Origin of the sequence: Alloscardovia criceti DSM 17774, from assembly GCF_000376885.1 — a bacterium.
GTDB lineage: Bacteria > Actinomycetota > Actinomycetes > Actinomycetales > Bifidobacteriaceae > Alloscardovia > Alloscardovia criceti.
This window is the reverse complement of the sequence record NZ_AQXR01000007.1, coordinates 57,672-115,342: the sequence shown is the minus strand read 5'-3', so window position 1 is coordinate 115,342 and position 57,671 is coordinate 57,672. Positions and strand designations below refer to the sequence as shown.

51 protein-coding genes, 2 tRNA genes and 1 riboswitch (1 of these 54 only partly in view) are annotated in these 57,671 nt (G+C 51.9%); of the genes, 37 read left to right on the top strand and 16 right to left on the bottom strand.

Annotated features, from left to right (window positions below; genetic code table 11):
• The 5 genes from D570_RS0101480 (at nt 1) to hxlB (ending at nt 4,548) form a co-directional block, all read left to right on the top strand.
• A complete protein-coding gene (locus D570_RS0101480) occupies nt 1-1,320 on the top strand; it encodes a hypothetical protein (protein ID WP_018142634.1) in 1,320 nt (439 codons plus the stop codon).
• Nucleotides 1,321-1,356: 36 nt separating this feature from the next.
• Nucleotides 1,357-2,103 carry a sugar phosphate isomerase/epimerase family protein gene (locus tag D570_RS0101475; protein WP_018142633.1) on the top strand — a complete coding sequence of 249 codons (747 nt, stop codon included), beginning with the start codon at nt 1,357-1,359 and terminating at the stop codon, nt 2,101-2,103.
• A 47-nt stretch (nt 2,104-2,150) separates the two neighbouring features.
• Nucleotides 2,151-3,125: a sugar kinase gene (locus D570_RS0101470; RefSeq protein WP_018142632.1), complete on the top strand. Its 975-nt coding sequence runs from the start codon at nt 2,151-2,153 to the stop codon at nt 3,123-3,125.
• Between the two features lie 210 nt (nt 3,126-3,335).
• On the top strand, nt 3,336-3,956 hold the full coding sequence (locus tag D570_RS0101465) for an orotidine 5'-phosphate decarboxylase / HUMPS family protein (RefSeq protein ID WP_018142631.1): 621 nt from the start codon (nt 3,336-3,338) through the stop codon (nt 3,954-3,956).
• 46 nt (nt 3,957-4,002) lie between these two features.
• Nucleotides 4,003-4,548 (top strand): 6-phospho-3-hexuloisomerase, encoded by a 546-nt coding sequence (hxlB, locus tag D570_RS0101460; protein WP_018142630.1) that lies wholly within the window; start codon nt 4,003-4,005, stop codon nt 4,546-4,548.
• A 203-nt stretch (nt 4,549-4,751) separates the two neighbouring features.
• Here the strand turns inward: hxlB and D570_RS0101455 are convergent, their stop codons facing one another.
• Entirely contained in the window at nt 4,752-5,900 is a 1,149-nt protein-coding gene (locus D570_RS0101455; protein WP_018142629.1) for a glycerate kinase, read from the bottom strand.
• A 26-nt stretch (nt 5,901-5,926) separates the two neighbouring features.
• Nucleotides 5,927-7,243 carry a GntP family permease gene (locus D570_RS0101450; RefSeq protein ID WP_026181764.1) on the bottom strand — a complete coding sequence of 439 codons (1,317 nt, stop codon included), beginning with the start codon at nt 7,241-7,243 and terminating at the stop codon, nt 5,927-5,929.
• A 128-nt stretch (nt 7,244-7,371) separates the two neighbouring features.
• Between D570_RS0101450 and D570_RS0101445 the strand changes: the two genes are divergently transcribed.
• Complete coding sequence (locus D570_RS0101445) at nt 7,372-8,574, top strand: CdaR family transcriptional regulator (RefSeq protein WP_018142627.1); 1,203 nt, start codon at nt 7,372-7,374, stop codon at nt 8,572-8,574.
• 117 nt (nt 8,575-8,691) lie between these two features.
• Here D570_RS0101445 and D570_RS0101440 read toward each other — a convergent pair whose 3' ends face one another.
• Nucleotides 8,692-9,027: a hypothetical protein gene (locus D570_RS0101440; protein ID WP_018142626.1), complete on the bottom strand. Its 336-nt coding sequence runs from the start codon at nt 9,025-9,027 to the stop codon at nt 8,692-8,694.
• Between the two features lie 288 nt (nt 9,028-9,315).
• Between D570_RS0101440 and D570_RS0101430 the strand changes: the two genes are divergently transcribed.
• The 4 genes from D570_RS0101430 (at nt 9,316) to D570_RS0101415 (ending at nt 16,062) form a co-directional block, all read left to right on the top strand.
• Nucleotides 9,316-10,725 carry an MFS transporter gene (locus tag D570_RS0101430; RefSeq protein ID WP_018142624.1) on the top strand — a complete coding sequence of 470 codons (1,410 nt, stop codon included), beginning with the start codon at nt 9,316-9,318 and terminating at the stop codon, nt 10,723-10,725.
• A gap of 453 nt (nt 10,726-11,178) precedes the next feature.
• A complete protein-coding gene (gene nrdD, locus D570_RS0101425) occupies nt 11,179-13,572 on the top strand; it encodes an anaerobic ribonucleoside-triphosphate reductase (RefSeq protein WP_018142623.1) in 2,394 nt (797 codons plus the stop codon).
• Nucleotides 13,573-13,704: 132 nt separating this feature from the next.
• Nucleotides 13,705-14,445: an anaerobic ribonucleoside-triphosphate reductase activating protein gene (nrdG, locus tag D570_RS0101420; protein WP_018142622.1), complete on the top strand. Its 741-nt coding sequence runs from the start codon at nt 13,705-13,707 to the stop codon at nt 14,443-14,445.
• A 174-nt stretch (nt 14,446-14,619) separates the two neighbouring features.
• Nucleotides 14,620-16,062, top strand: coding sequence for a zinc ribbon domain-containing protein (locus D570_RS0101415; RefSeq protein ID WP_156812195.1), 1,443 nt, complete (start codon nt 14,620-14,622; stop codon nt 16,060-16,062).
• Between the two features lie 187 nt (nt 16,063-16,249).
• On the opposite strand, the gene adhP is transcribed toward D570_RS0101415, so the two are convergent.
• Nucleotides 16,250-17,260: an alcohol dehydrogenase AdhP gene (gene adhP / locus D570_RS0101410; protein WP_018142620.1), complete on the bottom strand. Its 1,011-nt coding sequence runs from the start codon at nt 17,258-17,260 to the stop codon at nt 16,250-16,252.
• Nucleotides 17,261-17,425: 165 nt separating this feature from the next.
• Entirely contained in the window at nt 17,426-19,780 is a 2,355-nt protein-coding gene (locus D570_RS0101405; protein WP_156812194.1) for a hypothetical protein, read from the bottom strand.
• A 220-nt stretch (nt 19,781-20,000) separates the two neighbouring features.
• Between D570_RS0101405 and D570_RS0101395 the strand changes: the two genes are divergently transcribed.
• Nucleotides 20,001-20,492 carry an inorganic diphosphatase gene (locus D570_RS0101395; RefSeq protein ID WP_018142617.1) on the top strand — a complete coding sequence of 164 codons (492 nt, stop codon included), beginning with the start codon at nt 20,001-20,003 and terminating at the stop codon, nt 20,490-20,492.
• 94 nt (nt 20,493-20,586) lie between these two features.
• On the opposite strand, the gene D570_RS0101390 is transcribed toward D570_RS0101395, so the two are convergent.
• Nucleotides 20,587-21,309: a hypothetical protein gene (locus D570_RS0101390; protein ID WP_018142616.1), complete on the bottom strand. Its 723-nt coding sequence runs from the start codon at nt 21,307-21,309 to the stop codon at nt 20,587-20,589.
• A 110-nt stretch (nt 21,310-21,419) separates the two neighbouring features.
• Between D570_RS0101390 and D570_RS0101385 the strand changes: the two genes are divergently transcribed.
• The 4 genes from D570_RS0101385 to valS all read left to right on the top strand — a co-directional run bounded on the left by D570_RS0101385 (nt 21,420) and on the right by valS (nt 27,508).
• Entirely contained in the window at nt 21,420-22,223 is an 804-nt protein-coding gene (locus D570_RS0101385) for a winged helix-turn-helix domain-containing protein (protein ID WP_018142615.1), read from the top strand.
• Between the two features lie 114 nt (nt 22,224-22,337).
• Nucleotides 22,338-23,015 carry an endonuclease III gene (nth, locus tag D570_RS0101380; protein WP_018142614.1) on the top strand — a complete coding sequence of 226 codons (678 nt, stop codon included), beginning with the start codon at nt 22,338-22,340 and terminating at the stop codon, nt 23,013-23,015.
• Between the two features lie 16 nt (nt 23,016-23,031).
• Nucleotides 23,032-24,639 carry an ABC transporter substrate-binding protein gene (locus D570_RS0101375; protein ID WP_018142613.1) on the top strand — a complete coding sequence of 536 codons (1,608 nt, stop codon included), beginning with the start codon at nt 23,032-23,034 and terminating at the stop codon, nt 24,637-24,639.
• A 133-nt stretch (nt 24,640-24,772) separates the two neighbouring features.
• Nucleotides 24,773-27,508 carry a valine--tRNA ligase gene (gene valS, locus D570_RS0101370; protein ID WP_018142612.1) on the top strand — a complete coding sequence of 912 codons (2,736 nt, stop codon included), beginning with the start codon at nt 24,773-24,775 and terminating at the stop codon, nt 27,506-27,508.
• Between the two features lie 86 nt (nt 27,509-27,594).
• Here the strand turns inward: valS and D570_RS0101365 are convergent, their stop codons facing one another.
• A complete protein-coding gene (locus D570_RS0101365; protein WP_026181760.1) occupies nt 27,595-28,347 on the bottom strand; it encodes a class I SAM-dependent methyltransferase in 753 nt (250 codons plus the stop codon).
• Nucleotides 28,348-28,494: 147 nt separating this feature from the next.
• Nucleotides 28,495-28,602: riboswitch (TPP riboswitch) on the top strand.
• A 113-nt stretch (nt 28,603-28,715) separates the two neighbouring features.
• Here D570_RS0101365 and thiM point away from each other — a divergent pair.
• From thiM to tenA, 5 genes are read left to right on the top strand one after another with little or no spacing between them, the layout of a single operon-like run.
• Nucleotides 28,716-29,537, top strand: coding sequence for a hydroxyethylthiazole kinase (gene thiM / locus D570_RS0101360; RefSeq protein WP_018142610.1), 822 nt, complete (start codon nt 28,716-28,718; stop codon nt 29,535-29,537).
• Nucleotides 29,524-30,168 carry a thiamine phosphate synthase gene (thiE, locus tag D570_RS0101355; protein WP_018142609.1) on the top strand — a complete coding sequence of 215 codons (645 nt, stop codon included), beginning with the start codon at nt 29,524-29,526 and terminating at the stop codon, nt 30,166-30,168. The genes thiM and thiE overlap by 14 nt, the downstream gene beginning before the upstream one ends.
• Entirely contained in the window at nt 30,165-30,827 is a 663-nt protein-coding gene (locus D570_RS0101350; RefSeq protein WP_018142608.1) for an HAD family hydrolase, read from the top strand. Before thiE ends, D570_RS0101350 begins: the two co-directional genes overlap by 4 nt.
• 14 nt (nt 30,828-30,841) lie before the next feature.
• A complete protein-coding gene (thiD, locus tag D570_RS0101345) occupies nt 30,842-31,663 on the top strand; it encodes a bifunctional hydroxymethylpyrimidine kinase/phosphomethylpyrimidine kinase (protein ID WP_018142607.1) in 822 nt (273 codons plus the stop codon).
• 15 nt (nt 31,664-31,678) lie between these two features.
• The gene (gene tenA, locus D570_RS0101340) at nt 31,679-32,341 is read left to right on the top strand and encodes a thiaminase II (protein ID WP_018142606.1); all 663 of its coding nucleotides are present in this window, start codon (nt 31,679-31,681) and stop codon (nt 32,339-32,341) included.
• 16 nt (nt 32,342-32,357) lie between these two features.
• Here the strand turns inward: tenA and D570_RS0101335 are convergent, their stop codons facing one another.
• The 3 genes from D570_RS0101335 to pgi all read right to left on the bottom strand — a co-directional run bounded on the left by D570_RS0101335 (nt 32,358) and on the right by pgi (nt 36,886).
• Nucleotides 32,358-32,714, bottom strand: coding sequence for a chorismate mutase (locus tag D570_RS0101335; protein ID WP_018142605.1), 357 nt, complete (start codon nt 32,712-32,714; stop codon nt 32,358-32,360).
• A 162-nt stretch (nt 32,715-32,876) separates the two neighbouring features.
• The gene (gene rho, locus D570_RS0101330) at nt 32,877-34,823 is read right to left on the bottom strand and encodes a transcription termination factor Rho (RefSeq protein WP_033376753.1); all 1,947 of its coding nucleotides are present in this window, start codon (nt 34,821-34,823) and stop codon (nt 32,877-32,879) included.
• Nucleotides 34,824-35,191: 368 nt separating this feature from the next.
• On the bottom strand, nt 35,192-36,886 hold the full coding sequence (gene pgi, locus D570_RS0101325; RefSeq protein ID WP_018142603.1) for a glucose-6-phosphate isomerase: 1,695 nt from the start codon (nt 36,884-36,886) through the stop codon (nt 35,192-35,194).
• A gap of 285 nt (nt 36,887-37,171) precedes the next feature.
• Between pgi and D570_RS0101320 the strand changes: the two genes are divergently transcribed.
• The 3 genes from D570_RS0101320 to D570_RS0101305 all read left to right on the top strand — a co-directional run bounded on the left by D570_RS0101320 (nt 37,172) and on the right by D570_RS0101305 (nt 38,464).
• Nucleotides 37,172-37,244: transfer RNA gene (locus D570_RS0101320), tRNA-Thr, on the top strand.
• 46 nt (nt 37,245-37,290) lie between these two features.
• Nucleotides 37,291-37,371 (top strand) — tRNA-Leu (locus D570_RS0101315).
• 457 nt (nt 37,372-37,828) lie between these two features.
• Nucleotides 37,829-38,464: a GNAT family N-acetyltransferase gene (locus D570_RS0101305; protein ID WP_018142601.1), complete on the top strand. Its 636-nt coding sequence runs from the start codon at nt 37,829-37,831 to the stop codon at nt 38,462-38,464.
• Between the two features lie 95 nt (nt 38,465-38,559).
• Here D570_RS0101305 and rdgB read toward each other — a convergent pair whose 3' ends face one another.
• Together rdgB and rph are read right to left on the bottom strand one after the other, a co-directional pair.
• A complete protein-coding gene (gene rdgB / locus D570_RS0101300; protein ID WP_018142600.1) occupies nt 38,560-39,198 on the bottom strand; it encodes an RdgB/HAM1 family non-canonical purine NTP pyrophosphatase in 639 nt (212 codons plus the stop codon).
• A gap of 112 nt (nt 39,199-39,310) precedes the next feature.
• Nucleotides 39,311-40,102, bottom strand: a complete 792-nt coding sequence (gene rph, locus D570_RS0101295; protein WP_018142599.1) for a ribonuclease PH — start codon at nt 40,100-40,102, stop codon at nt 39,311-39,313.
• 174 nt (nt 40,103-40,276) lie between these two features.
• On the opposite strand from rph, the gene D570_RS08145 reads away from it, so the two are divergent.
• Both D570_RS08145 and D570_RS0101285 read left to right on the top strand, forming a co-directional pair.
• Nucleotides 40,277-40,948: a Pr6Pr family membrane protein gene (locus tag D570_RS08145; protein WP_033376749.1), complete on the top strand. Its 672-nt coding sequence runs from the start codon at nt 40,277-40,279 to the stop codon at nt 40,946-40,948.
• 35 nt (nt 40,949-40,983) lie between these two features.
• Nucleotides 40,984-42,315: a nicotinate phosphoribosyltransferase gene (locus D570_RS0101285; protein WP_026181759.1), complete on the top strand. Its 1,332-nt coding sequence runs from the start codon at nt 40,984-40,986 to the stop codon at nt 42,313-42,315.
• A 72-nt stretch (nt 42,316-42,387) separates the two neighbouring features.
• Here D570_RS0101285 and D570_RS0101280 read toward each other — a convergent pair whose 3' ends face one another.
• A complete protein-coding gene (locus D570_RS0101280) occupies nt 42,388-42,678 on the bottom strand; it encodes a DUF3039 domain-containing protein (protein ID WP_018142596.1) in 291 nt (96 codons plus the stop codon).
• A gap of 89 nt (nt 42,679-42,767) precedes the next feature.
• On the opposite strand from D570_RS0101280, the gene coaD reads away from it, so the two are divergent.
• From coaD to ilvN, 7 genes are all read left to right on the top strand, one after another.
• A complete protein-coding gene (coaD, locus tag D570_RS0101275; RefSeq protein ID WP_026181757.1) occupies nt 42,768-43,259 on the top strand; it encodes a pantetheine-phosphate adenylyltransferase in 492 nt (163 codons plus the stop codon).
• Nucleotides 43,259-44,131: a hypothetical protein gene (locus tag D570_RS0101270; RefSeq protein WP_018142594.1), complete on the top strand. Its 873-nt coding sequence runs from the start codon at nt 43,259-43,261 to the stop codon at nt 44,129-44,131. The genes coaD and D570_RS0101270 overlap by 1 nt, the downstream gene beginning before the upstream one ends.
• 45 nt (nt 44,132-44,176) lie before the next feature.
• The gene (locus tag D570_RS0101265) at nt 44,177-44,791 is read left to right on the top strand and encodes a YceD family protein (protein ID WP_018142593.1); all 615 of its coding nucleotides are present in this window, start codon (nt 44,177-44,179) and stop codon (nt 44,789-44,791) included.
• A gap of 136 nt (nt 44,792-44,927) precedes the next feature.
• Nucleotides 44,928-45,122: a 50S ribosomal protein L32 gene (rpmF, locus tag D570_RS0101260; protein WP_018142592.1), complete on the top strand. Its 195-nt coding sequence runs from the start codon at nt 44,928-44,930 to the stop codon at nt 45,120-45,122.
• Between the two features lie 196 nt (nt 45,123-45,318).
• On the top strand, nt 45,319-46,122 hold the full coding sequence (rnc, locus tag D570_RS0101255) for a ribonuclease III (RefSeq protein WP_051067166.1): 804 nt from the start codon (nt 45,319-45,321) through the stop codon (nt 46,120-46,122).
• Between the two features lie 209 nt (nt 46,123-46,331).
• On the top strand, nt 46,332-48,299 hold the full coding sequence (locus tag D570_RS0101250; protein WP_018142590.1) for an acetolactate synthase large subunit: 1,968 nt from the start codon (nt 46,332-46,334) through the stop codon (nt 48,297-48,299).
• Complete coding sequence (ilvN, locus tag D570_RS0101245; RefSeq protein ID WP_018142589.1) at nt 48,299-48,856, top strand: acetolactate synthase small subunit; 558 nt, start codon at nt 48,299-48,301, stop codon at nt 48,854-48,856. Before D570_RS0101250 ends, ilvN begins: the two co-directional genes overlap by 1 nt.
• Nucleotides 48,857-48,958: 102 nt before the next feature.
• Here the strand turns inward: ilvN and D570_RS0101240 are convergent, their stop codons facing one another.
• Both D570_RS0101240 and D570_RS08140 read right to left on the bottom strand, forming a co-directional pair.
• Complete coding sequence (locus tag D570_RS0101240) at nt 48,959-50,902, bottom strand: ABC-F family ATP-binding cassette domain-containing protein (RefSeq protein WP_018142588.1); 1,944 nt, start codon at nt 50,900-50,902, stop codon at nt 48,959-48,961.
• Nucleotides 50,903-50,994: 92 nt separating this feature from the next.
• On the bottom strand, nt 50,995-51,789 hold the full coding sequence (locus D570_RS08140) for a type 1 glutamine amidotransferase (RefSeq protein ID WP_083907359.1): 795 nt from the start codon (nt 51,787-51,789) through the stop codon (nt 50,995-50,997).
• 120 nt (nt 51,790-51,909) lie between these two features.
• On the opposite strand from D570_RS08140, the gene cysS reads away from it, so the two are divergent.
• Together cysS and ffh are read left to right on the top strand one after the other, a co-directional pair.
• On the top strand, nt 51,910-53,502 hold the full coding sequence (cysS, locus tag D570_RS0101230; protein ID WP_018142586.1) for a cysteine--tRNA ligase: 1,593 nt from the start codon (nt 51,910-51,912) through the stop codon (nt 53,500-53,502).
• A 26-nt stretch (nt 53,503-53,528) separates the two neighbouring features.
• A complete protein-coding gene (gene ffh, locus D570_RS0101225) occupies nt 53,529-55,169 on the top strand; it encodes a signal recognition particle protein (protein WP_018142585.1) in 1,641 nt (546 codons plus the stop codon).
• 25 nt (nt 55,170-55,194) lie between these two features.
• Here ffh and D570_RS09455 read toward each other — a convergent pair whose 3' ends face one another.
• Nucleotides 55,195-55,461, bottom strand: coding sequence for a hypothetical protein (locus tag D570_RS09455; RefSeq protein ID WP_169331207.1), 267 nt, complete (start codon nt 55,459-55,461; stop codon nt 55,195-55,197).
• Nucleotides 55,462-55,708: 247 nt separating this feature from the next.
• Here D570_RS09455 and D570_RS0101215 point away from each other — a divergent pair, with 247 nt between their 5' ends.
• The 3 genes from D570_RS0101215 to rpsP form a co-directional block, all read left to right on the top strand.
• Entirely contained in the window at nt 55,709-56,713 is a 1,005-nt protein-coding gene (locus tag D570_RS0101215) for an endonuclease/exonuclease/phosphatase family protein (RefSeq protein WP_018142583.1), read from the top strand.
• An 85-nt stretch (nt 56,714-56,798) separates the two neighbouring features.
• Nucleotides 56,799-57,047 (top strand): hypothetical protein, encoded by a 249-nt coding sequence (locus D570_RS0101210; RefSeq protein WP_018142582.1) that lies wholly within the window; start codon nt 56,799-56,801, stop codon nt 57,045-57,047.
• A gap of 259 nt (nt 57,048-57,306) precedes the next feature.
• Nucleotides 57,307-57,671, top strand: partial view of a 30S ribosomal protein S16 gene (gene rpsP, locus D570_RS0101200; RefSeq protein WP_018142580.1) — the 5' portion only. 88 nt of this gene lie beyond the right edge of the window; 365 of the gene's 453 nt are visible here — the first part of the coding sequence; the start codon lies at nt 57,307-57,309; its stop codon lies off the right edge, out of view.

The following is a 57,671-nucleotide window of genomic DNA, read 5'->3' as shown; positions in this document are numbered from 1 at the left end:
ATGATTCTTTGGGTTATGGGTTTACTGCTGGTTGTATCCTTTGGATGTTTCATCGTATACGCAATGCGCGGCGGTAATTTAACTATTGGTTTCTTTATCCTGACGTTAGTGTGGACGGCAGTTTATTTCTTAGGCATTCCTTTTGGCGTGGGCGAACCGTTTGACGTCGTTCAAGAAACCTTTGCCGAGCCAGCCTTAACATACGGTTCTACAATCGTTCAGATTATCTGTGGCGCTTGGTTCGGTCGCGTTTTGGTAGATACCGGCATCGCTGCCTCTATTTCCTATCGCACCGCAAAGATTGGTGAGAAGAATCCTATTCTCGCAACTATCGCAGTAGCCTTGGTGACCTGCTTAATCTTCACCAGTGCTTATGGCGTAGGTTCTGCAATTGCTGTGGGTGTTATTCTTTTCCCAATCATGGGTCGTATCGGCGTTCCAAAGCATATTGCCGTGCCGGTTTTCACCTTGTCTATCGGCGCAGCTATGTGGATCAACAGCGTGCTTTTCGTACAGTTCGCCGCCTTCTATCAGGGCTACAATTCTCCAGACGGACAAGTGGTCGAATGGGGCAACCACTATCTGCGCTTCGGCATTTCCGCACTCGTTATCCAGATGATTGCCGTCATTATCTTTATTTTGCTCAATTCCAAGGCTATTAAAAACGGCCAGCCATACGAGCTCGAAGGCAGTGACGAGCAGGACATTCCACAGGTTCCAATCTGGACCTACATCCTTCCTATCGTTCCTGTAGCCCTGAGCATTCTCTTCCACTGGGATTCCGTACCAGCTCTCTTCCTCGCCAGTTTGATTGCTTTCTGGGGTACTGGCCACATGCGCACTTACAAGGGCTTCGTGTCTATCCTCAACAGCAGCGCGAAGACCGCTATCGGTGATATCGGAAGCCTGATCATCATGCTGCTCGTTCTGCGCTTCTTCCAGCACGCAGCCGTTACCGTTATGGCTGATTTTGGCCCGGCGTTGACCTCCATCGTGCCAAACAACGAAATGATTCTCGCCATCGCCGTGTGCATCCTCGCACCACTCGCACTCTTCCGAGGACCGTTGGAATTGTACGGCGCAGGCTCTGCCGTCATCAGCATCCTCATGGGCATGGGCGTTTTCAACGCATGGTTCCTCTTCGCATTGCTCGTAGTACCATCCATGACCTGCATTTCGGCTTGCGTCACCCAATCCTGGAACATGTGGGCCGTGGAATACGTAGGCGTGCAGCCACAAAAGTTCCTCAAAACCGGCGTTCCTGTGTACTGGATTGCAACCGTACCAATTATGGCAGCTGCAGCTCTTTTGTTGTTCTAGTTATTGTTCTCGTTTTTCAACGTAAAGGATTTTCTCATGAAGAATATCGGCATTAATACTTTGGTGTATATGACTGAATTGCAAGCAGGCGTCGCGCAGTCTTCATTACTGGCTCGTATCGCAGATCAGGGCATCCACTTGGCTCAGGTACGTCGCGAGTACATTACCGACGCTCAAGAACTAACCGCCATCAGGGATGTTGCACGTGCACTTAATATGACACTGTATTATTCCGTGCCGGAATCCATCGTCATCAAAGATGCTCCTCATCCAGATTTCGAGCTCTTCCTTCAGGAGGCTCAGACTATGGGCATCGTGGATGCAAAGTTCAATCAAGGCGACATCGACACAGCTTCGGCTGAAACTTTGGCCCTGCTGGACAAGCTGGCTGCACAATACGATGTGACGCTGTCCATCGAAAATGACCAAACTAATAAGAACGGCACGATGGATTGCACGCGTGCTTCGCTCAAAAACATCGCAGACAATGCCAGTGCTATCGGCTACACCTTCGATTTGGGTAATTGGTTCTGGCAAAATGGCGAGCCTGAGCAGGCTTTCGAGGAATTAAAGAATTCCATCACCATTTTCCATATCAAGAATATCCAAGGCAGCTTCGCAGAGCAGGATCTGCATACAGTCATGCTGGAGGACGGTCGTATTAATTGGAAGCCAATGATGTCCGCACTGGGTGACGATGTGCCTGTGTTTATTGAATATCCAATTAGTGATGATCAGACCATCAGCACGGAAATTGCTCTCGTGCAAGAGGCAGCCAAGTAATTACGACAATTTCAAGGTTTTACGGTTTATAAAGGATTAGATTTCACATGGTAGAAGTAATGACAATCGGCGAACCAATGGTTAATCTTATCGCCGATTCACCAGAAACATATATGGAGGCTCGCACTCTTCCTCGCCAGATGGCAGGAGCTGAGTTTAATGTAGCCATCGGCGTCGCTCGTCTCAACCACAGCATTGAGTACGTCACCACTCTGGGCAATGATTGGCAGGGCGATCTCATCATTGATTACATGAACAACAGCGGCATTGCCACGGATCATATCCAGCGCAGCTCTCATGCGGCTACTGGATACCAGTTGAAGGTGAAGTCTCCTACCGGCGATCCTAAGGTTATCTATTTCCGCTCGGGTTCTGCCGCTTCCCAAACTTCGAAGGAAATCGTAGAATCCTTGGACTTTGAGGGTGTCAAGATCCTCCACGTCACCGGTATTTTCTGCGCTTTGACGCCAAATACCTACGACACCGTGGTGGAGCTCATCAAGAAGGCTCGTGAGCATCATGTGCTGATCAGTTTTGACCCAAATCCGCGCCCGACCTTGTGGATCAGCCAGGAAGAGATGATTGAGGCCACACACCGCATCGCACAGCTTTCTGATTTGTTTATGCCCGGTTTGGAGGAAGCTCAGCTCTTTAGCGGTCTGAACTCCCCAGATGAAATTGCTGAGTTCTACCTCGGCATGGGCATCCAGACCATCATCATTAAGCTTGGCGACCAGGGCTCAGCTCTGTATGAAAAGACTGAAGACGGTTCGGTCAAGAAGGTTGTCGTACCTAGCTTCCAAGTCGAAGTCGTGGATACCGTAGGCGCGGGCGACGGCTTCGCAGCGGGCGTAATTACTGGCTTGCTCGAGAATCTTTCCGAAGAAAAGGTCCTAGAGCGCGCGAACGCCATCGGAGCACTACAGGTAACGAATATTTCGGATTCCGAAGGATTGCCTCGACCTGAGCAGCTACAGGAATTTATCGAAAATTCTGAACGCAAAACTGTAACGCTTTCCTAATGTGAAAACTGGGCATCATGCTGATTCCTGCTGATTCTAAAGAATTCCTGCGCGATGCCCTTTGCCCCGTAACGGTAACGCCAAAACGACAACTTGTGGCAAGAAAACGGCACGGTTCTCTCTAAACACGCTTTGCTGGGTTTGCAGAGTTTTCTGGGTTTGCTGAGTTTGATGTTTTGTGGAGTAATCCACCATAATTTAAGGAGATATATGAAATTACAAGTTGCTATCGATCGCGTTTCTCTCGATCGTGCTGAGGAAATGATTGAGAAACTCAACGGGCACGCCGATATCATTGAGGTCGGTACTTCTCTCGTCAAGGAATTTGGTATCTCACAACTTAATAATCTCGTGAAGGCAAGCAGCTCCTCCGAAATTCTTGCCGACATGAAGGTGAGCGATGAGGGTGCTTACGAGGCTGAGCTCGCCTGCTCGACTGGTTTCGCATATTTCACAGCCATGGCTTCAGCATCTCATAGCACCTTAGAAGCCTGCTACGACGTGGCACGCAAGCACAGCGCTACCTTAATGCTCGACCTGCTGGAATGCGATGACGAGCGCATTGCTCAGATGAGCGATTTTGAAAACGCGGTGTATTGCCTCCACACCTCCGTGGACTCCGGAGACACCACCAATCCTGCCCAGCAGGTTCGCGCTTTCAAGGCACGCTTCCCACAGATTCAGCACATCGCAATTGCAGGCGGCATCAAGCCGGAGCACGTGGCGGATCTCAGCGCCGAAGGCGTGGAAATCGTGGTCATGGGATCGGCCATTACCAAGGCAGATGACATCGCGCAGGCTTGTGCTGATTGCAAGCAATTGATGCACTAAGCGATTGCATTACTAAATTTTTCAACAACACAGAAGGATGATAATAATGACAGAACGCATTATTGATACCGTTTTAGAAGAAATTTCAGGCGTTATTGCACGCATGGACGAGCAGGACATCACCAATGCACGCGATATTATCACGCGCGGCACTCGCGTGTACGCAGCGGGTGAGGGACGCTCCGGATTCCAGGCACGCAGCTTCGCTATGCGCATGATGCACATCGGCTATACCAGCTACATGATGGGCGAAACCATTTGCCCATCCATGCACGAAGGCGATGTATTGCTTGCCATCTCCGGCTCCGGCACCACCCGTCGCACTGTCGAAGATGCCGAGGCCGCACAGAAGCTCGGCGTGAAAGTCATCGCTGTTACTTCTAAGCCAGAGTCTCCCCTGGCTCAGACAGCCGATGCCGTCATCACGGTGCCTGGTCGCGTCAAGGGCGAGGCAGGTGGCTCCGTCCAGCTCTTGAGCTCACTCTTCGACCAGAGTGTGCACATTGCTTTGGACGTACTCTGCTTGATGATCTCGCGTCGCGATAACGTATCCGATAGCCAGGCTCAGGCCGCTCACGCCAACGTAGAGTAAAAACGTCGAGAAAACTGAGTGCGCGTAAAAACTCATAACTAAACTCGTTTCGAAGAATCACATACTCACCGCACGGCATGTAAGTCTTCGAAACTCTCCATAAACTTTCTTCCATTACCCAAGAACCGTGGATCCTGAAATATTCGGGTCCACGGTTCTTGGGTTTATTGGGGAAAGAGTGCACTCTATGTGGATAGGAAAGCCTAGTCCAACTTCTGCTGGGCCACCACCAGACGTACCACGTTTTCAGCCGTGCGTGACAGATTCGCACTCGCCTGCTCGATGGCATCTTGCATAGTCGCTACGCCCGGCATAATGCCAAAAATCGCGTCAATACCCAGATCATACAGGCATTCGATGCCCTGCCCCACGTTGCCTGCGATGGCAACCACACAACTTTGCGGTGCCACACTTTTCACCGCTTGAGCCGTGCCCAGCGGCGTTTTGCCAAATTGCGTTTGATAGTCAATTCCACCTTCACCTGTGATACACAGCTGCGCATCCACCGCCTTGTCCTTAAGCTTGGTGGCTTCTACAACGATTTCAATGCCCGGTCTCATCACAGCATGAGTAAAGGCAAGAAATCCTGCCCCCAGGCCACCAGCTGCACCAGCTCCCGGCACATCGCGCACATCACGTCCGAGCTGGTCGTGAATGAGCTTGGAGTAATGGATGAGCGCATCATCGAGTTGCTCCACCATATGCGGGTTGGCACCCTTCTGCGGTCCAAACACAGCCGAAGCGCCCCGTAAACCCGTCAATGGATTGGTCACATCAGAGGCAAGAATAATTTCCACCTTTTCCAGTCGCGGATCGAGGTTTGTACAGTCGATGGAGTCTAACTTCAGCAAGGCCGCTCCGCCAAAATCCAGCTCCTGACCATTGATATCCTCTAGGCTGGCACCCAACGCCTGCGCCATGCCCGCTCCACCGTCATTCGTTGCCGAGCCGCCCAAGCCTACGATAATTTTTCTCACGCCTTTATCTAAGGCATCCTTTACGAGCTGCCCTGTGCCATACGTAGTGGTAATGAGAGGATTTTTCGTCTCCGCATCGACGAATTGGATACCCGAAGCTGCCGCCATTTCGATCACAGCAGTCGTACCATCTCCCAAGATGCCATAATCCGCTTCGACCTGCTGCCCCAAAGGATTGAGCACAGGCACGGTGACGAGGCGCCCGCCCGTGGCATCGACAAGCGAACGCACGGTCCCCTCCCCGCCATCGGCCATCGGCACTTTGACAATGTCCGCATCGGAAATAACCTTGCGAATACCCACTTCAATGGCATCGGCTGCCTCTTGTGCCGTTAGACTTCCCTTAAACGAATCTGGAGCTACGATGATTTTCATAATCGTCTACTTTCCGTGGAAAAGAATTACAGAATGATATACATGAGTGTGGCCACGATGGTCATCGTCAAGCCCACCAGAGCCTCATACGGCACAACGCTCAGACGCTCTTTGAGATCCATATGCATGGCATTGCCCGTGACATGGAAGTAATTTCCTTGCGGCAAAGCATCGATAACTGTAGCGCCTGCCTGCATAGTAACAGCTGCAGCTAAACGGCTGACACCGAAGGAAAGAATGGACGATCCAAAGGCCTGCGATCCCAAAATCACACCGGTGGAGGTGGATGCTGTGGCTGCCGCCATCAAAATACCAGAAATTGGTGCCAGCAACGTGCCCGGAACGCCCATGGAATTGATGAGATTGACAATTTGCTGCGGCAAATCAGAGTGTGTAATCAAGGAACCGACCGCACCTGCACCAATCAGAATGAGCACCACATCCACCATGCGATTGAGACCAGCCTTGGAATACTCAAGGACGTGACGGATCTGCCCCATGGCTAGCAGACCCACAATGGCTGCAAAAGGCAGGATATACATGGCATCGACTTGGAATTGCGTCAGCAATTCGATATGCAGCATGGAACCCAGCGGATTGATGAGCAGCAGAACCACGGCGACCACAGGAGCCACAAATGACGTGGCTAGGGATGGAAGTTTTTTATCGGAGCTCTCGGTAGTATTCGATTTCTCATCGATATCTGTCACAGCCACGAGTCGTCCGCGATTTTTCATCAGACTGGCGAGCAACACAGCCATAAGCAGGCCACAAAGGGCTGGGATAAAGCTGGCAACCATAACCTGAGAGGGTTGAATAAGCTCACTTTGAGAGCTAAAGCCGGAGGCCGCAGCAATGGTGTTTGGATTTGGCGAAATAATATTCCCCGCCTTACCGCCACCCGACAGCGCAATCAGCAGAGCAAGCTTGGAAATACCCATGCGGTTTCCCACTTCCAGCGCGATAGGTGCCACAATCAGCACAGCGACAGGAATGAATACACCTACCGCGCAAATGATCATCGTGGCGAGCGCGAGGGAGAAAATGGCGAGCCTTTCGCCAAGTTTGGTGACGATGGCGCGGGCTATTTGGTCTGCTGCTCCGGATTCCATCATGACGCCCGCGAGGACCCCTGCGGCAAGGACGCGGATGATAGTGCCCATGACGCTTTGTCCGCCGGAGACAACGATGTCTATGGTGCCGGAGAATCCTGCGCCGCCGATGAGGCAACCTACGATTGTTCCAAGTAACAAGGAGTAGGTTGGATTGAGTTTTAGCAGTATGAGTGCGATAGCGAGGGCTAGTCCTATGAGTGCGGCCCACCACATGAGTGTTATAGTCATGTTTCCTCCTGAGACGTCGTTGAATCAGTTTCTTTATTATGTCAATTTTGTGCGGTGTCCTGCTATGGTATAGGGGCGCATTTTGTGGATTGTTTTGGCATGATTATTGGTACGTGTACCATGGTTATATGGTTCAAGTGATTCAGGTTGCGTTGGCGCAGCGGATTGTGCGTGAGATTTCTGAGGCGACGGGGCATAATATTAATTTTTTTGGTATCGATGGGGTGTGCATTGCGAGCACCGATGCGCAGCGTATTGGGCATTTTCATGAGGCGGCTTTTCTTGCGGCTCGTGATCGCAAGACGGTAAGTGTGCGCAATAATCACGAGTTTCAAGGGGCGCGGAGCGGTATTAATATTCCGGTGAGCATCGATGGTGAGATTGCGGCTGTGGTGGGGATTTCGGGAAATAGTCGTGATGTGGCGCCGTTTGGTCATGTGTTGATTAAGATGACGGAGATTTTGGTGCGTGAAAGCCGTCAGCAAGAACGGTATTTTGATCGTCGGTTGTCGATGGCACATTTGATGGATTCGTTGTGTAATGCTGATTTTGTGGATGCTACTCGTTCGGGAGCTGTGTCTTGGTCAGGGGTTTTTCCTGCAGATATTCAGGCGCAGGCAGATTCGCTGGGTGTTGATCTTAATCAGGCGTATTCCTGCATGGTGGTGCTCGGCGTGCCGGATCGGCAGTTGGGTGCCGATGCAGGCAGTTCTCGTTTTTATTTTGTGGAGTCGGTGTTGTCTCGGCTTTTCCCAGCTTATTTTTTGACTTTGAATCATGACCGTTTAACTGTTTTTGTGCCTACTGCGTATCTTGAAACTGAGAAGGCTCAGGAGTTCTTGCGCGAGTTGAGTGCTCATTTTTCGCAGGATTTGCATTGTGGTGTCAGCCAGGTGCCAGACATGAGTGCGGATGCTGTGGATATAGGGAGCACAGTGGCATCACAATTTTCTTCGTTGTATACGCAGACCCTGACTACGGCTCAGTGGGCGCGGATGCAAGGCCTAGCGGAGCCGTGTTTTTTTCAGGCTGAGCCTATCGCTTGTTTATTGGAATCCACATCTGCAGATACGCAACGCAGTTTTGCACATCAGGTGCTCGGGTCCTTAACCCCGACTCAGTTGGATACAGCACGAGAGACGTTCCAGGCATTTGTACGCGCTAATGGCAGTATCTCTCATATAGCGAGCGCGTTGGGTGTGCATAAGAATACGGTGCAGAATCGTTTGAATCGGGTGGCGCGGTGGACGGGTTTTAATCCTCGCGAGGTGGGTGATTGTGCGGTGTTGTTTGTGGCTTTTGTGTTTCGCGATTTTGTGGAGGCGGATTAAACGTTTGGCTACTGTGTGTGGGTAGCGGGTGTGGGTGCTGTGTATGTGGCAGGCTCCTGCTGTATGTGGGTGCTGGAGCCTGTGGTGTGTTGTTTTTGGTTGCGTGGTTGGGCGTGGTTAGGCGGCGTTGAATAGGTTGCGTATGAATTGTGAGATGGCTGTGCCGATGGCGGGGAGTTCGCTGAGGAAGGCTTCGAAATATTCATGGATGGGTATGCCCATGCCTTCTAAAAATCCGCAGGCGAGCCAGATGACGAAGAGGATGAGGGAGAGGATGGCTATTTTGCTGAAGATTTCTACGGCTTTTCCGGCTATTTTGAGGATCATGGATATGATGCCGAGTGCCAGGCTGATGATGAGGAGTGCTTGTCCGGGTGAGGATTGTACCCATTGCATGATGAGGTCCCACACGGTTGACTCATAGTGAGAACTGTATTGTGTTAGATCGTTCATGATTGATGTGCCTTCCTGTCGTGCTGGTGTTGTGATTTCTCTGTTTACCATAGAACGCGTGAGTATCGGTGAAGGTTATTTTCATTTGGGGGTGATTTTCACGATTTATTTTCACACTGCGCGTTTGGGGTTTCTCTCGTTTTTGAGTTTTCTTTCTCATAAAGTGGACACTTTGCTCAATCGTTTGACTCGAGTGCCATAATTTTTAACTACTTAAGCAGCAAGGATGCAAAACGTCTACGCTGCTTTTTTGTTTTTTGTTGAGAAGAGATTTGAAGGAGACACATCGTGTCAGCCACTACTTCTTCTACGGCTTATGCCGCGTCTGTTTTGAAATCGTCGAAAAAGTCTAGTTTAAATACCCCAGCACAGGTTATTGCTGCTTCTTTGGTGGGTACGACGATTGAGTTTTATGATTTTTATGTGTATGCTACCGCTGCGGCGTTGGTTTTCCCGCAGTTATTCTTCCCGAAGGGCAATGACACCGTTAGCCTGTTGAGTTCTTTTGCTGTGTTTGGTGCTGCTATGGTGGCGCGCCCGTTGGGTGCTATTTTCTTTGGTCATTTGGGCGATCGTCTGGGCCGTAAGACCACGCTGGTGATTTCTTTGCTCACTATGGGCATTGCCACTTTTGTGATTGGTTTCTTGCCAACCTATCAGCAGATTGGTCTGTGGGCTCCGTTCTTCCTGCTCATTTTGCGTCTGACGCAAGGTTTTGCTTTAGGTGGTGAATGGTCTGGTGCTGCTTTGGTGGCCACCGAAAACGCGCCAGAAGATAAGCGCGCACTGTATGGCACTTTCCCACAGTTAGGCGCACCTATTGGCTTTATTATTGGCAATGGTCTGTTTTTGATTATCAATTTTGCACTGCCTCATCCGACCAGTTCCGTATTGCAGTCTGAGGAATTCTTGGCATGGGGTTGGCGTATCCCATTCTGGTTCTCCGCTCTGATGGTAGTTGTGGGCATGTGGGTGCGTGTCAAGCTCAACGAGTCCGAAACCTTTAAGAAGGCCGTCGAGCAGGATAAGGTCGTTAAGACGCCGCTGGTGGAAACCTTCCGCTTCCACTTCAGGGAAGTCGTACTGGGCACTTTTGCTATGCTGGCCACCTATGTGCTGTTTTATCTGACGACAACGTGGATTTTGAGCATGGGTACCACACCGACCGAAAACCATGGTTTGGGCATCTCTTACACCAAGTTCGTGCTCATGCAGATTATCGGCGTGGTCTTCTTCGGCGCATTCACGCTGATTTCTGGACCATGGGCCGATAAGATTGGCCGCAAGAAGCTGCTCGTGTGGGTAACTGTAGCCATTATCATCTTTGGCCTGCTCTTCCCAGTGTTCTTGGACTTCAACCACGGCACCTCCGCGAGCGTCTGGGCTGCGGAAGCCTTCTTGATCATTGGTTTCATCCTCATGGGCATCACCTTTGGCCCTATGGGTGCGTTCCTTCCGGAAATGTTCCCTACGAACGTGCGTTACACAGGTTCGGCTATTGCCTATAATGTCAGCTCGATTTTGGGTGCTGCTTTAGCGCCTATTATTGCGGTGGCTCTGTGGAAGGCAGCCGGCGGTAGCACTTGGCTGGTTGGCGTGTATTTGGCGGTGGCGTCTGTGCTCACGCTCATTGCGCTGATGCTGACCAAGGAAACCAAGGATGCAGATTTTAACGAGCAGATTGCTTACGAAAAGTAATATGGCGTAGTTTTCTGTTTCCTCTATTCGATTTTCACACCATACGTCAGGCTCTCGAGGGTAATTTCCTCGGGAGCCTGACGTATATTCATATGCTTTTGACTTTATTGATGAGCGTGTTGTGTCGTGTCATATATCTGTCAATTTTGTGTCAGAAGTCGGCGTATGGGTGTGTCGGAATTTCAAATTACACGCACGTTATTTAGTAGGGCGTGTGAAGTTGTTCACTTTTTTATCCACCCAAACACGCGACACATTGCGCCGAAACTTCGAGTTATCCACATTTTCCACAATCCTCTCAAACCACTATATGTAGTGTTTGACATAAATTTTGCACACAATATTTAGTCGAGAAGGCGTCTTACACTGAGTATTCAGCACTCGATACTCCGGCTCAAGCCTCGGCTTCACGCGAGTATTTGTCAGTGCTTCGCACAAGAAAATATAGAGGTTATGGATATGACGACTGCAGTAGCATTGGAAAACTCCTCCACTTCTGTGAAGGATATAAAGGTAGAAAAACGCGATGGCCGCGTAGTACCTTTTGACCGCATGAATATCATTCATGCGATAGAAGCTGCTTTCCATGCCGTAGGTGAAGAACTAGACTCCCAAAATGTGCGCCTGATTGAAGATATGACCAGCAGTGTGGAAAGCTCGATTGCAGGACGCTACACGGGAAACGTGCGCATCGATGATATTCAAAACAGCGTCGAGCACACCTTGATCAATAACCATCTCTACGAAATCGCGCAAGCCTACACATCCTGGCGCCTGAACAAAGACATTGCCCGCGCTAAGGCGAGCGATGTCAACGAAGCCATTAAGAAATTCATCAATCACGATGAAACCATCATGCGCGAAAACGCCAACAAAGACTCCAACGTGTACGCCACCCAGCGCGACCTGCTGGCGGGCGCCGTATCCAAAGCGAGCGCGATGAGCATGCTGCCTCCTGAAGTGGCCAATGCGCATATTAAGGGGGATATTCATTTCCATGATGCGGATTACAGTCCGTTTACGCCGATGACGAATTGTTCGTTGCCTGATTTTGGCAATATGTTGGCGCATGGTTTTGTGTTGGGTAATGCCATGATGGATTCACCAAAGTCTATTGGTACGGCGGCCACGCAGATTACGCAGATTATTAAGGATATTGCGGGTTCGCAGTATGGTGGTCAGACGGTGAATCGTGCGGATGAGATGTTGGCTCCGTATGCGCGTTTGGATTATGCGAAGAATTTGGATATGGCACGTACGGTGTTCCCAGATGGGGAGCCTATTGATGTGGCACAGCGTGCTATTGACGCGTTTAAGGCACGTGAGACGGATTGGTTGCATTTTGAGAATCGTGCAGCCTTGCCTATGGATACACCGTTCCATGAGGATGTCGACGAGCTCGAGCAGATTCGCGAAGTGTATGCGAAGATTTTGACGCGTAAGAATATTTATGATGCGATGCAGACTATGGAGTATCAGATTAATTCGAACCGTATCAGCAATGGTCAAACGCCATTTGTGACGGTTGGTTTTGGTTTGGGCCAGGATTGGTTTGCGCGTGAGATTCAGCGCGCGATTTTGCTGATTCGTATCCGTGGTTTGGGTAAGGATCGTCATACGGCTATTTTCCCGAAGCTGGTGTTTACCGTGAAGCATGGGGTGAATGCGAAGGCGGGCGAGCCAAATTACGATATGAAAGAATTGGCTTTGGAGTGCGCCACTAAGCGTATGTATCCGGACGTGGTGTTTTATGAGAATATCGTCAAGATTACGGGTTCTTTTAAGGCGCCTATGGGATGCCGTTCCTTCCTCAACGGGTGGACGGATCCAGATACAGGTGAGGCTGTGGAGGATTCCCGTTTGAACCTCGGCGTGGTGACGGTGAATATTCCGCGTATTGCTCTGGAATCTCATGGCGATAAGAAACGCTTCTGGAAGCTGTTTGATCAGCGCATGGATATTGCGCATGAGGCGTTGCAGTTCCGCATTAAGCGCTGCAAGGAGGCGACTCCTATTAATGCGCCAACTCTGTTCCAGCATGGTGCCTTTGGTCGTTTGCAGCCGGGCGATAATGTCGATCAGTTGTTTAACCGTTCTCGTGCCACGATTTCCTTGGGCTATATTGGCTTGTATGAAACTGTTGCTATGTTCTATGGCAAGGATTGGATGCAGGATCATAGCTGGGATGAGCAGGGTAAGGAATTTGCGCTGGAGATTGTGCGTCGTATGCATAATTTGTGCGTCGAGTGGGACAATGCGGAGGGCTATCACTACTCTGTGTATTCCACGCCTGCAGAGTCTTTGACGGATCGTTTTGCACGTTTGGATAAGGAACAATTCGGCGTAATCGATGGCGTGACGGACCACGATTTCTATACGAATTCCTTCCACTATCCCGTCTGGTTACGTCCAACGCCTATGGAAAAGCTCGCCTATGAGCGTGACTTCCCATACTTGGCAAATGGTGGCTTTATTAATTACTGCGAGTTCCCAAGCCTGCAGGCAAATCCAAAGGCTTTGGAAGCCGTCTGGGATTACGCACACAATATTGGCATCGGCTACTTGGGTACGAATACGCCTATCGATCACTGCTTCGTATGCGGTTTTGAGGGCGATTTCGAACCAACCGAAACGGGCTTTAAGTGCCCAGAATGTGGCAATTGCGATCCAAATAAGTGCAATGTGACCAAGCGTACCTGCGGTTATTTGGGCAACCCGGTCCAGCGTCCAATGGCACATGGACGTCATGAGGAGATTGCGCACCGTGTCAAGCATATGGCTGGCGAAACCGGTCATGTGACTCTAAAGGATGGCACCGTGCGTCAATGGTGGGACGACGCGAAATAGTAGAGCCGCGAAGTAAAGCGTTCTAGCTTTCTAGCTGTCCCGTTGTGAGCCGATGCGTCCGCTGTGATGCATCGGCTCCCTCATACCAGCACCCTATTTGTATACATTTTTACACGGAAAAGTACTCGTAGCATGTCTGAAACTTTTATTAAAACTCATGAGCATCCCCGCAATACAGCGCATCGCGATTTTGCGCCACAGGACGCGTATCGTGGTCCTGCTATTCCTACGGATTTAGCAAATAATCCTCGCGCCGGCCAGTGGGATGGGCGCAAGCTTTCGCGCAATATGGTGGCAGATTATAAGCGTTTTATCGTCACCGATGGTGAAGGCATTCGCTGCTCCCTGTATGTCAGCGGCTGCCCTTTTCGGTGCTATAACTGCTACAACTCGTCGATTTGGGATTTCCAAGCCGGCCACGAGTATACACAAGAATTAGAAGATCAAATCATCGCAGACCTCTCCTTGGATTATGTGCAAGGCCTGACATTGCTGGGCGGCGAACCCTTGCTCAATACGCCCATGCTCTTACAACTCACCTCGCGCATTCGTCAGGAGTTTGGCAATGCGAAGGATATTTGGGCATGGACCGGCTACACGTGGGAAGAGCTGATGAGGCAGGGAGAAACCTCGGATAAGATTGAGCTCCTGCATAATGTGGATATCCTCGTCGATGGACGCTATATCAGTACCTTGCATGATTCCTTGCTCCAGTTTAGGGGCTCGTCTAATCAGCGCATCATCGACGTGCAGAAAAGTTTTACCACCGGTAGCGTGGTGTTGTGGGATAAGTTGCATGATCAGGAACGTTTTATCCCAGAATTGTATGGCAAGCAGCGCACGGCAGCAGAGGATGCACCTGAAAACGCCTAGCCCCTTGCACAGGGTTGCTGATACTGGGTCTGCTGGCATGGGCTTTGGCAGGATTTCACATAAATTTGACCTTCTACGCACAGAACACTCCCCGCGTGCTGAGTTTTCTTCAGTACACTGAGAATAAGAGATGCAAGGAAGCAATCGAGACGCTTCCAGAGTCGGAGAAGAATCATGTTGTGCCCCAACTGTGGCCAGACCATCACCACCCAGCAACCCCTGTGCCCTTTGTGCGGATATGAGCTGACGCACATCCACACCGTTCACAATTCCATGTCGCCTATCAGCCCGTACGAGCCACAAGCCTATCCCCCAGCCCAACCATTCCGCGAGCAGACACACACTCCGCAGTCATCTGCGACGCAGCAGCCTGTCCTGATGATGGCGCCTCCCGCAGGCTCAAATCCTTTTGACGCGTCCACACAGCCATATGAGACACCATCACCACAGCAGCAGGCGCCCCACCATTATGCACCTCACAACTTTGCCACTCCAGAGCTTCCCCCAGGTGCTCAAAAACCTGCGCCGAGGTCCTCCAGATGGGCGATTATTTCAGCTCTTCTCCTCTGCGTGGCCATCTTGATAGGCAATGGCATATGGACCTATTTGCGAGCCGGTACGACGACGCCCAAACAGTACATCAGTGAATACGTGGACGCTATCGCTGCAGGGGATTTTCAAACAGCCACCAGCATGACAGATCCGAATGCGTTACCGACATATCCATCTCCGTTACTGACGAAGAATATGTCGCAATCAGGCTCCACTATCAGCGACGTGTTCATTACGGAGGATGGCACCGGGCGTGCCGACGTGAGCTTTATACTCGATGGTCAAGTACACTCCGGCTCCGTGCGTGTGACGGAAACCAGCCGCACCTTCGGCATCTATCCGCACTACACCATATCTGAGCCGCTCATCATGACGATGTCTTTGAAGGCGCCTTCCTTCTATGACAGCGCAAACATCAACGGAGAATGGATGAAGCTCAGCGATGTAGGTGCACCTCAAGGCTCACCAGCCGATTTTGGCACGTATAGCGATGCGGGCATCTACTATTTCGGCACGCAGCAAGACTACACCGTGGCCGCCTATCCGGGCGTCTATACCATTGGACTGGAAACCGAAGATACGTATTTTTACACGCCCACTTTGACTGTTGATGCGTTTAGTCAAGCATTCGACGTTGAGGTGGATTTCACGCAAGCGGCCTCTGAATCCTTCGAGACCTCCCTCACAGGCGCACTGCGCACCTACGCACGCAATTGTGTCGACCACACCGAGGCAGAAGCGGCGGGCTGCGATTTCCAAAATCCTGGCACCACCTACGGTGATACAACGCCACAATCTGTTACGCGTACGATTAGCGGCGGCTCGGACAGCATTACCATTGCAGAAATCGATGTGGACCGTGGCGTGTTTTACTCCAGCTCTGTGATGAGCACTATCGATACGGACGAGTACTCCATCATGGATACGGATAGAATTATTGGCACTTTTACGCCAGATGGCAGTCTGGACAAGGTCAGTTCAGCCAATACAATTCTGGGCAAAACCGGCATCAGCAGTGATGCGGCGGAAAGTTTGAAAGGTTCCACTGAGACCGATAATCTCTAAACTGTCCTCGCCAAACTGTCCCCGTCCTTGCCGGCGGCCTGAGCGTTCATGCGCGGACGGACTTAAATGGCAGGCATTAAAATGTGGCTCCCGCGTTAGACATAGCGCAGGAGCCACAGGGTTCACTACAGTGATGGAGCACAGAAGAAGGAAGAAAGAGAGAAACATCCTCTGTGCTACGGCTCACCTAGTGCTTCAAGTCGATAACCATACGACCGCGAATCTTTCCAGCTTCCATCTCATCGAAGATATCGTTGATATCCTCCATTGGACGTGCTTGGCACTGTGGAACAACCTTTCCTTCAGCGCCGAACTGGAATGCCTCAGCCAGGTCCTTACGTGTACCCACGAGGGAACCAACCACGCGAATACCGTCCAGGACCAAGCGAGGAATAGCCAAATCCATGGATTCAGTAGGCAAACCAACAGCTGCGAGGGTGCCGCCTGCACGCAAAGCATCGACTGCACCATTAAAGGCGCTCTTTGCTACAGCGGTGACGACTGCGCCGTGTGCGCCGCCAACTTCACGCTGAACGACTTCTCCCACATCTTCCTTCAATGGATTAATGGTCATATCCGCACCGAACTTCTTGGCGAACTCGAGCTGCTCGTCGTTGACATCTACGGCGATAACATGCGCCTGGAAGACGTTCTTGGCATACTGCAAGGCGAGGTTACCCAAACCGCCGAGGCCGGAAATCAAAATCCACTCGCCAGGACGTACACCGGATTCCTTAATAGCCTTGTAGCAGGTCACACCTGCGCAGGTGATGGAACTTGCAGCCATGGAGTCCAAACCCTCTGGAACCTTGACAGCATAGTCTGCAGGAACGATGCACTCTTGGGCCATGCCACCGTCTGCGGTGTAACCGGCGTTGAGGACTGAGCGACACAAGGTTTCGCGACCGGTGGTGCAGTATTCACAATGTCCGCAGCCCTTAAAGAACCATGCCACAGATACGCGATCTCCCACCTTAAGGGTGGTCACGCCGTCAGCAATTTCCTTGACAATGCCGATGCCCTCGTGTCCGAGGACCACGCCTGTTTTATCGCCGAAATCTTGATGCATCACATGCATATCTGTATGGCATACGCCGCAGCATTCCATGTCCAAGAGTGCTTCACCATAAGCCAATGGGCGAAGTTCCTTCTCGACTACAGCAGCTTTCTTATCTTTAGTAGCAACGATTGCTTTCATTGCGATCTCCTTTTTAAAGTGCATCTCAACAGCGAGACAGTCTTAACAACTACGTCAAGAACACTTCAATTATAACCATGATTTTTCATTGCGCCCAACAAGAAACACCAAAAAATTAACACATTTTGATGTTCACTTGTGCATTATTTGTGACATTTGAGGTGTTTATTTATCCTCTGCTGTAGCGCGGCGGTGAGCTTTTCTGCGTGTGTGCGAACGCGTGCGCGTCCGTTTCAGAGCGCGCGCAGAGATCATGGCACCCACGAGGAGGGTGGCTAGGCTCACACTGGAGATTGCTCCGATCGCTACGCCGGTTTGTGCCAATGGTTCGCGTGGCGCAGGTGCAGGTTCAGGTTCTTCCGGTGTGTCTTCCGGCTCGTCAGGCGGTACGACGTAGGTATCTTCACCGGGCACACCGAGCCCATGGGAGGCGAGGATCTCCTGCGCCTCATTCCATAGCGTTGCTTTCCAGTACACCGTACCGCCCGTGGTGGTATGCGTGTACGGGCTCGTCACGGTGTAACTGCCATCCTCGTTGCGCATGGACGGGTCTAGGAGCACGGTTTCTTCGTGCATGAGTGTGGCGGATGTGCCCAGTTCGGCGGTGTCCTCCACGGCATCGTAAGCGGTGAAGGTGACGTAGGACCCTTCGGGGATATCACCGCTCACGCGTGCAATGTCGGCGAATTCTTCTCCCGGCTGCACCTCTGCTGTGCTCACATGCGTGGAAATGCTGGCGCTTTTCGGTTCAGCCACGACGCGTGTGCATTCCCATTCGTCATTCCAGTCGCTTTGAACAGGCATAACACGGTCGTCTCCCGCAAAGGAGTAAACGAATGCGTAGTAGCCCAACCGTTCGGCAGTAATATGCACCGGCGTGCCGAAGGCATCTGGTTTGCCTCCTCCTACGGCGATGACGCCATTTTTCGCCAGATATTGCCAAGAGCCCATGAGCTGATGCTCCTCATCGTTTTGCGGTACCTCGGCAGAGTCTGGCTTGTGAAGCGACCAATACACACTGACGGTGGCGTATTTTTCATCCGCCTTCCACCCAAAATGCGTATCACCTAAGTAGGAACCATGGTCGTCTGGGAATCCGGCTATGGTGATGCGATCGGTTAGCGTTGCTCCTTGTGTAGCGGAATGTTCGGTCACTGTGGAGTCTACGGTGACATGTGTGCGTGTGGAGAAGCTTTCTTTGACATCGAGCAAGCCTGAGATGGCGTCGCCTTCTATCCATTCTTTGCTCTCTTCGCCCTGCTCCTCGCGACTGATGACCCACACCCAGCTGGCGAATTTATCCTCTTCGCCCAGCATGTATGGCAGTGCGGACTTACTCGCATCGGCTGCGATAAAATCTATGCTTTGTCCGTCGTGGGAAAAGTCTCCTCGTGCGATGCCTTGGGCTTTCAAGCCTTTACGTTCTAATCGTGCCAGATAGTCGCGTGCAGAGTCGGAAGGTTGGACGCGTATATCTGCATCCGCGTGGAGCTGTGCGATGCGCTCATGCGTCAGACCTGTGTAGAGATACCCCGTGGCGGCAAGCTCTACGCCCTCTTCCCACACATCACCTTCTTTGACACCCACGCGCACCGTATCGCTTTGATTACGTCCGGCTTCGTTCGTCAAATCCGGCACAGCGGTAGCAATGGTCGGTTGGAACACCTTTCTGACATCGAAACGTATACCATCAAAATTCTTCTGCATATCCTGCCCGAGGCGCACAAAATTTTGAGCACTTTCTAGGTCATCCAGCGTAGAAATCGTGACAGATTGACTGGTGCTCACTTCTCCTTGACCCGTGGCTGTCCAGCGCATCTCGATGGGCTCTGCACCGCTAGTGATGTCAACACTTTGAGTGCCCGTGCTATCGAATTGTGCAGGACCGTGCAATTGCACACGCACAGGAATATTGCCGATTCTCTCTCCGCGTTGATTTTCCACAGAAACCGAAATACTGCCCCGGCGGCGTCCTTGCAGGTACTCCATGGTGACATGGGTACCATTTACCGTGTGCGCGACACCTTCATCCCACAGTGCGCGAGCGCGGTCTTCGAGTCCGGGCAGGTTGGCGAGAACTTTGGGTCTGTCTTTGTCCCAGGTGGGTCTGGAGGAGGTGAGTTCGAAGTGGTCGTGGACGAGGAGGGCGAGTGCTGCGTGAGTGAGGGGGTCTGTGCTGTTTTGGTAAGTGCGCAGGAGGTAGGCGGCTGCACGTGTGGTGGCGCTGTCGGGGATGGGTGTGGTGGCGCTGAAGTTCCATTCTTCTTGGACTCCCCATTCGTGGCAGTAGACGTTTTGGCCAGAGCTCATGACGCCGATGACGCCCATAGTGTAGCCGGGGAATCCGGGGATGCTGAGTTTGGCGTGTGGGGGTGCTGTGGCGAGGCTACCTGCGGGTGCGGCGTGGGCGCGCGGCGAGGCGAGTGCGCCCGGTAGTAGTGCGATGCACAGGGTGATGAGCAGTATGAGACACTGGCGTGCGTACCGTGCGTAGCGCGTGTGTGAGGTGGATTTTTTCATGATGTCCTTTCTTCCCGTGGCGGGTTGTGGTGTTTTTAGATTGCCGTGGGTGGAAAGGAAATGAGGAATGATTCTGAGCTTGTGGACGGATGTGGATAACTCGCGCTGTTTTCGGGCGAGCTTCTCTCCGCCGTGGCTTATACCCTGTAAGAAGTAAGCTGGAGGATGAAGTTGCTCCATGAAAATGTGGGCACAAGTGATATCTCTTTGAGGAGACAAAATGGCAGAAACATTTAATGTTTTGGTGGAAATTCCACGTGGTTCGAAGAACAAGTATGAAGTCGATCATGAGACGGGCCGCATTAAGCTGGATCGTACGTTGTTCACTTCTATGGGTTACCCAGATGATTATGGCTATATTGAGGACACCTTGGGTGAAGATGGCGATCCACTCGATGCGTTGGTCATGATTCCAAATTCTGTATTCCCTGGATGCGTTATCGAGTGCCGCGCTGTGGGCTTGTATCACATGGTGGATGAGGCTGGTGGAGATGACAAGGTATTGTGCGTACCTGCAGATCCTCGCTTTGATGACATCAAGGATATCGATGACGTCAACGAGTTCCACAAGAAGGAAATTGAGCACTTCTTTAACCAGTACAAGGCTTTGGAGCCAGGCAAGGAAGTTATGCCAGGCTCGTACTGGACGAATGTGGAGAAAGCTGAAGAGGAAATCGTAGCTGCTCGCAAGCGTCTTGCTGAGGCCGAGTAAAAGCCTCATATCATTTTCGTAAACAGTATCTACGGAAATACAAAGGGCTCACTGCAAGATGATGCAGTGAGCCCTTGTGCGTATAGACGTAATTTTACAAACTGTTGGCAATAGTGCTGGCGCACACCACGATAAGCGGGAATACACCGGAGAGCAGTGCACAAATGGCGATATACCCCCAGCTAGCCGTTTTACTGCACACTCGGGGATGCAAATTCTCCTCTGCTGCATCTGCAGTATTTTCTGCCTGCGTATCTGTGTTCGGTGAAATATAAGGGTCGCGCGCCCACATGGCGACGTAGGCACACATGGTTGGCACACCCACGATGATCAACGCTAGCACGGTTCCTGCGATGCGCGGATGCTTGGCAATATCGGCCAGAGCAGAGCCTGTCACCATCCAGCCCGAGGCGACAAGACCCATCGTACCCATGAAAATAATATTGGATAAGGAACGAATGAGTTCACTGCGGTCTTCGCGTAGCATTTCAAAGAGGAATCCGCCCGCGATGAGCGCGGTCATCAGCATAAAAATCGCCAAACCAAAACGCTGCGGAGACTGTGTAATCACCTGTGCCACACATACGGCGATAGCACTCGCAATGGCGGCAATGCGCGAAGCCTGCGGCGTGGGCGTGTAAATTTCCGTGGGAAACAAATACGCGAAAATGCTGACAACGGCCACGATAACGATGCCCATAATCCATGGCAAGGATGGAGCAATAATGGATACAGAAATAGCAAGGAACGTCATCAGGACAGCAGCACATAAGCCGAGTATTACTACCTGGACTGTGGCCTTATCTCTCTTCTTCATAATCACTCCTTGGGCAAACCTCGCCCACGTGTAGTACGAAACAGTTACTATTATTAATCAATAGTAATTGTCGAGCAGGGCATTGACGTGTGTTTGCGGAAAGGACGCCTATGAGCGATTTCACCCTTATCACTAACGCAACTGACCCTGCCTCTGTATTGCCCGCTCTAGCCTTACTCCAACATCGTGTGCGCGTTCTGCCAGAAGATACAGCGTCTTTGGTACGCATTCCCGATAATACAATTGCTTTTCTCGATGCGCGCGATGATGTGGCCGCCGCAAAAACCTTCTGCTCTGTAGCCGCAGCCAGCGGTATCGCCTTCCCTATTATCGTTATCCTAAGCGAGGGCGGATGCTTGGCCTTTAACGCAGAATGGAAAGCTGCTGATTTTGTAGTAAACACGGCCAGCCCGGCGGAGGTGGAAACACGTACGCGCGTCATTTCGATGGGTGGATTGACGAATGCTACCTTTGCAGACGCATCCAGCATGGAAGCGAGCGACGAGTCTGAAGAGGCTGCTCCGCGCGATGGCATGATTGTGTGCGGCGCACTGGAGGTAGATACCGTGGGGTATACGGCCACCTTGCGCGGTGAGCCTTTGGATTTGGCGTATAAGGAATTTGAACTGTTAAAATATCTCGTCTTGCATCCAGGACGTGCGTTTACCCGCACGCAACTGTTGCAAGAGGTGTGGGGATACGACTATTACGGCGGTACCCGCACGGTAGACGTGCATGTGCGTCGTTTGCGCGCCAAGCTGGGTGTAGAGTACGAATCCGTTATCGGCACTGTGCGCAATGTGGGATATCGTTTCGACCCGCCGCAAAATTTGCGTTCGGACATAGCCGAAAGCATCACTCAGCACAAAGACAAGGATACGCATAAGCCACGCACCTCGCGCCGCGCATCCTAAAACAGTCGCGCACACCCACAGCCCGGGCGTGTTATCTACAGTGGCGTTTATCTACAGACCTGAAATCCGCCGACATTTCAGGAGACATTGCAGGAGATGGTTAAGGAGTTGAGCATGGCGTCAACACGTGAAACGGCCAAGCAACGCGCGCAGCGCATTCACGATGAATATACCATTCTCTGCCGCGAAATCCCCAACCCCAAGCCGGGCTTAGATTTTAAAAATCCTTTTGAACTGCTCATCGCCACCATGATGAGTGCTCAAACCACGGATGCGCGCGTCAATATGGTCACTCCCGAGCTGTTTCGCCGCTACCCTACACCTGAAGCGATGGCACAGGCCAATGCAGAGGACATTGCCAGCATTATTCGTTCCATTGGTTTTTGGCGCGTCAAATCGCAACATGCGGTGCACATCGCACAGGCTTTGGTCGCTGAATTTGATTCTCAAGTGCCGCGCACCATGGAAGAGCTCATCACACTGCCCGGTGTGGGCAGGAAAACGGCAAATGTGGTGTTGGGCAATGCCTTTGATGAGCCCGGACTGCCGGTGGATACGCATGTCATTCGTTTGACGAAGCGTCTGCGCTGGCGTACGGATTGGCGGTCGTCCCATCCCGATCCTGTACATATTGAAAAAGAAATTACGCAGTACTTTCCACCTTCGGAGTGGAAGGATGTATCTCACCGTTTGATTCTCTTCGGCAGGTCCACCTGTCATGCGCGCAAGCCCGCCTGCGCCACCTGTCCGCTCAGAGACTCATGCCCAAGCTTCGGTCTTTATACCCTCTAACGTAAAATAAGTGCTTATGGTATCGCATAAGCACCGCAACCCTCAGTCTGCCACCACACAGAAGAATTCAGGCGGCGTACGCAGTTTCGTTATTTTTATTATTTCCTTAGTCGTGCTAGGGCTGATTGCAGCGGGCGCGTATGCGATTATGAGCCATCGTGGCAGCATTCCAATGCTCGGTTCCACCTCCGCTACGGGCAATGGCACCACCTTAACCATCGCGACGGCGGAGCCCATCAATTCGCTGGATATTACGCAGGATACATCCCCGGCTGTGGATCAAATTTTGCTCCATAATGTGTACGAAACCCTTGTGGGGCGCGATGAGAAGAATCAGCCGCAAGCCACCGGCGTGGCCGAAAAATGGGATGTATCCTCCGATGGTTTGACCTACACCTTTAGCGTGCCGTCGGCTGCGCGTTTTTCCACCGGTCGCAGTCTTACCGCAGCGGATGTGGTGGCATCTTTGCAATACACCATTCAAAATCAGCTACCAGATGCCTCGTATTTGTCGAAAATTACGAATGTACAGTCCCATGATAACCGAGTAATCATCAGTCTTTCCCAAGCTGATCCGAATGTGCTATGGGCGTTGAGCACACGGGCCGGCATTATTTATGACACACAATCCACCTATGACAAGGCTACCGAGGCCATCGGCGCGGGAGCTTATACGGTGTCCGCTTTTGAGCCGGGTACCAGCCTCACGTTAAAGGCGAATGCGCAGTATTGGAAGGATAATACGCAGGGTTCCTCCACCATTGTGGTGCAGGCGACGCCGGATGCGCATACCGCCGTAAGCAATTTAGAAAACGGTCAGGTCGATGCCCTTATCCCACTGAGCAATGCGCCGTCCACCGCAGATGCGGCACAAGCACGCACGGATTTATCGAATCTCAGCAATGTTACTGTGTCCACGACTGCGAGCACACACCGGTGGGCTATTGCCCTCAATACCAGTGCGGATTCGCTGTTTTCTGATACGCATATTCGTCAAGCCTATCGCGCCATGCTGGATAAGTCGGCACTCATCACCACCTTGGGCGTAAGTGCTACACCGATTTCAGGACCGGTAGCGTCCACGGATCCGGGATTTGAAGATTACAATGCTTTGTATCCCTTTGATGTGCAGCAAGCACGTAGTTTGCTCAGCTTCTTTGGCTATAGCAGAAACTTTACCTTGGCATATAAAGCCAGCGATGGGGATGCATTTGCACAGAATGTGGCCGACCAATTAGCCGCTTTGGGCGGCACCATTACTCCGCAGTCTGTGGCGGATGACCAGTGGCAGTCGCAAATTGTGGAGGGGAAGAATTTCGATATGGCCATCATCGATATCCGCTCCAGCCACGATATTGAAGACCTGAGCAGTGCGGATTTCCTCACTCAATACACAGATTCGTCTATCGAAAGCTTGCGTAAGGCAGTCAGCACGGCAACGACCAGCGACGATTATGCGAATGCGGTGAAACAATTAGCGGCACATCTAGCGGAGCAAACGCCTATTATGTGGGCATATGAGGAGCAGCCTGTGGTGGCCGCACGCGAAGGCATTAGCGGTTTGCCCACCGCAATGGCGGATTCGTACCTCAATTTGGCCGGTATTACCAAGCAGAAGAATTAGCAGTGCCGGAGAGTAGGCTCGATTTTCGTCACTTTTCTTCAACAAAGCTACGTAAGGGCATGCCAATTTTTCTGTGAGAAAATGCAGGGTTTGCCATGTTTTCGTGTCGTGTAAGACACGTAAACTCGAAAGCATGGCAAATGAAGAACAAGCAAATAACACGAGCGTTTCTGCGCACTTGACAGCTCTGCCTGACAAAGTGGGCGTTGAGGGTCTTGAAGAAAAGTGGGGCGCTCAATGGGAAGAAGAGCAAACTTACGCTTTCCAAGGCAGCCGCGACCGTAAGGCCGTCTACTCGATCGACACTCCACCTCCAACCGTATCCGGTAGCTTGCATGTGGGACACGTCTTCTCCTACACGCACACCGATGTCATCGCACGCTTCAAGCGTATGAACGGTTTCGACGTGTTTTACCCAATGGGTTGGGACGATAACGGTCTGCCAACCGAGCGCCGCGTACAAAATTATTTCGGCGTGCGCGTGGATACGTCCCTGAAGTATGATCCAGATTTTAAGCCACCATTCGCCGGGACGGACGGGAAGAAGATTCAGGCCAAGGATCAAGTGCCTGTGTCGCGTCAAAACTTCATCGAACTGTGTGAGCGTCTAACAGGTGAAGATGAGAAGTTTTTTGAAAAGCTGTGGCGCACCTTGGGCCTTTCCGTGGATTGGAAGCAGACCTATCACACCATCGGTGAGCATCCTCGCCGTGTGGCACAAAAGGCTTTCTTGCGTAATCTCGCACGCGGTCAGGCGTATCAAAAGCAGGCTCCAGGCCTGTGGGACGTGACCTTCCAAACCGCAGTGGCTCAGGCTGAATTGGAAAGCCGCGAGTATGACGGTTTCTATCACAAGGTCGCCTTCCACTTGGTCAAAGATGGTTCCCCTATTTACATTGAAACCACCCGTCCAGAACTGCTGCCTGCCTGCGTGGCGTTGATCGCTCACCCAGATGATGAGCGTTACCAGAAGTTCTTTGGCAAGGAAGTATACTCCCCACTCTTCGGCGTGAAGGTGCCTGTGGTGGCACATACTGCGGCAGAGATGGATAAGGGCGCCGGTATCGCTATGTGCTGTACCTTCGGTGATATGACCGATGTGCAGTGGTGGCGCGATTTGCAGCTGCCAACCCGCTCCATCATCCAGCGCAATGGTCGCATCGCCATGAGCACTCCAGAATGGATTAGCTCCGACGAGGGCGTGCGCCTGTTTGAAGAGATTGCCGGCAAGACCACCTTCAGTGCCCGCAAGATTATCGTGGATGCGTTGCGCGAGTCCGGCGATTTGGACGGTGAGCCAACGCCGACAAAGCGTATGACGAATTTCTACGAAAAGGGTGATAAGCCTTTGGAAATCGTCACCTCCCGCCAGTGGTATTTGTCTAATGGTGGCACGAACCGCGCATTGAATGCCGAGCTCATCGCCCGCGGTAAGGAATTGGACTTCCATCCGGACTTTATGCGCGTGCGCTATGAAAACTGGGTCAATGGTTTGAATGGCGACTGGCTGATTTCTCGCCAGCGCTTCTTTGGCGTACCATTCCCATTGTGGTATCCAGTCAGCGCGAATGGCGAAGTGGATTATGAGCATCCATTGACGCCTGCTGAGGATGTTTTGCCTGTGGATCCCATGATTGACGTGCCTGCAGGGTACACCGAGGACCAGCGTGATGTGCCAGGCGGCTTTACCGCAGAAAAGGACATCATGGATACTTGGGCGACCTCCTCCTTGACACCACAGATCGTGACCAAATGGGCAGAGCCGGGCGAAGAAAATGAAGCGTTGTTTAAGGCCACCTTCCCTATGGATTTGCGCCCTCAGGGTCAGGATATTATCCGCACCTGGCTGTTTAGCTCGATTGTGCGTGCCCACCTCGAAAACGGTGTGCTGCCATGGGCTCATACCGGCTTGTCTGGCTGGATTCTCGATCCGGATCACAAGAAGATGAGTAAGTCGAAGGGCAATGTAGTCGTACCGTCCGAACCAATTGAAAAGTTCGGTGCGGATGCGGTGCGTTATTGGGCTGCGTCTGCGCGTTTGGGTACGGATGCTGCCTATGAGATTGGCGAAATGAAGATTGGCCGCCGTTTGGCCATTAAGCTGCTCAATGCTACCAAGTTTGCTTTGGCTATCGGCCGTGAGGATGAGAATCATCACGTCAGCTCTGCCGCTACTGCTACGTGGAATGCGGCCGATGTGACCAATGCGTTGGATCGCTCGGTGATGGCTCGTTTGGCCGAGGTAGTGGATATTGCCACTAAGGCTTTGAACGAATACGATCATGCACGCGCTTTGGAAACCATCGAGAGCTTCTTCTGGCAGTTCTGCGATGATTATATCGAACTGGCAAAGAATCGCGCCTACGGTACGGCAGATGCTACAGGTAATCTGCCTTCCGAAGCCGATGTGCTGTCTGCTCGCACCACCCTGGGGTTGGGCTTGGATGCTTTTGCACGCTTGCTTGCTCCTTATCTGCCTTATGCGACCGAGGAAGTTTACTCGTGGATGCATGAGGGTGAAGGTTCTGTGCACCGTGCTGCATGGCCTACCGCTGGATTGTATCGTGAGGCTGCTGGCGACGCCGATGCGAGCGTGCTCGTATGGGCTGGTCGTGCTTTGGCTGCTTTGCGTAAGATTAAGTCTGAAGCAAAGGTTTCCATGAAGACGCCTATCCTGGCCGCTACTTTGGCTTTGGATGCGTCTGCAATTCCTGCCGTAGAAGTTGCCGCGGCGGATATTTACGAGGCCGGTAAGGTGACCGGACGCATAGAGCTCGTGGCTGCCGACAACTCTGCCGAGGATGCAAATGCCGATGAGATTACCGCTGTATCCTCCGAGCTGGGTGAAGCTCCAGCAAAGAAGAAGTAGAAATCCGTTCTTCAACAATTATTGGGTGAGTGTCCGCATGTAGACACTCACCCTTTTGCTTACCTGTGCATGAGTCAAGTCATGAGTCAGGCTTTAACTGCCCTCGTCGCCATAAAACCGTTGACATTCATTTCTTCCAAATGACCGTACCCCGGCGTATCTTCATACAGATCGGTTAAGGTAAAGCCGGCTTTGAGCTGACCGCCAATTTGCTCGGTAATAGTATGCGAGAATTGCACACCATAATCACCCGCTTGCATATACGCCATCGCTTCCGGGTTGCTCAACGGGTTAAACGGCATCTTCCAGCGGACTGTTTTCTCATCATCATCGAGCAGATACATGATTTCCATATCAAAACCGGCTAGGAGCACGCCGCCCTTTTTCAGCACACGATACGCTTCTGCATATAAGGGCTCTACTTTTTCAATATAGCAATTGGATACGGGATGGAAGATAAAATCGAAACTCTCATCCTCGAAAGGCAGTCTTTTCGTCATATCTGCGTGCACAATGTCGATGTCGTAGCCTTCGCGCTGCGCTACCAAGCGTTCGGATTCCAACTGTTTCGCCGAATAATCCAACACCGTGCATTGCGCACCCACAGCGGCGAAAATCGGCATTTGCTGACCACCACCCGCCGCTAAGCCTAAGACCTTCTTGCCTGCCAATTCCGGAAACCAATGAGATGGAACAGGTTTCTTTGGCGTCAGCACCATACTCCACTGCCCCTGCTGCGCCGCTACATACGTGTCGTGATCGATAGGCACGCCCCATTCCCAGCCGTCTTCGATCCATGCGTCAATTGTTGTGCTATTGAACTCTTGATAATTCTCCACCACTGCGCTCCTTCGCTCTCTTCTCACTGTCGATTGTACAATGCCCTGCCCCGTGCCTTTTCCGCATTTTCTACGCCACACACTACCGCTGTCCACAAGCCCGCGAGCTGGACTTTCACACGATGGTCGTGCGCATGTATTAGCGTATGAACCATACAGGGGAGCTTGTGTACACAGGCTGAGAGGAAGGTTAGACCTTCGACCCTTGAACCTGATGCGGATAATGCCGGCGAAGGAAGTTGTACTTGCGTCACTCTTTTTTAAGGCACCACAGAAGGTGCCTTTTTTGTTGCACTCTTGTGAAAGGTGAGATACATCGATTAATAGCGATGAAGCTTCGTTGTTATAGAGATTATCAATGGTGAAATATGTTTGCTCAATTATTGGAAAATGTACGAAATACTCATCCTTTAGTTCATAATATTACGAATTATGTGACGGTAAACGATGTGGCCAATATGCTGCTGGCCAGCGGAGCTTCCCCGATTATGGCCGATGATCCTGAAGATGCCGTGGAAATTACGGCACTGTGTTCCGCACTGAACATCAATATTGGTACGCTCAATCAGCGCACGATTCCAGCTATGTTCCAAGCAGGACAGCGTGCCGCAGAGCTGGGTCATCCGATTATTCTCGATCCTGTGGGGGCGGGCGCCTCCAGTTTGCGCACAAATACCGCGTTGAAACTGATGGACAAGCTCAACTTAACTGTCATTCGCGGCAATATTTCTGAAATTAAAACCCTCGCCACCGGCAGCGGCACTACCCAAGGCGTAGATGCGGATGTGGCAGATAAAGTGGCTGATGAAAATATCGATGCCGCTATCGCTTTTGCTCGGGAGTTATCTGCGCGAGCGCAAGCTGTGATTGCTATTACGGGTGCTATCGATATCGTGGCTGACGCAGATCATGCGTATATTATTCGTAATGGTCACGCCATGATGAGCTCGATTACAGGCACGGGTTGTCAACTGTCCGCACTCATTGCGGCGTTTGTGGCGGCAAATCCGGATCATGTGCTGGATGCTACGGCAGCCGCCGTCTGCGCTATGGGCGTGTGCGGGGAAATCGGCTATGCACGTCTGAGCGATGCGGATGGTAATTCCAGCTATCGCAATTACATTATCGATGCCATGTACCGTTTAACGCCTCAAGCCTTAGAAGCGGGTGCACGTTATGAAGTGCGATAAAAACACTATGCTACTCTACGCTGTCACAGATCGGGCGTGGACGTCGCCCGAGAAAAGTCTGTATCAACAGGTGGAAGAAGCTTTGAAAGGCGGCGTCACCTGCGTACAGTTGCGGGAGAAGAATCTGGGCTACGATGAATTCCTCCGCGAAGCGCAGGAGATGCGCGCCTTATGTGCACGCTATCAGGTGCCGTTTATTATCAACGATAATGTGGATATCGCTCTCGCTTGCCATGCGGACGGTGTGCATGTAGGACAGTCGGATATGCAGGCTCAAAAAGCGCGTGCTGTGATTGGCGAGGATATGATTTTGGGCGTGTCCGTGCATTCCGTCGAGGAAGCGCAGCAGGCTGTGGACGATGGTGCGGATTATTTGGGTTTGGGAGCTGTCTTCCACACCGATACGAAAAAAGATGCCGAAGATATGAGCCATGAGACGCTCCTGTCTATCTGCGAATCTGTGGATATCCCCGTGGTGGCTATTGGTGGCATTTCAGCCAAGAATATTTCTTCGTTGGCCGGCAGTGGCGTCGATGGCGTGGCTCTCGTCTCCGCGATTTTCTCCGCTGAGGATATTCCGGTCACGTGTAAGCAACTCAAAGAGTTATCTCAGGCCATGGTCACCGCATGATCCTGCGTGGAGCGATTTTTGATGTAGATGGCACCCTGCTCGATTCCATGTCCCTGTGGCAAACCCTGCCGCAGCGTTTCCTAGAATCTTTGGGTCTCAAGCCTCGGCCGGATGTCAATCAACGGTGTAAAGATCTGAGTCTTGCTCAGTCTGCCGAGTATTTTCAGCGTGCATATGGTGTGCAGCTCAGTAGCGCGGAGATTGAGCAAGCCATCAACACCTTGCTCCAGCAGTACTATGCGCAGGATGTGCCGGCTAAACCTGGCGCGGCAGAAATCTTAAAATTTGCACGCGCGCAGGGCCTCCGTCTGTGCATTGTGAGTTCCACACCGTCCGTACTGCTGAGATCGGCCTTGCACCGTCTCGATTTTGTCCACTATTTTGATGCTATCCTCACCAGCCCTGATACCGGATTGCATAAGGATGATGCGCGCATTTTTGAGCGTGCTGTGGAACGTTTAGGCACACGGCCTGCGGAAACCATCGTGTTTGACGATGCTCTCTACGCGCTGCGTGCGGCACACACGGCGGGTTTAAGGCTTGCCGGTGTGCTGGATGATTCTCAGTCCGAGGATTTCGAGGATATTCGCGCGCTGTGTGACATCGTCATTGCACAGAACAATTATGAAGAAACTTTTCGCACTTTTCTAGAACAGTAATTTTAAGGAGTAGTATGCATACAGCATTATCCATTGCCGGCACGGATCCCACGGGCGGTGCGGGCATTCAGGCGGATTTGAAAGCTATGACCATGAATGGCGTGTTTGCTATGACCGCCATTACTGCCGTGGTGGCACAAAACACGACGGGTGTAAAAAACATCGTGGAGATGTCTCCAGACTTTCTGAAGCAGCAAATTGACGTGGTTTTTGAGGACATTTATCCGGACGCCGTCAAAATTGGTATGGTCGCGTCTACAGCTTTGATTGAGGTGATTGCGGAGCGTCTACGTTTTTATCAGGCGCGCAATATTGTCGTCGACCCTGTGATGGTGGCTACGAGCGGGGATAGACTCATCGCCGAAGAAGCCCTGGATGCGCTAAAAAAGGAGCTCCTGCCCCTAGCTACCGTGGTCACGCCGAATATCCCCGAGGCGGAAATTTTGTCCGGGATGACCATTGACAGCACTTTTAGTATTGAGGAGGCGGCGCGCGCCATTAGTTCCGAATTGGGTTGCGCCGTATTGCTCAAGGGCGGGCACAATATCAATGATGCCAATGATTACCTCTATGCAGACGATCAGGGCACGTGGTTTATGGGTCAGCGCATCAATAATCCAAATACGCATGGCACGGGTTGTACCCTTTCCAGTGCTATTGCATCCAATCTGGCTAAAGGCTTTGATTTAGACACCTCTATACAGCGGGCGAAGGATTATTTATCGGGTGCCTTGAATGCCATGCTGGATCTGGGCACTGGCCGCGGCCCTATGCAGCATAATTTCAATCTCACAGGCGAATTTGCACAAGCATACAGCAAAATTCAGAAGGACTAAAAGGAAGAAACCACCATGTCTACTACGCAACGTTTACTCACAGCCACGCAGGATATTTGGGCACAGTATCACACACATCCTTTTGTGCAAGGCATTGCAGATGGCAGTCTGGATGCGGACAAGTTCAAGTATTACATTATCCAGGATTATTTGTATCTGGACGAATACCTGAAGGTGTTTGCTCTAGGGATTGCTAAGTCCCACAGCATCGATACTTTAAGTATCTTTTCGCACTCTGTGGCAGCGCTGACTGAGGAAGAAATGAATATTCATCGCGGATATTTGCATACCTTTAATGTTTCACGTGAAGCATTGAACGCTACCCCACGTGCGTTGGATAATCTCTCCTACACCTCGTATATGCTGCGCGTAGCCTACGAGGATAGCGAGGCCGAAATCGTTGCGGCCGTGCTCTCGTGTGCGTATAGTTACGAGGTTATTGCACGTGAAATCGTGCGCAATCATCCGCAAGCCGAGCAGCACGAGCTGTTTGGTGAATGGGTGCGCGGATACGCCTCGGATGAGTATGCTGCGGGCAATAAGCCGTTAATGGAGGCCATGGATCAGCTTACGGAGCATTATACGGAGCAGCAGCTCCAGCATGTGGAAGATATTTTTGTAGCCTGCTCCCGCTATGAACTGGCCTTCTGGGATATGGCGTGGAATATGCGCAAATAAGCGTCGGTTAGGTGGCTTACTGTGCCTGCTCAGCGATTTCTTCGTGACGTTTTTTCGACTGCGTTACCACGAAATCACGGTACGCATGCGCTATGCTGACTTTCAAACCGTGGGCTTCCGCGAGCGCGCTCATGCGTTCCAACTGGTGGGCTTCGCGCGTCGCGTCCAGCGCCGCAAAGCCGGCTGCTGCCTTGAGTTCTCCGACTTTTTCGGTGGCTTGAAAACGCTGGGCTAGGAGCAGTATAATCTGGTCGTCGATTCCATCGATGCGTGTGCGTAATTCTTCGATGCCTCGTGTGGCCTGTGCGACAACATCCGAGGTATCGGTGTTCAGGTGTGCGGATGAAATTTCTGTATTGTTGTAATCTGTCATCTCAAGCCTCCAGCGTACGTTCATAACAAGCGTACGTTCATATCAGCATTCTTCCCCATTATTGTATAAAAAAGGCAGTTCGCATGTGTGTTTCCATGTGAACTGCCTTTATTGTGAGACGCTAAACGCTGCTTTATTTCTGTGCTTAGTTTCCTTGCGCTATTAGTTTCCCTGTGCCATCATGCGCAAGAATTCCGCGTTTGTCTGGGTCTTCTTCAATCGACCCACCAGCTGCTGGTAGGAAGCCTCCGGCTCCAAACCGCCCAAAGCGCGGCGCAGGCGGTAAATAATGGCCATTTCCGCAGGGTCGGTAATGAGCTCCTCACGACGGGTGGAGGAGGCATTGATATCGATAGCTGGGAAGAGACGCTTCTCAGACAATTCGCGAGAAAGACGCAATTCCATATTGCCAGTACCTTTGAACTCTTCGAAGATGACTTCATCCATCTTCGAACCTGTTTCCACCAAGGCAGAAGAGATAATGGTCAAAGATCCGCCATTTTCAATATTGCGTGCAGCACCGAAGAACTTCTTTGGTGGATACAACGCCTGCGCATCCACACCACCAGAAAGAATACGTCCCGAAGCAGGCGCTGCAATATTGTAGGCGCGCGCCAAACGCGTCATGGAGTCCAGCAGCACGACGACATCCTGCCCCAGCTCTACCAAACGCTTTGCACGCTCGATGGCCAATTCTGCCACAATCGTGTGGTCGCTGGCTGGACGGTCGAAGGTCGATGCAATGATTTCGCCCTGCACGGTGCGTTCCATGTCAGTGACTTCTTCTGGACGTTCATCGACCAGAACTACCATCAAATGCACTTCTGGATTGTTGGCAGTAATCGAATTTGCAATATTTTGCAGGGTAATCGTCTTACCGGCCTTTGGAGGGGAGACGATTAAGCCACGTTGTCCCTTGCCGATTGGGGAGACGATGTCGATAATGCGTCCCACCATGCGCTGTGGCGTGGTTTCCATCTTCAAACGTTCCTGAGGATACAAAGGTGTGAGCTTTGCAAACTGTGGACGCTGAGATGCTTCTTCCAAGCTAAGACCATTAATCGTCTCGATGGACTGCAATGGTACGAATTTTTGGCGCTGGCTGCGGCGGTCGCCGTCACGGTTTGCCTTGATAAAGCCGCGCACAGCATCGCCCTTGCGCAGACCGTACTTCTTGACCTGACCAATGGAGACGTAGACGTCATTTGGTCCTGGCAGGTATCCGGAGGTGCGCACGAAGGCGTAGGAGTCGAGGATATCGACTACACCCGCTACTGGAATCAGCTCGTCGACTGGCTCTTCGTGTGCGGTCTGGTCGTTATCGTCATTTTCTGCATGTCCGCGACGGTTGGTGCGCGCGTTGCGATCATTGCGATCTGCACGATCTTCGCGACCGCGACGATGGTTGCGATTGCCACGCTCTGTACGCTCATCGGCACTATCATCGTAGCTGTCATCCTGCGCCGCATCATCGTGATTGCGGCGCGTTCTGCGCTCTGTTTTTTCTGTCTCATCATCCAAACGTTGACGCTCTCCGCGTGACAAGCGGTTGCGACGATCCGCATGTGAGGCGGAGTGCTGCTCACGCTGTGCGGCAGATTGTGCAATATTTTCAGCACGTTCACGCTCGGAACGATCCGGAAGTGCAGAAAGGATATCGTCCAAATCTGCCTTGGTCTGATGGCGAGAAGCCTCGCGTTCGGCCTGCTCTTCTTCGCTCAATGGCTGCGTCTTACGGCGCGAGCGCACAGGTAATTCCAGACCTAAATCGATGAGCGGCTTTTTCGCAGGAGCCGCTGAAGTTTGTCTGTCCTGATCCGCACGATCCGCTGTGCTCTTGGCCGCGCGAGACCTTTTTCGCATCTCCGGCTTCACTTCTGGCAGTTCCAGCGTAATAGCAGCGCTGTCTGCTGCGGATGTGTTTGGGGTGTCTGATGATGAAGTTGCGTTGGAAACAGGTGCTTCGACTGTTGCTACGGTAACGCCCGCAGGTGCTTCACCGCCGCTTCGAGCTTTTTCAATCGTGTCAATAAGCTCAGATTTGCGCATGGTAGATGTTCCGCGAAGCATCATCTGTTTTGCGATATTACGCAATTCAGCTAACTTCATATCAGCAAGATTTGTATTTGCCACGTGTGTGACCTTTCGTGTGTAAAAAACAATCCAACTCACACAGTCCACAAGACTATTATCATGAGGGAAAAGTATCTACGTTGAAATTTCGTTAATATGTAAACGAACTGAAGTAAAACTATACGGCACTTTATGGACGAATACAAGCGCAACATAGCGTAAAAGCACCATTGTGTGTGTTATTTTTTCTTTTTAATTACATTTTTCCGCGAAGTTTTTCGCGCATGTGCGCAGGAAAGCACAACAACCAGGCATAAAAAAAATCTGGTTCTTGTACTGTTTTTAGTGTAGTACAAGAACCAGAGATATTGCTTTATTTAAGCCTACTGAGCGTAAATAATGCTTTAGTGACGATGTGCACGGTAGAAGTTAATCAGTGCCTGTGTGGACTGATCCTGCTGTGCCAAAGCGGCATCGTCCTGCGAAATAGCAGGAGCAATCTGCTTTGCGAGTACCTTACCGAGCTCTACACCCCACTGATCGTAGGAATCGAGACCCCATACGGTGCCTTCTACCAAGGTGATGTGCTCGTAGAGTGCAATCAATTCACCCACCGCAAATGGAGACAAGGTGTCACCCAAAATAGAAGTGGTTGGGCGGTTTCCAGTGAAGACGCGTGCTGGAACGATAGCCTCGTCTGTACCTTCTGCGCGGACTTCGTCTGCGGTCTTACCGAAGGCCAAAGCCTTGGTCTGTGCCAAGTAGTTTGCCAAGAACAGCTCGTGTACGTCCTGGTCGCCATCCTTTGTGGCGTTTGGCGTGTTGGCGAAGGCGATGAAGTCTGCAGGAATCAGGCGGGTGCCCTGGTGGATTAACTGGTAGAAGGCGTGCTGACCGTTGGTACCTGGCTCGCCCCAGAAGATTTCACCGGTCTGTGTGGTCACAGGAGTGCCATCCCAGCGTACGGACTTACCGTTGGATTCCATAGTCAGCTGCTGCAGGTAAGCCGCGAAACGATGCAGGTACTGGTTGTATGGCAGTACGGCGTGGGAATGGGCACCGAAGAAGTTGACATACCAGACGTTCATCAAGCCCATAAGCGCAACGACGTTCTGCTCCATTGGTGTGTTTGCGAAGTATTCATCGATGGCGTGGAAACCGCGCAAGAAGTCTTCGAAACGTTCTGGACCGTATACGATGGCGATGGAGGTGCCTACTGCGGAATCTACGGAGTAGCGACCGCCCACCCAGTTCCAGAAGCCGAATGCGTTGTTTGGATCAATGCCGAATTCTGCGACCTTGTCCAAGGCGGTGGAGACAGCGATGAAGTGCTTGGCTACTGCTTCGGCGTTCTTTTCGTCAGAGCCGTCGATAGCGCCCTGCTCCTTCAAGGTCTCGAGCAACCACGTACGCGCAGAACGTGCGTTAGTCAAGGTTTCCAAAGTGGTGAAGGTCTTGGATACCACGATGAAGAGTGTGGTTTCAGGGTTGATACCCTTGAGCTTTTCTGCCATATCGTTAGGGTCGATATTGGATACGTAACGAGCCGTAATGCCCGCATCATTGTATGCCTTCAAGGCTTCGTATACCATGACTGGACCCAAATCGGAGCCGCCGATGCCGATGTTGACAACGGTATCGATCTTCTTGCCGGTTACGCCTGTCCACTCACCGGAGCGTACCTTGTTGGCGAAAGCGTAAATGCGATCGAGAACTTCGTGCACATCCTTTACGGTGTCCTGACCGTCTACGATGAACTTGCCTTCATCGGATACTGGACGACGCAATGCGGTGTGAAGTACGGCGCGATCCTCAGTGTTGTTGATGTGTACACCTGTGTACTGCTGCTGAATGCGCTCCTCGAGCTTGACATCCTTTGCCAAATTAGCAAAAAGTTGCAAAGTTTCTGGCTTGATGAGGTTCTTGGACAAATCGAAGTGCAAGTCTCCAGCTTCGAAGCTCAGGCTTGCTGTACGGTTTGGGTCTTCCGCAAACCACTGGCGAAGGTTGATGCCTTCGGACTGCAACTGATTGAAGTGATTCTGCAATGCAGCCCAAGCTGGTGTCTGGGTTGCATCAATAGGTGGATTGATGGCCATTGCCGGTCCTTTCATACCAATACGTGTACGTCTTTGTCGTACTGAAATACAACGATAGTAGGCGAAAAGGACACGCATGCTTGGTAATAGGCGAGCAAATCCTGAAGTTTGTCGGAAAATTGCTCATCCGTTAAGTTGCCTAGAGAGAGCGACACTCTTCACCCTTTGCAAACGTTATCATTTAGGTCGTATTTAATCCGAAAATAACATTGTCGATTATTTTATGAGTGTCATTCGCGAACTTATGCTACAATCTTTATTTCGTATGGTTCTTCTAACCGTATTGCCACTTTAGCTCAGTTGGTAGAGCGTCTCACTCGTAATGAGAAGGTCGCCGGTCCGATTCCGGCAAGTGGCTCTGTATCTTCTAGCGTTTCATATGACTTCATTCAATGAACGCTTTTGCGCGAGTGGCGGAATTGGTAGACGCGCAGGATTTAGGTTCCTGTTCCTATGGAGTGAGGGTTCAAGTCCCTTCTCGCGCACGATTCACCTTGAATGCTCAGGCTTTCGCTTAAAGATGAATGATGTCGCGCTTTCCACCCACTCTTGCAGCGCTGAATCTGGCTGTTATTTCCCTATACGTGAGATTTATGCTTTGCTCATGCGCTGAATATGCAGGGATTGCACAAAAAAATAGCCCGCTCGTGACCGCAGTGAAAAGATCCTCGACCATGAGCTTCGTAGTTTCTGGCTGTTCGCTTTGGCCCTTACTCGTTAATGACTCTATGCTAAGCTGTGATACCAGTGCAGGAAAGTGCTGAGCGCTAAAACCGACAGACAGAGAACGCGTGACATCTATATGTATCACGCATGATTCTCCTCGCAGCAGTAACTTTCCGTTACACACTTTCTCAAGGTTGTAAGCACATTGAGAGACCAAGAGCAGTACACCGATTAACACATGCCCAACCTCGAATCAGTCCTCCGGAGAAAAACTCAATGATTACTTACCGTGAAGCCACAGCAGCAGAAATCCCCTACATCGCTAAATTATCCGCACAGTCTTTCGGAAATTACCCATTTTTTGATTTCGCATTTTTGAACTCTTTTCAGCGCGATGATGCTTATTTCGACTACATGGAAAAATTACATCGTATCCACACGAAGGCGAATATGCAGCAGCATAAATGCTTCGTGGGTGTAAAGGATGGCAAAATCGTCTCCACCGCGCTTTTGCAAGATCCTCGCGCCAAGCGCGTTGGCATTTGGGATTACATTAAGGCAGGCGCTACAAGTCTTGTTTTCCCCGTGGGGTTTTCTAAGATTCTCAATTTCTTTAGCATTTCTGAAGAAGCACACGAAGACTGTGCACGCGAGTATCCAAACGCGTGGTACCTTGAAAAACTGGCCGTGGACCCGTCCATGAAGGGTGCCGGTTTAGGAAGCTCCATGATTAAGGACTGCCTAATCCCCTATGTCAAGGAAAATTCCGGCAAGGAGCTTACCTTGATTACGAATACTCAAGCCAATCGCAAATTCTATACGAAAAATGGCTTTGATGAGTTCGCAGAACGAACCTTAGAACGCGATGATGAAAAGATTGGCAACTGGAGCTTTAGACATAAGATTGCCTAGGTTTTCGTAAGGCTCATATACATAAAGGTTGGTGAGATGACTGGACGCCTTCTCCCCAACCTTTATGTGTGCACAGGTTTATGCAAACTCTTCTGCTACGCTACAGGTATCTGACTAAAATGCGGAGCCAAAGCACGCAACGCTTTGCCGCGATGCGAAATACTGTTTTTCTGCTCAGCCGACATCTGCGCCGATGTCAAATGTCCCTCTTGCTCACGCGGAATGAAAAGCGGATCATACCCAAATCCCTGTTCCCCGCGCTCCTCACGGATAAGCATGCCTTCCATATCCCCAATTTCCACGACTTCCCTATCCGTGTCCGTGCCGAGCACAGCCGCCGGGATAACCAAAGCCGCCGCACAGCGGAATCGGGCTCCGCGCGCCTCATCCGGGATATCGCTGAGCTGAGCTAAAAGCAAGGCATTATTGGCTTTATCATCGCCGTGCACGCCTGACCAGCGCGCAGACAAAATACCCGGCGCATTGCCCAAAATATCTACGATAAGCCCGGAATCATCTGCAATTGCCGGCAAACCCGTACGTTGAGCCGCATCGCGCGCCTTAAGCAGGGCGTTATCCTGAAAAGTCGTGCCTGTTTCTACGGGATCCGGCAAATTCAGCTCACCCGAGGTGACAAACTCGAAAAGCTTGCCGCCCACCGCCTCATGAATAATGCGCTCAATTTCGCGCACCTTTCCCGCATTATGCGTTGCTACGACCACGCGTTGAACCATACGAATCTCCCTGTGTAGATAACTGAGTAGATAGCTGAGTAGATAACTGTGTCGATACCTGCGTAGATGTCCACGTTATTACCTGTGGCATACGCCATTGTCTCCAGCCAGCTTAACCCTGATACGAAACCTCGCCCAAGGCCTGACGCTGGAAGCTTTGCAATTCTTCATTGCCCTTTTGCGCGAGGTCCAGCAAAATATTCAAGGTTTCACGACTATAAGGCGCTCCCTCGGCCGTGCCCTGGATTTCAATGAAATTACCGGAGCCCGTCATCGCCACATTCATATCCGTTTGCGCGCGCGAATCCTCTACATACGGCAAATCCAGCATAGGCGTACCATCAATCACGCCTACGGATACGGCAGAAACCTGATCAGTGAGCACCTTCTTGTGCGCAGGGATGTGTCCTTGATCCTTCGCCCACGCAATGGCATCCGCGAGCGCGATGTAGGCGCCGGTGATGGAAGTGGTGCGAGTGCCGCCGTCTGCTTGGAGGACATCGCAGTCGATTTGGATCATGTTTTCGCCAAGGGCTTCCATATCGACGATGCCGCGCAGTACGCGGCCGATAAGGCGACTGATTTCGTGAGTGCGCCCGCCGACTTTGCCGCGTACAGATTCGCGGTCGGTGCGTTCGGAGGTGGCACGTGGAATCATGGCATATTCTGCGGTGACCCAGCCTTTGCCGGAGTCTTTGCGCCAGCGTGGCACGCTCGGGGTAAAGCTAGCGGTGCACAGGACGCGTGTGTTTCCGCATTGAATGAGCACGGAGCCTTCTGGGTTTTGAGTCCATCCGCGTTGGATGGTGACGGGGCGCAGTTCGTCGACGTGGCGGCCGTCTGCGCGAATGAGGGTTGACGATGCATTATTACTATTTTCAGGGTTCTGTGCGTTTATATCCATAGTTGCTATGGTACTCGGTTGTTGGGTTTTTCATGCGGTTGAACGCTTGACTTTTGGGCGATTATCCTCATTTATCGCACGCTTTTGTAGGTCTGCGCTAAATAAGGAGGCTTGACTTTCTGTATTTTTTGGAGGAGTCTGCGTTTGCCTATTGTCCCCATTACAGTGGGATGCATGACTTTTATTGTTGCGATTTTTCGTTTTCTGACGGCTGCTTTTGCGTTGGCGGGTACGTCTCAAACTTGGATGTTTGGACAGTCTCAAAACTTGGTGTATTTTACGCATCAGACGAATTTGTTGATAGCTATTACATTTATTTGGGCGGGTTTTGCCAGTATTTTGCGAGGTGTGCAGCCTCCTGCGTGGCTGAAGGGCGGATTGACGCTCAATATTATTATCACGGGTCTCGTGGCGTGGCTGGTGCTGCCGCCGGCGGATCCGGCTACGGAAACATATATCTGGGGTATGGCTTCAACCACGATGGTGCATATTATTGTGCCGATTATGGCATCGATTGATTTTCTGCTTTTTGACGAGCATCGTCGTTTTTCGTGGAGTTATGCGTTGACGTGGCTGATTTATTTCCCGGTGTATTTGGCTTTTGTATTGGTGCGTGCGTTGGTCTTCCATGCCACCGGTCCTGCGTCAGACGGTAGTCCGTATCCTTATGGTTTTATCAACCTCGATAAATTGGGATTGAATCAGTTTGTGATCAATTGCGGTATCTATCTGGGACTTTTCTTCGTACTTGCGCTTATTATTGTAATTGTTGACAAGGCTTTGCCTCAGCGTACTCCATTGACGGGTACGGTGGCGAATGCGCCTCGTTTTAAGCGCAGTCGTTAATTCCCTTTCAAAGCCTGCACAAATATAGAGAGAAGTTGATTATGCATTCAGCTGCATTGCTCACTGATATGTATGAATACACAATGGTGGATGCTGCTCTTCGCGATGGCACTGCGAACCGCCAATGTGTTTTTGAGGTATTTACGCGTCACTTGCCGACCGGCCGCCGCTATGGTGTGGTTGCGGGTTTGGGACGTTTGCTCCAGTATATTAAGGATTTTCGTCCATCTGAGGATGATTTAGCTTTTATGCGCGACCATAAGATCGTCTCCGAGCAGACGATTCAATGGTTGGAAAATTATCATTTTTCTGGCACCATTCGTGCGTATCGTGAGGGCGAAATGTTCTTTGCCAACTCGCCTGTGCTGCAGGTGGAGGGCACTTTTGCGGAGTGCACCGTGTTGGAAACGATTATCCTGAGCGTGCTGAATTATGACTGTGCCGTAGCCTCTGCTGCTTCTCGTATTACATCTGCCGCGGGCAACCGTCCGTGTGCGGATATGGGCGGACGTCGCGCACACGAAGGTGCTGCTGTGGCGGCCAGCCGTAGCGCCGTGGTGGGCGGCTTTGTGAGCACGGCTAATTTGGCTGCCGCAAAGCTCTACGGCATACCTTGCATTGGCACGGCGGCTCATGCGTTTACCTTGGTGCATGACAATGAACGCGATGCCTTCGAGTCACAGATTCAGGCTTTGGGCGTGGGCACCACGGTGCTGACAGACACCTACAATGTCGACGAGGCAATTCGTACCGCAGTTGAGGTGGCAGGCACAGATTTGGGTGGTATCCGCATCGATTCGGGCGATTTGGCTTCGATGGCGCAGAAGGCGCGCCATCAGCTGGATGCTTTGGGTGCAACAAAGACGAAGATTACCGTCACCAATGATTTGGACGAGTATGCTATCGCCGCTTTGGCGACGGCTCCTGTGGATTCGTATGGCGTGGGCACGCGTTTGGTTACAGGTTCGGGTCATCCCACCACATCCATGGTTTATAAGCTCGTGGAGCGTGAAGGCTCGGATGGTGCTATGCATCCGGTGGCGAAGAAGAGCTTCGGCAAGTCCACAGATGGCTGGCGCAAGCGTCCGGTGCGCGTGTATGAGTATGGCTTGGCTCAGGGCGAGTTGGTCGTAGCCGGCTCTCAGGCAGATCTGACCACCTGGAAGGATGAGCGTTTTAGCGAGTTTAAGGATTTGAGCATCGTGGCTATCGATCACGGTAGCATAGACGAGCATTTGATGAGCCAGGAAGCCTTGTTTGAGGCCCGTGATTATCATACGCAGGCTTTGAATGAGCTGCCAGTCAATGCGTTGTCCCTGATGGATGGCGAGCCTGCTATTCTTACGGAAGTGCTGACGATTTCTTAATTTCGGCTCTATACAACATGAGGGGGAATGCGCGTTGTGTGCATTCCCCCTCATGTTTGCTGTTTGCGCTGTTTAACGCATCATCTGCTCATAGATTTTCTTGCAGTCTGGGCAGACTGGATACCCATCAGGATTACGCTTTGGCACCCACACCTTGCCGCACAAGGCAACCACAGGCTTGCCCGTAAGGCGAGACTGCTCCATTTTTTCTTTGGAGACATAGTGAGCGTAACGTTCCGAATCGGAATTATCTTTCAGCTGAGTGTCCTCTTGCGTGATAGTTTCTGTACGTTCCAGGGTGGAGGTGCCTGCACCGTTGCCAGAATCCGGCTGGGCAAAGCCTGGCTGATTTTCGTCAAACATGATTCCTCTTTTCTGTATCCCATGGGATGGAACACTTCCAACGTGTATCTTCCGTATGCCCATTCTAGTCATTGAGCTAATCTTAAAGAATGACAATTGCTGTATGTCCTGGCTCTTTCGACCCCGTTACATCGGGTCACCTTGACGTCATTGAAAGATGCGCCAAACTTTTTAAGCAAGTCCACGTGGTCGTGGCTATTAATGCCGCTAAAAAGCCGATGTTTTCCGAGCAAGAGCGTAAAGATATGATAACTCAGGCGCTTCACGCTGACGGCATAACCAATGTAGTGGTAGCCAGCACAGATGGGCTGATCACGGAGTATTGCACCGAAGTGGGTGCTACGCTTATCGTAAAGGGTTTGCGCCAAAATGGTGATTACGAGGCAGAGCTGGGCATGGCTTTAGTTAATCGCAAGCTTTCCGGTGTAGAAACCATGTTTATCCCCGCCGATCCTATTTTGGAGCACATCTCTAGCTCCATCGTCAAGGATGTAGCACGCCACGGCGGCGACATTACGGGTATGGTGCCGCACTCTGTATACGATGCTCTTATTCACGCAGTTAGTGAGGAGAAGAAATAATGCCTGAGGCTTTTGATTATGATCCTGATGCTCGCTTTGACGATGACGATACGGGCTCCGCGGAGGTAGCGCAGGCTGATTATGTGCAGGATGTGCCCACGAATTTCGATTTTTCACAGTCGCAAACCAGTGCCGGCGCCCCTGCTGCGTTGCCGGATGCGATGAATGCGCCGTTGCCGGGCGAGGGTGCCACTGTTTCAGCGCAGGATGCGGACGATAGTGCGCGCGATCAATTCGACGAAAATCCTGTCACTCCTCAGACGCAGGCCGCTTTGCATGCGTATATTCCGGAAGCAAATGAGGGCGCACCGACGTCGAGCACAGAAGATCAGTTTTCTACAGCCTACGACATTATCGATCAGCTGGATACCCTCATCCAAAATGCGCCGGCCCTGTTTTTTGAACGCACGAAAATTAAAGTCGAGCGTGAAGAAGTGTTGACCTTGTTTGAAGAGCTCAAGGATGTGTTGCCGGTACAGCTGGAGCGCGCATCGACACTTATGCGCGAAGCAGAACACCGTTTGGAAAATGCGCAAAGTCAGGCGGATGCCATTATTAGCAACGCACAGGCGAAGTCCTCGGGTATTATCAATGATGCAAACGCGCAGGCGCGCATTTTGGCTGGACAGGAAAATGTAGTATCTTTGGCTACTCAGCAGGCGCGCACCATTTTGAGTACTGCCCAAGAGCGTGCCAATGCGCTCACCCAGGGTGCAAACGACTATACGGCAGATTCTATGCGCGCTTTGGATAATCAGCTCGTCGAATTGCGTCATTCGATTAATACGGGCTTGCAGGTATTGCAAGAGCGCCAACAGATAGCCTTGCAAGATTTGCCGCATATTACGCCGGATGATTATCCACAACACTAGATTTCCTCGTGCCTGTCCGCAGGCAGAATGTGAAGGAGTGTCTCTATGGCACGTGAACATGAAACACCATGGTCCATTTCTATTTCTCAGCTCTCCATGGATGCTGGAAAAACGCAGGATATAGACCAGCTCGTCGTCCCCGCACCTACGGGCATTGGCGACGATATCGTAGGCATTCCAGAAGGACAGGATGTAACCGTCAATGGCATGCTGGAATCTTTGGCCGATGGCATTTTATTTACCGGCACAATCAGCACCGCCTTTAACAGCGAATGCACGCGCTGTCTGGAGCCTATCCATGAAACGCTGACCACGCATCCGGTCGTCTTCTATACCTATGAGCAGTCCACTCCCGTGGCATCGAACGAAGATGATGAGGTGGATATTATCGCTTCTCAGGATGAAACGGCGGATACCTATCCGCTCAATCCGGGGTCTATTTATCTGAATTTGGAAGCCTTGATTCGCGATAGTCTCAGCCAGGCTTTGCCTTTGCAGCCTCTGGATCGTGAGGACTGCTTGGGTCTGTGCCCACAGTGTGGTATCAAGCTCAATGATCATCCAGATCACCAGCATGAGCAGGTGAATATCCAGTGGGCCGCGTTGGAAGGTTTTAAAGCTCAGCTGGAAGCAGAAGCAGCCAAAAAATCTGATAATTAGCTCCGTTCCTTGTGCTAAAGCCTGAAAAATCAAGCGATTTCGTGAAGGTTGCGGCTCAAAGTTGCGATTGACGAGAGGTTATATTAAACTCTACTAGGCTTAAGCAAATATTCGATTCGAACAGAGGAAAACCAAAATGGCATTGCCAAAGTATAAGACCTCCCGTGCTAATACGCACTCTCGCCGTTCCAACTGGAAGGCATCTGCAACTACAACTATTAGCTGCCCAAACTGCGGCGCTCCAGCATTGTCCCACATGGCTTGCCCTAACTGCGGCACCTACCGTGGACGTAACTACCGTTCTGCTGTAAAGGCTGGTTTGGCTCAGTAGTTGCCACGATAAAACTATTCAAAGTCTCCACTATCGACGGGTTGTGGGGACTTTTCTTTTATTCCAGCGGGCTCTGCGACGTGGGTGCTGTGGACTCCGTATTTTCGAGGCACGCACGTGATGCGCCATTCTTCCGATGTCCATGGACAAAGATGTTTCTGAACAGCGTTCACGCTTATGCTTACAATATGTGCTTATGGGAAAGAAATCAGAGACTTCAACACTGCGCACACGTATTCGACGGAAAAATTTAGCTCAGGATTCTGCTGAGCAGCTTTTTAAGAAACTCGGACATAACCTGACCTCCGAGCATTTGATCGAAGCCCTGACGCATCGCTCCTTTATGCATGAGCATGAGGGCGTAAAAAGTTATGAACGTCTGGAATTTCTTGGTGACGCCGTCCTCGAACTCGTGGTAACGGAAAGCCTTTTTACTCAGCATCCGGATTTTAGCGAAGGCAAAATGGCCAAAATTCGCGCCAAAGCGGTATCTGAGGAAGCCTTAGCGCCTATTGCCCGCAATTTCTTGCAGGTTGGTCCGATGATTCTTCTCGGCCACGGCGAAGCGGACGATGGTGGCGCCGATAAAGACTCGATTTTGTGCGATATCGTAGAGTCGCTCATTGGCGCTATTTTTATCGAACATGGCATTGATGCGGCACGCGAAACGGTGCATCGTTTAATTGACACCACCCTCGAAAAAGTCTCTCATGAAGGTCCTTCCTTGGACTGGAAGACATCGCTGACGAAAATTGCCCATGAATTGGGTATTAATGAGCTGACCTATCAGATGGAAGTGGGTGGGCCTGAATTTGCTCAGGTTTTCACCGCACATGCGCGTTTGGAAGACAATGAACGCAGTCACGCCTTGGGTATCGACGCTTCTCAACCTTTGGGCACTGGCGAAGCCTCCACGAAGCGTAAGGCGCAGATGATTGCCGCCGAACAGGCGTGGAAGGTACTCCACACCTACCAAAACAATACTGCTTCTGCGCAGTAATACGTGCGCACCGTATGCTCTCACACATGCATGAGCAGATGCCCACAGCTCGCTGGACATATTGCGGACAATCATCGGCAAAAAATAAGAACTTCTATTAATATAAAATTCACACCGCCACAAGCGGCGCATATCACGAAAGCATATTCACGCTGGTCTTCACCTAGAATTAAGAAGAGAAACAGCAGTAAGCACAGATAGAGGTTTCCATGGCACTGCCTACACCTTTACAAGCTTTTAGCGCCATTTCGAAGAAAAGCGCAGAAGCACAGCAGCCTGAAGGCGAAAAAATAACTGGAGCTCAGGCACTCGTGAGATCTTTGGAAGACTTGGGCATTACGGATGTCTTTGGCATTCCCGGCGGTGCTATTTTGCCGGTGTACCACGCCATTAACGATGCCACGAAGTTCCGCTTTATTTTGACGCGCCATGAGCAGGCGGCAGGTCACGCGGCAGAAGGCTATGCGTTGGCCACCGGAAAAGTGGGCGTAGCCATCGTCACGTCCGGCCCTGGAGCGACGAATACCATTACCTCCATCATGAATGCGCAAATGGATTCTGTCCCTCTCATCGTTATTACCGGACAGGTGGGCGCACGCCAAATTGGCACCGACGCTTTTCAAGAAACCGATACCGTCGGTATCACCTACCCTATCGCCAAGCACTCGTACTTGGTGACGAATGCGCAGGATATTCCGCGCGTTATCACCGAGGCTGCGTACATCGCCACCACGGGGCGCCCGGGACCTGTAGTTATCGATTTGACGCGTTCGGCGCAGACCGAAGAAATGTACTATTCCTGGCCGCAGCGCATGATTTTGCCGGGCTACTCGCCGACCACGCATGCGCATGGCAAGGTGCTGCAGCAGGCGGCACGCCTCATCCAAAACTCCTTTAGACCTGTGCTGTATGTGGGCGGCGGTGCGATGCGTTCGGGTGCATCCGAGCAACTGCGCGCTCTTGTGGAAGCCACAAATGCGCCACTGGTCACCACGCTGAACGCGCGCGGTATCGTGCCGGACAGCGATCCGCACAATCTGGGCATGATAGGCATGCACGGTTCCATTGCCGGCACGGGCGCTGTCCAAAACTCGGATCTGCTCATCGCCATTGGCGCACGCTTCTCCGATCGTGTAACCGGCAAGCTTGCCGAATTTGCGCCACGCGCCCGCGTCATCCACATCGACATCGATCCTGCGGAAATTGGCAAGAATCGCGCAGTGGATGTGCCTATTGTGGGCGATATTTCCGCCGTTCTCGATGAGCTCGTGCCAGAAATTACGGCTCTGCAGCAGGCAGAAGGTCGTGTGGATCTGACGAATTGGTGGAATTTCCTCGATAATTTGCGCAACAACTACCCTACGGACTACGAGCGCGAGGAAGATATTCCAACCGATGGCAGCCTGTCTCCTCAATGGGTAGTGAAGGAACTCTCACGCCAAGCCGCAGACAATACCATCTGGGTCTCCGGCGTTGGACAGCATCAGATGTGGGCAAGCCAGCTCGTCGACTTCGAGCATCCGAATTCGTGGCTTTCCTCCGCGGGAGCCGGCACCATGGGATATGGCCTGCCCGCAGCCTTGGGCGCCCGCATCGCTTCCGAGCGCGAATTTGCCGGCGCAAAACCTGTATGGCTGATTGATGGCGATGGCTCCTTCCAAATGACGTCGCAGGAAATGGCGACGCTCTTCCAAGAGCACGCCCCGATTAAGATTGCGATTTTAAATAATTCCGTCTACGGCATGGTACGCCAATGGCAGACACTGTTCTTTGATGAGCATTACTCGCAGACTATGTTGCATGATGGCGATGAAAACGCAGGCAATGCGGGCACTGCAGAATTCTTTGATGTGCCTGATTTTGTCAAGCTGGCCGAGGCTTACGGCTGCGTGGGACTGCGCGCGACGACCCAGGAAGAAGCCGCGGAGGCTATCGAAAAGGCGAATGCGATTAACGATCGTACGGTGCTGATTGATTTCCGCGTCTGGAAGGACGCCATGGTATGGCCAATGGTGCCGGCGGGCAATTCCAACGATTACGTCAATTACCGTCAAGGCGTGCAGCCACTGAAAAATGTGGCTACCCAGCGCGAAGAAGCTGCTAGCCAAAGTGCACGCGAGCAGGCAGAAGCGGAAGAAGCAGTACAAAATGCTCGTGCAGAAAGGTCGAATCTGTAATGGTGATCAATAATCTTTCGTTGCAACCCGGAGCTACTCGCCACACGATTTCCGTTTTGGTAGAAAACAGGCCGGGTGTGCTGGCACGCGTCTCCTCCCTGTTTGCACGCCGCTCCTTTAACATCGACTCCTTGTCCGTGTCGCCAACCGAGCGTGAGGATATTTCCCGCATTACGGTAACGGCTATGGTGGAGCCTCAGCCTTTAGAGCAGATTATTAAGCAGCTCAACAAACTCCTACACGTGCTCAAAATCGTGGAGCTCGATCCGGACAACACGGTAGAGCGCGAGCTGGTGCTCATCAAGGTGGGTGCCACGGAGGCGAATCGTTCCGATATTTTGGAAATTGTGAACCTCTTCCGCGTACGCGTGGTAGATGTGCATCCTCAATCTTTGACGATTGAAGCCACGGGTGCACAGGGCAAAATCGATGCGCTGCTCGGCTTACTTGAACCATACGGCGTGCTGGAATTGGTCCGTTCCGGCTCTGTAGCAGTTACGCGTGGCCCGCGTGCGTTAAGCGACAAGGTGACCGGCTCGGTGATTAGCGAGCGCTAATCTGTCCTCAGATAAACGTAGTGGCGGTGTTGAGATGATAATTCTCAACACCGCCACTACGTTTATGAGGAGGTCTACTCTTCTAGGGATGTAACTGTTGAATTAGCCTTCCACGATTTCGCTTTTTTCTAACCATTCCATTTCCAAATCGTCGATTTCGGCTTGGACCTGTTCAAGATCTGCGTTCAGCTTGCCTAAGCCCACAAAATCGCTCGGATCGTGCTCCGCCATGGACTTTTCGATTTCCGCTTTAGTATCTTGTAACTTGGAAATTTTGCGTTCAATAGCGCTCATACGCTTGGAGGCCTCACGTTTGGCTATGCGTTGCGCCTTTTCCTCGGCAGCACTCTGCTGCGCCGCCCCACTGTCTGTCCCCTGGCTCTGCGAGGACAGCACCGAAGCATTACCTGTGCTCACCAATCCCCCAGAAATCGGGTTATCCGGCACTTCTTGACCCTCGAGTAGGCGGAAATAATCATCGACACCGCCCGGTAAATGACGAATTTTGCCATCAAAAATCGCGAATTGATGATCCGTCACACGTTCGAGCAGATACGCATCGTGTGAGACCACAATGAGAGTGCCCGGCCAGGTATCGAGCAAATCCTCCATGACCGCGAGCATATCCGTGTCCAAATCATTGCCCGGCTCATCCATAATGAGCACATTCGGCTCGTCCAGCAAAATCAGCAGCAGCTGCATTCTGCGCTTTTGGCCACCAGACAGATCCGCAATAGGTGTCATCAGCTGAGCTGCCTCAAAGCCCAGTCTTTCCATAAGCTGACCGGGTGTAGTTTCTTTGCCATCGACGATATACGTCGGCTTGTAACGGCTCAGCACTTCTTGGACGCGGTACTGCCCCAGCTCTTCCAGCTCATCCAGACGCTGGGAGAGCACGGCGAATTTGACCGTTTTACCAATATTCACATGGCCTGCCGTTGGCGTAAGGCTACCGTCTAAAATGCGCAGCAGCGTGGATTTTCCTACACCATTCGCGCCTACAATGCCGAAACGATCTCCCGGCCCAATGAGCCACGTCACATTGTCGAGAATGCGCTTGCCGGTCACAGTGCGCGTCTGCGGCACGCCGTTGGCATCATCTTCGACGATATCTACGCTCACCGAATCCGGCGTCAGTTCATCGGGCATTTGCTCATACACCTGCGTCACATCGATGAGATCGACCACCTGCTTGCCCAGGCGCGAAGTGGCCATAGCCTTGAGCTCTACAGTATTGCGTGGCTCTGGCACATCGGCGATGAGTTCGCGAGCAGCTTTCACATGGAACTTCTGTTTTGTCGAGCGGGCGCGCGCTCCTCGCGTCAACCATGCAAGCTCTTTGCGGGCAAGGTTGCGGCGCTTGGTTTCTGCCACGTCAGCTTGGCGTTCGCGCTCCACGCGTTGCATCATGTACGCCGAGTAACCACCTTCAAAAGGATCAATAGTACCATCGTGGACTTCCCACATGCGCGTGCACACTTCATCGAGGAACCAACGATCATGAGTCACCACGAGCAGGGCGCCGGCACCGTCCGACCAGCGGGACTTCATATGCGCGGCCAACCAGTGGATGGTTGGCATATCGAGGTGGTTGGTTGGTTCGTCGAGCACGAGGATATCCCAGTCACGCAGTAGCAGGCGTGCCAAATCGACGCGGCGGCGCTGTCCACCGGAGAGTTGGCCGATGGTGGCATCGAGGGGAATGTCGCGTAGCAAGGTTTCCACGATGCCGCGGGAGGTAGCATCCGCTGCCCATTCGTATTCTTCGCGATTTTCTAGGGCTTCTTGGCGCACAGTGGCATCGTCATCGAGACTGTCCCGCTGGTCTAGCATGCCAAGCGTGAGGCCACCGCGACGGGTGACGCGGCCCGCATCGATGGGCTGCGCTCCGCTGAGAATGCGCAATAGTGTGGATTTTCCATCACCGTTTTTACCCACAATGCCGATGCGGTCGCCTTCTACAACACCCAGCGTGACGTCGCGGAAGATGGTTTTGGTCGCAAAGTCGAGCGACACGTGTTCTAAGCCAATATCATGAACTGGCACAAATTACCTCTTATATCTTTTATCATTTTTTTGCGCGCTCTTACGCGCATTATCCAAGGTCAGGCACACACGCTGCCATCACCCTGCAGGCGTTACTTTTGCTTTTGCTTGCCCTTGCTAGATTTCTTTCCCGCCTCGTTTTGCGCATTTTCGGCGTGGAATATCAGCTCGCGTGAGTATGTCGCACAGCGCGCGGCAAAGGAGGAAAAAGTGGTTTCTGCAATGCGATGCATAACGACATCGTTTTTTTCGTAGTCTTCTCGAATTTTCTTAATCTGAGCCTTTTTCAACCCCTCCACCATTTCTGGCGTGGAGAGCCATTGATCCAAAATAGCTGGAGAAACTTCCAAATGATATTGCAAGCCTAGAGCGGATCCATAAGCGAAGGCTTGCACCTTCGTCATATCACTTTTCGCAATAACGGTCGCTTCCTCTGGCACAGATACGACATCATTATGCCAATGCAGCACGTCCATTCCTGTAGACTCGAGCGGGGCGTAAGCATGGCGTTGCACCCGATCGATGTGTCCAAAGCCGATTTCAGATTCTTTGGCCTTCTTAATTTTTCCACCCAGCGCGGAAGCGATAATTTGATGGCCCAAACACACGCCCAGCACCGGCTTATTAGCCGCCACTGCATCCTTAACGATTTTGTGCTCCGCCTTCAAACCTGGATATTCCTCAAAATCTAAGGCACCCATCGGCCCGCCCATGAGCACGACGCCGCAGTACTCGTCTGGTTTGGGAAGTTCTGGCTTCTTTTCATCGCATATACTTACGATGCGCGCAGGCAAGCCTGCCTCCTCCGTGGCTTCGAGAATCCGTCCCGGCCGCTCCCATGAGGCATGCTGAAGTATAAGAACATACGGTTTGAAGCTTTCAGTCATACTTTTAATTGTGCCACCTGCCATTAACGAAAGTACATGAGACTATAGTGTTTTCAGCAAACGGAAAACTATTATACAAAGAGGCGTAATCTGTCTGCCAACGCTAATAATCTCGTATGTATGACAGACACAATTTCGAAAGCCGCTCACGCGCTGAAAGTGTATAACACGGCATCACACAGCATTATCCCCTTCGAGCCTCTTCATCCAGGCAAGGTCGGGATTTACGTGTGTGGTGCTACTGTGCAGAGCTCTCCCCATGTGGGGCATCTGCGCGCTGCTGTTGCTTTTGATATTGTGCGCCGTTGGATGATGAAGCTCGGCTATGAGGTCACCTTTATCCGCAATGTCACGGATATTGACGATAAAATTCTGGATAAATCGGCCGCCGCGGGGCAGCAGTGGTGGCAACGTGCCTATATATATGAGCAGGAATTTACGCACGCGTATAACACCTTGGGTGTTTTAGCACCGACATACGAGCCGCGCGCTACGGGTCACGTGCCAGAAATGATTGATTTAATTCAGCGTTTGCTCGATCGCGGTCATGCGTATATCGTGCCGAACCCGGATGGTACGCCTTCGGGCAATGTGTACTTTGATGTGCCGAGCTGGCCACAGTACGGTGAGCTCACACACCAGGAAACAGGCACTTTGGCTGCGGGCGATACACAGGCGGATGCCGATGTGGAGTCTGCTGCGCCTTCTGTGGATAAGGCTGGGGAGGATAAATACAATCCTTTGACCGCCGCTGATTTATCCGAAGATAAGCACTCCCCTCGCGATTTCGCCTTGTGGAAAGCGCCTAAGGACACGGATCCGCAAACGGCACAGTGGGATACGCCATTTGGTAAGGGCCGCCCAGGCTGGCATATCGAATGCTCCGCTATGAGTCATAAGTATTTGGGTGATGATTTTGATATCCATGGTGGCGGATTGGATTTGCGTTTCCCGCATCACGAAAACGAAGTGGCTCAGTCGCATGCGGCTGGCTGGGGTTTTGCGCATGTGTGGATGCATTCGGCGTGGGTCACCCAAAAGGGTGAGAAGATGAGCAAGTCTTTGGGCAATGGTCTGAGCCTAGATAACGTGCTCGTGGGTTACAACCCGTGGATGGTGCGTTTTGCTTTGGGTAGCGTGCAGTACCGGTCCATGCTGGAATGGGGCGACCAAACCTTGCAAGAAGCGCAGGCAGCGTATGAGCGTGTCACCGGCTTCTTGGAACGCGCACAGACCTTGCTGGCAGATAACGGCATGGCTCTACCTACGGATGCGGATATTGCAGGCATGCGTGCCGATGATTTACCGGACGACTTTGTCAAGGCGATGAATGATGATTTCAGCATACCGGGCGCTCTGGCAAGTATTTTCAGTGCTATTCGCGAAGGCAATACGGCTATCGCTCAGGGCGATACTCAGGCCACCGCACAACTGGTTACGCGCGTGCGCGCTATGCTGGACACCTTAGGATTGGATCCTTTGAATGCGCAGTGGGCTTCTGTACTGCATGCCAATGCGCAGGAATTACACGGTGATTCCGCTGAAAATCAGGCACTGGATGCGCTGATTCGCGCTCAGCTGGATGCTCGTGCTCAGGCGCGTGCTTCCAAAGATTTTGCAAGGGCTGATGCGATCCGTGATACGCTCAGCCACGCAGGTATTACTATTGAAGATGGTCCGCAAGGATCCACGTGGAAATTGTCTCGTTCCTAAAACGAGAACCGAAAGAATAAGGACTTATGGCTACATTCAGTTCTCTCACCGACCGCCTATCTAACGCGTTTAAAAATCTGCGTTCTAAGGGTAAGTTGTCTGAAGCAGATATTGACGGCACTATCCGCGAAATTCGTCGCGCTCTGCTGGACGCTGATGTCGCAGTAGATGTGGTGCGTTCTTTCACGGCGCGCATCCGTGAACGTGCTCTCGGCGCAGAAGTTTCAGAAGCATTAAACCCTGCACAGCAGGTGGTGTCCATCGTCCATGACGAGCTCACCAGCATTTTGGGTGCGGGCGTGGATCGTCCACTGAACTTTGCGAAGAATCCGCCGACGGTTATTATGCTGGCAGGTTTGCAGGGTGCGGGTAAAACGACGCTGGCAGGAAAGCTGGGATACTGGCTGAAAGACGCCGGACATACACCACTGTTAGTAGCTGCCGATTTGCAGCGTCCAAATGCAGTGAACCAGTTGGAAATCGTGGGTGAACGTGCCGGCGTAGAAGTTTTCGCACCGGAACGTGGCGTATCCTCCGAAGCGGTGGCTGCAGGATTGGCGACGGCAGGTCGCGATACGGCAGATCCGGTGAAGGTGGCACGCGATTCCATCGATTACGCTCGTCAGAAGATGTATGACACGGTCATTATCGATACCGCGGGTCGTTTAGGCGTGGATGAGGAGCTGATGCTGCAGGCGCGCAATATTCGCGACGCTGTACAGCCAGATGAAATTCTCTTCGTCATCGATGCCATGATTGGTCAGGATGCCGTTACCACGGCTAAGGCCTTCGATGAGGGCGTGGACTTTACGGGCGTAGTGCTCTCTAAGGTGGATGGCGATGCGCGCGGCGGTGCTGCGCTGTCGGTGGCGAGCGTCACAGGCAAGCCTATTCTCTTCTCCTCCACAGGTGAAGGGTTGAAGGACTTCGAAGTCTTCCACCCAGACCGTATGTCTTCGCGCATCCTCGATATGGGCGATATCCTCACACTCATCGAGCAGGCTCAAAAGCAGTTCGATGAGCAGCAGGCACGCGAGGCAGCCGCGAAGATTTCTGAGGGAAGCTTCGGCTTGGATGACTTCCTGGAGCAGCTGCAGCAGGTGCGTAAGCTGGGCTCTATGAAATCGCTTTTGGGCATGATTCCAGGCATGGCGGCGCATCGTAAGGAACTTGAGCAGTTTGATGAGCGTGAAATTGATCGTACGGAGGCCATTATCCGCTCTATGACACCTCAGGAACGTCGCGAGCCTTCGATTATCAATGGTTCGCGCCGTGCACGCATTGCCTATGGTTCGGGTGTGACCGTGACTCAGGTGAATGCTTTGCTCCAGCGTTTTGAGCAGGCTGCCAAGATGATGAAGCGTATGGGCGGCTCCATGGGTATGCCCGGCATGGGTGGCGCTCTCGGTATGGGAGCTCCGGCTGCAAATTCTCGCAAAGGCAAGAAAATCAAGGCCGCTCAGAAGAAAAAGAATCGTTCCAAGAGCGGAAATCCTATGAAGCGTGCTCAGGAAGAGCAGGCTTTGCGCGATCGTTTGTCCGGCAAGAAGCCAGCCGCTCCTCAGGGTTCCTCCTTTATGAAGCAACCGGATGCTGCACTGCCGGGCAATATGCCTCAGTTACCAGAAGGCTTCGGCGGTCTTGGCAACCTCTTTGGAGGAAACTAGAGCTAGCCTAAGGGATTCGGTAGTTTCATATGCCACCTCGTTCTTCGAAGCGCTCAAGCGCGTCTACTCCGCGTAGGCGCGCTTCTTCAGTTGCCTCGGCTCGTTCGCAGTCCGTAAAATCGACGTCAAATCGGTTAAAGCCTGCAGGTTCGAAGCCCGCGCATTCAAAGTCAACACAGTCGAAGTCAAAGTCAAAGCGTAAGACCTCCACGTCTTCGGCCACCTCTGCATCTTCCGCCTCCTCAGCATCTTCCGCCTCCTCAGCCCAGCGAGCGCGCACCCAGCAACGCAATGAGCTGCTTCGCCGCGCCGGCGCAACACCGAAGCGCCGTAGCACGAAGGCGGCGACATCCTCTGCATCTTCTTCACGCGCTCACCCCTCTCAAATCAAAAAATCCACATCTTCTCCACGTCGTTCTGGTAAAATTTATCGTTCACCTTCTCCTACCTCGCCGACCTCGCGCCAGCACCTTGCAGCGCGAACCACTCGGGCGACACCGGTATCACAGGCAGAACTAGTACTACAGAAAAGGCGCACTATGATTCTTTGGCTTCTTCTCATTTTGATTGCAGCGTGGATGCTTCTTCGCTATCTGCCTGCGGGCATGGATAAGTTTGTGCCGTTGCCAAATGTCATCGCGCTGATTCCGCTCTTGATAGTGCCGCTTGTGGGCATTGCGGTGCTGAGTGTAGTGCTGAAAAATCCTGCGCAATTCTGGGTGAGCGTTGTTTTGCTCGCCGTGCAGCTGGCGTGGGCGGCCTTGTATCTTGTGCCCGTTCCCGATGCGGTGGCTGCGGCTTTGGGCTCGCCGCGTCAGACTATGAATTCCAGCGTATCTGCTCATTCCTTGGCCGCTACGCCTCCGCGTGTGAAGGTGTTGACTATGAATGCGTTGTATGGCAGGGCGGATGCCAGTGCGATTATGCATGAAATTTCTACCCAACAGATTGATGTGCTAGCAGCTCAAGAGGTCAGTGATGAATTCGTCAGCCGTTTGCATGAGTATGGCATTTTGTCGGAGCTGAAATATGAGCAGCTGGGCGAGAAAACGGATCATGATAATGCGGGCTATAACGCCGTATGGTCGCGCTATCCTGTCACCGAGTCGGGTGGCGCCTTGCTCACCGACATGGGTTCGAATACGCCGTGGATGAATGTGGATATTGACGGTTTTAGTGTGCGTGTGGTGTCTGTGCACCCGTACTCGCCGCATCGCAGTAACGAGCAGTGGCAGCGTGATATTGCACAGCTGAGCACTTTGGCCACCGATGCCAGTGTGCCTACCGTGGTTATGGGTGATCTCAATTCCAGCACCTTCCACCCGAGTCTGCGTGCCACGATTAATACCGGTTTAATCGATTCCTCCTTGGAAAGTCATTCGGGTTTTCACCCCACATTCCCTGCTTCGTGGCCTTTTGTACCGCCGTTGATTGAGATTGATCATGTGCTTCATACGCGTGAATTGCGCGCGAAAGAGGTGGCGACTGTGCGGATTCCCCGTACGGATCACAAGGCCTTGCGCGTGACGTTGGAATGGCAATAAGATTTAGTATTTCCAATTCGGGATTTTCAGTCTCAAGCCGTAGAATATGCTCAGATCATATTTTTAGCATACAGAAAGGCTTACAATGGTTGCGAAAAAGAACACGGCACGCTCCTATTCGGAAGAATGGGATTATGTGAATCCCAGTGGCGTGCATGCGCATGTGGCTCGCCGCACGGGCACTTCGACTTTTGATGTGACTTTTTCGCATACGGGTAAGCTCAAACTGGTCAATGGTGAATACGAGCTCCAGTCCGACAGCAAGTACATTCCTCACGCCATCGTGGATAGGGTAATTGCGGACGATATCGTCGCCGCACAGCGTGAAGCGTAGGGAAAAGCACAGCCTATTTCGTTCATTTTTCCTCTGCACACGCACTCGAGCAGTATTACACGGGCTCATGCTGTGAAAAACTTGCTCACGAGCCCTGTTTCGAGTGGAAAAAATCCCGTCTTTCGTATATCATTGAGGACGTTATCTGCGCGCATTGGCGCCCTCAAATCCAATTCGCGCGGGGTTACACGTTTATCTACGATTTCGTGCCCCACACGGATGACAAGATAAACACCCTTATGATACAAGGAGAGCCATCTTGGCAACTAAGATTCGTTTGAAGCGTTTCGGTAAGAAGTTCTACGCATTCTATCGCGTAGTTGTAGCAGATTCTCGCGTAAAGCGCGACGGTAAGGTTATTGAAGAGATCGGTGTATACGATCCAAACAAGCAGCCTTCCCTCATTCAGATTGATTCTGAGCGCGCACAGTACTGGCTTGGTGTAGGCGCACAGCCATCCGAGCCTGTGTTGAACCTGCTCAAGATTACAGGTGACTGGCAGAAGTTCAAGGGCTTGCCAGGCGCTGAAGGTACTTTGCGTACCGCAGAAAGCGGTCCAGATGCTGCTGCTCGTGTGGAAGCAGCAGATAATGAAGCTCAGAAGCTCAAGGCTGCAAAGTCTGA

Coding starts and splice junctions, on each gene's coding strand:
- D570_RS0101480 (WP_018142634.1), top strand. CDS start 1: ATGATTCTTTGGGTTATGGGTTTACTGCTGGTTGTATCCTTTGGATGT.
- D570_RS0101475 (WP_018142633.1), top strand. CDS start 1,357: ATGAAGAATATCGGCATTAATACTTTGGTGTATATGACTGAATTGCAA.
- D570_RS0101470 (WP_018142632.1), top strand. CDS start 2,151: ATGGTAGAAGTAATGACAATCGGCGAACCAATGGTTAATCTTATCGCC.
- D570_RS0101465 (WP_018142631.1), top strand. CDS start 3,336: ATGAAATTACAAGTTGCTATCGATCGCGTTTCTCTCGATCGTGCTGAG.
- hxlB (WP_018142630.1), top strand. CDS start 4,003: ATGACAGAACGCATTATTGATACCGTTTTAGAAGAAATTTCAGGCGTT.
- D570_RS0101455 (WP_018142629.1), bottom strand. CDS start 5,900: ATGAAAATCATCGTAGCTCCAGATTCGTTTAAGGGAAGTCTAACGGCA.
- D570_RS0101450 (WP_026181764.1), bottom strand. CDS start 7,243: ATGACTATAACACTCATGTGGTGGGCCGCACTCATAGGACTAGCCCTC.
- D570_RS0101445 (WP_018142627.1), top strand. CDS start 7,372: ATGGTTCAAGTGATTCAGGTTGCGTTGGCGCAGCGGATTGTGCGTGAG.
- D570_RS0101440 (WP_018142626.1), bottom strand. CDS start 9,027: ATGAACGATCTAACACAATACAGTTCTCACTATGAGTCAACCGTGTGG.
- nrdD (WP_018142623.1), top strand. CDS start 11,179: ATGGATATGACGACTGCAGTAGCATTGGAAAACTCCTCCACTTCTGTG.
- nrdG (WP_018142622.1), top strand. CDS start 13,705: ATGTCTGAAACTTTTATTAAAACTCATGAGCATCCCCGCAATACAGCG.
- D570_RS0101415 (WP_156812195.1), top strand. CDS start 14,620: ATGTTGTGCCCCAACTGTGGCCAGACCATCACCACCCAGCAACCCCTG.
- adhP (WP_018142620.1), bottom strand. CDS start 17,260: ATGAAAGCAATCGTTGCTACTAAAGATAAGAAAGCTGCTGTAGTCGAG.
- D570_RS0101405 (WP_156812194.1), bottom strand. CDS start 19,780: ATGAAAAAATCCACCTCACACACGCGCTACGCACGGTACGCACGCCAG.
- D570_RS0101395 (WP_018142617.1), top strand. CDS start 20,001: ATGGCAGAAACATTTAATGTTTTGGTGGAAATTCCACGTGGTTCGAAG.
- D570_RS0101390 (WP_018142616.1), bottom strand. CDS start 21,309: ATGAAGAAGAGAGATAAGGCCACAGTCCAGGTAGTAATACTCGGCTTA.
- D570_RS0101385 (WP_018142615.1), top strand. CDS start 21,420: ATGAGCGATTTCACCCTTATCACTAACGCAACTGACCCTGCCTCTGTA.
- nth (WP_018142614.1), top strand. CDS start 22,338: ATGGCGTCAACACGTGAAACGGCCAAGCAACGCGCGCAGCGCATTCAC.
- D570_RS0101375 (WP_018142613.1), top strand. CDS start 23,032: ATGGTATCGCATAAGCACCGCAACCCTCAGTCTGCCACCACACAGAAG.
- valS (WP_018142612.1), top strand. CDS start 24,773: ATGGCAAATGAAGAACAAGCAAATAACACGAGCGTTTCTGCGCACTTG.
- thiM (WP_018142610.1), top strand. CDS start 28,716: ATGTTTGCTCAATTATTGGAAAATGTACGAAATACTCATCCTTTAGTT.
- thiE (WP_018142609.1), top strand. CDS start 29,524: ATGAAGTGCGATAAAAACACTATGCTACTCTACGCTGTCACAGATCGG.
- D570_RS0101350 (WP_018142608.1), top strand. CDS start 30,165: ATGATCCTGCGTGGAGCGATTTTTGATGTAGATGGCACCCTGCTCGAT.
- thiD (WP_018142607.1), top strand. CDS start 30,842: ATGCATACAGCATTATCCATTGCCGGCACGGATCCCACGGGCGGTGCG.
- tenA (WP_018142606.1), top strand. CDS start 31,679: ATGTCTACTACGCAACGTTTACTCACAGCCACGCAGGATATTTGGGCA.
- D570_RS0101335 (WP_018142605.1), bottom strand. CDS start 32,714: ATGACAGATTACAACAATACAGAAATTTCATCCGCACACCTGAACACC.
- rho (WP_033376753.1), bottom strand. CDS start 34,823: ATGAAGTTAGCTGAATTGCGTAATATCGCAAAACAGATGATGCTTCGC.
- pgi (WP_018142603.1), bottom strand. CDS start 36,886: ATGGCCATCAATCCACCTATTGATGCAACCCAGACACCAGCTTGGGCT.
- D570_RS0101305 (WP_018142601.1), top strand. CDS start 37,829: ATGATTACTTACCGTGAAGCCACAGCAGCAGAAATCCCCTACATCGCT.
- rdgB (WP_018142600.1), bottom strand. CDS start 39,198: ATGGTTCAACGCGTGGTCGTAGCAACGCATAATGCGGGAAAGGTGCGC.
- rph (WP_018142599.1), bottom strand. CDS start 40,102: ATGGATATAAACGCACAGAACCCTGAAAATAGTAATAATGCATCGTCA.
- D570_RS08145 (WP_033376749.1), top strand. CDS start 40,277: ATGACTTTTATTGTTGCGATTTTTCGTTTTCTGACGGCTGCTTTTGCG.
- D570_RS0101280 (WP_018142596.1), bottom strand. CDS start 42,678: ATGTTTGACGAAAATCAGCCAGGCTTTGCCCAGCCGGATTCTGGCAAC.
- coaD (WP_026181757.1), top strand. CDS start 42,768: ATGACAATTGCTGTATGTCCTGGCTCTTTCGACCCCGTTACATCGGGT.
- D570_RS0101270 (WP_018142594.1), top strand. CDS start 43,259: ATGCCTGAGGCTTTTGATTATGATCCTGATGCTCGCTTTGACGATGAC.
- D570_RS0101265 (WP_018142593.1), top strand. CDS start 44,177: ATGGCACGTGAACATGAAACACCATGGTCCATTTCTATTTCTCAGCTC.
- rpmF (WP_018142592.1), top strand. CDS start 44,928: ATGGCATTGCCAAAGTATAAGACCTCCCGTGCTAATACGCACTCTCGC.
- rnc (WP_051067166.1), top strand. CDS start 45,319: ATGGGAAAGAAATCAGAGACTTCAACACTGCGCACACGTATTCGACGG.
- D570_RS0101250 (WP_018142590.1), top strand. CDS start 46,332: ATGGCACTGCCTACACCTTTACAAGCTTTTAGCGCCATTTCGAAGAAA.
- ilvN (WP_018142589.1), top strand. CDS start 48,299: ATGGTGATCAATAATCTTTCGTTGCAACCCGGAGCTACTCGCCACACG.
- D570_RS08140 (WP_083907359.1), bottom strand. CDS start 51,789: ATGACTGAAAGCTTCAAACCGTATGTTCTTATACTTCAGCATGCCTCA.
- cysS (WP_018142586.1), top strand. CDS start 51,910: ATGACAGACACAATTTCGAAAGCCGCTCACGCGCTGAAAGTGTATAAC.
- ffh (WP_018142585.1), top strand. CDS start 53,529: ATGGCTACATTCAGTTCTCTCACCGACCGCCTATCTAACGCGTTTAAA.
- D570_RS0101215 (WP_018142583.1), top strand. CDS start 55,709: ATGATTCTTTGGCTTCTTCTCATTTTGATTGCAGCGTGGATGCTTCTT.
- D570_RS0101210 (WP_018142582.1), top strand. CDS start 56,799: ATGGTTGCGAAAAAGAACACGGCACGCTCCTATTCGGAAGAATGGGAT.